Source organism: Pseudomonas glycinis (assembly GCF_054871425.1).
The window spans coordinates 1-57,671 of sequence record NZ_JBTYHF010000001.1; the positions used below are offsets into that span (position 1 = coordinate 1).

At 60.8% G+C, this 57,671-nt stretch carries 47 protein-coding genes and 1 other RNA gene (1 of these 48 running past the window's edge); 27 read left to right on the plus strand and 21 right to left on the minus strand.

Going from position 1 to position 57,671, the window contains the following annotated elements; translation table 11 throughout:
* Positions 1 to 530: 530 nt before the first annotated feature.
* Positions 531 to 1,211 carry an alpha/beta family hydrolase gene (locus tag ACYSTU_RS00005; RefSeq protein WP_122705769.1) on the minus strand — a complete coding sequence of 227 codons (681 nt, stop codon included), beginning with the start codon at positions 1,209 to 1,211 and terminating at the stop codon, positions 531 to 533.
* Between the two features lie 92 nt (positions 1,212 to 1,303).
* On the opposite strand from ACYSTU_RS00005, the gene ccoN (ACYSTU_RS00010) reads away from it, so the two are divergent.
* The 10 genes from ccoN (ACYSTU_RS00010) to ACYSTU_RS00055 all read left to right on the plus strand — a co-directional run bounded on the left by ccoN (ACYSTU_RS00010) (position 1,304) and on the right by ACYSTU_RS00055 (position 9,402).
* Positions 1,304 to 2,728 carry a cytochrome-c oxidase, cbb3-type subunit I gene (gene ccoN / locus ACYSTU_RS00010; RefSeq protein WP_024012337.1) on the plus strand — a complete coding sequence of 475 codons (1,425 nt, stop codon included), beginning with the start codon at positions 1,304 to 1,306 and terminating at the stop codon, positions 2,726 to 2,728.
* A gap of 10 nt (positions 2,729 to 2,738) precedes the next feature.
* Positions 2,739 to 3,347, plus strand: a complete 609-nt coding sequence (gene ccoO / locus ACYSTU_RS00015) for a cytochrome-c oxidase, cbb3-type subunit II (RefSeq protein WP_003223389.1) — start codon at positions 2,739 to 2,741, stop codon at positions 3,345 to 3,347.
* 3 nt (positions 3,348 to 3,350) lie between these two features.
* On the plus strand, positions 3,351 to 3,548 hold the full coding sequence (locus tag ACYSTU_RS00020) for a cbb3-type cytochrome oxidase subunit 3 (RefSeq protein WP_016773878.1): 198 nt from the start codon (positions 3,351 to 3,353) through the stop codon (positions 3,546 to 3,548).
* Positions 3,545 to 4,498: a cytochrome-c oxidase, cbb3-type subunit III gene (gene ccoP, locus ACYSTU_RS00025; RefSeq protein ID WP_498994850.1), complete on the plus strand. Its 954-nt coding sequence runs from the start codon at positions 3,545 to 3,547 to the stop codon at positions 4,496 to 4,498. The genes ACYSTU_RS00020 and ccoP (ACYSTU_RS00025) overlap by 4 nt, the downstream gene beginning before the upstream one ends.
* Positions 4,499 to 4,979: 481 nt before the next feature.
* Positions 4,980 to 6,422 (plus strand): cytochrome-c oxidase, cbb3-type subunit I, encoded by a 1,443-nt coding sequence (ccoN, locus tag ACYSTU_RS00030; RefSeq protein WP_024012334.1) that lies wholly within the window; start codon positions 4,980 to 4,982, stop codon positions 6,420 to 6,422.
* The gene (gene ccoO, locus ACYSTU_RS00035; protein ID WP_007917161.1) at positions 6,422 to 7,030 is read left to right on the plus strand and encodes a cytochrome-c oxidase, cbb3-type subunit II; all 609 of its coding nucleotides are present in this window, start codon (positions 6,422 to 6,424) and stop codon (positions 7,028 to 7,030) included. Before ccoN (ACYSTU_RS00030) ends, ccoO (ACYSTU_RS00035) begins: the two co-directional genes overlap by 1 nt.
* 5 nt (positions 7,031 to 7,035) lie before the next feature.
* Positions 7,036 to 7,221, plus strand: coding sequence for a CcoQ/FixQ family Cbb3-type cytochrome c oxidase assembly chaperone (locus tag ACYSTU_RS00040; protein ID WP_016775513.1), 186 nt, complete (start codon positions 7,036 to 7,038; stop codon positions 7,219 to 7,221).
* Positions 7,218 to 8,201: a cytochrome-c oxidase, cbb3-type subunit III gene (ccoP, locus tag ACYSTU_RS00045; RefSeq protein ID WP_498994857.1), complete on the plus strand. Its 984-nt coding sequence runs from the start codon at positions 7,218 to 7,220 to the stop codon at positions 8,199 to 8,201. Before ACYSTU_RS00040 ends, ccoP (ACYSTU_RS00045) begins: the two co-directional genes overlap by 4 nt.
* A 527-nt stretch (positions 8,202 to 8,728) precedes the next feature.
* Complete coding sequence (locus ACYSTU_RS00050) at positions 8,729 to 8,983, plus strand: type II toxin-antitoxin system Phd/YefM family antitoxin (protein ID WP_038861980.1); 255 nt, start codon at positions 8,729 to 8,731, stop codon at positions 8,981 to 8,983.
* Entirely contained in the window at positions 8,983 to 9,402 is a 420-nt protein-coding gene (locus ACYSTU_RS00055) for a type II toxin-antitoxin system VapC family toxin (protein ID WP_498994860.1), read from the plus strand. Before ACYSTU_RS00050 ends, ACYSTU_RS00055 begins: the two co-directional genes overlap by 1 nt.
* Before the next feature lie 38 nt (positions 9,403 to 9,440).
* On the opposite strand, the gene ACYSTU_RS00060 is transcribed toward ACYSTU_RS00055, so the two are convergent.
* Positions 9,441 to 10,445 (minus strand): metallophosphoesterase family protein, encoded by a 1,005-nt coding sequence (locus ACYSTU_RS00060; protein ID WP_217879670.1) that lies wholly within the window; start codon positions 10,443 to 10,445, stop codon positions 9,441 to 9,443.
* Positions 10,446 to 10,921: 476 nt separating this feature from the next.
* Here ACYSTU_RS00060 and ccoG point away from each other — a divergent pair, with 476 nt between their 5' ends.
* The 6 genes from ccoG (at position 10,922) to hemN (ending at position 17,942) form a co-directional block, all read left to right on the plus strand.
* Positions 10,922 to 12,337: a cytochrome c oxidase accessory protein CcoG gene (gene ccoG / locus ACYSTU_RS00065; protein WP_122700473.1), complete on the plus strand. Its 1,416-nt coding sequence runs from the start codon at positions 10,922 to 10,924 to the stop codon at positions 12,335 to 12,337.
* Positions 12,338 to 12,350: 13 nt separating this feature from the next.
* Complete coding sequence (locus ACYSTU_RS00070) at positions 12,351 to 12,890, plus strand: FixH family protein (protein WP_056784237.1); 540 nt, start codon at positions 12,351 to 12,353, stop codon at positions 12,888 to 12,890.
* A gap of 137 nt (positions 12,891 to 13,027) precedes the next feature.
* Positions 13,028 to 15,478, plus strand: coding sequence for a heavy metal translocating P-type ATPase (locus ACYSTU_RS00075; protein ID WP_136493927.1), 2,451 nt, complete (start codon positions 13,028 to 13,030; stop codon positions 15,476 to 15,478).
* Between the two features lie 23 nt (positions 15,479 to 15,501).
* Complete coding sequence (gene ccoS, locus ACYSTU_RS00080; protein WP_039763029.1) at positions 15,502 to 15,714, plus strand: cbb3-type cytochrome oxidase assembly protein CcoS; 213 nt, start codon at positions 15,502 to 15,504, stop codon at positions 15,712 to 15,714.
* Positions 15,707 to 16,390 carry a sulfite exporter TauE/SafE family protein gene (locus ACYSTU_RS00085; RefSeq protein WP_136493926.1) on the plus strand — a complete coding sequence of 228 codons (684 nt, stop codon included), beginning with the start codon at positions 15,707 to 15,709 and terminating at the stop codon, positions 16,388 to 16,390. The genes ccoS and ACYSTU_RS00085 overlap by 8 nt, the downstream gene beginning before the upstream one ends.
* A 169-nt stretch (positions 16,391 to 16,559) precedes the next feature.
* Positions 16,560 to 17,942, plus strand: a complete 1,383-nt coding sequence (gene hemN / locus ACYSTU_RS00090; protein ID WP_125927757.1) for an oxygen-independent coproporphyrinogen III oxidase — start codon at positions 16,560 to 16,562, stop codon at positions 17,940 to 17,942.
* Here the strand turns inward: hemN and ACYSTU_RS00095 are convergent.
* Positions 17,939 to 18,421 carry a hypothetical protein gene (locus ACYSTU_RS00095; RefSeq protein WP_136493924.1) on the minus strand — a complete coding sequence of 161 codons (483 nt, stop codon included), beginning with the start codon at positions 18,419 to 18,421 and terminating at the stop codon, positions 17,939 to 17,941. The genes hemN and ACYSTU_RS00095 overlap by 4 nt on opposite strands.
* A 154-nt stretch (positions 18,422 to 18,575) precedes the next feature.
* Between ACYSTU_RS00095 and fnr the strand changes: the two genes are divergently transcribed.
* On the plus strand, positions 18,576 to 19,310 hold the full coding sequence (gene fnr, locus ACYSTU_RS00100; RefSeq protein WP_016773865.1) for a fumarate/nitrate reduction transcriptional regulator Fnr: 735 nt from the start codon (positions 18,576 to 18,578) through the stop codon (positions 19,308 to 19,310).
* 75 nt (positions 19,311 to 19,385) lie between these two features.
* Positions 19,386 to 19,934, plus strand: coding sequence for an adenine phosphoribosyltransferase (locus tag ACYSTU_RS00105; RefSeq protein ID WP_024012326.1), 549 nt, complete (start codon positions 19,386 to 19,388; stop codon positions 19,932 to 19,934).
* A gap of 152 nt (positions 19,935 to 20,086) precedes the next feature.
* On the opposite strand, the gene ACYSTU_RS00110 is transcribed toward ACYSTU_RS00105, so the two are convergent.
* The 5 genes from ACYSTU_RS00110 to dnaX form a co-directional block, all read right to left on the minus strand.
* On the minus strand, positions 20,087 to 21,235 hold the full coding sequence (locus tag ACYSTU_RS00110) for an acyl-CoA dehydrogenase family protein (RefSeq protein ID WP_498994875.1): 1,149 nt from the start codon (positions 21,233 to 21,235) through the stop codon (positions 20,087 to 20,089).
* 192 nt (positions 21,236 to 21,427) lie between these two features.
* Entirely contained in the window at positions 21,428 to 22,030 is a 603-nt protein-coding gene (gene recR / locus ACYSTU_RS00115) for a recombination mediator RecR (RefSeq protein WP_016773861.1), read from the minus strand.
* Between the two features lie 66 nt (positions 22,031 to 22,096).
* Positions 22,097 to 23,131 carry an NADPH-dependent curcumin/dihydrocurcumin reductase gene (gene curA / locus ACYSTU_RS00120; RefSeq protein ID WP_123443136.1) on the minus strand — a complete coding sequence of 345 codons (1,035 nt, stop codon included), beginning with the start codon at positions 23,129 to 23,131 and terminating at the stop codon, positions 22,097 to 22,099.
* Positions 23,132 to 23,424: 293 nt separating this feature from the next.
* Positions 23,425 to 23,763 (minus strand): YbaB/EbfC family nucleoid-associated protein, encoded by a 339-nt coding sequence (locus ACYSTU_RS00125; RefSeq protein WP_003223337.1) that lies wholly within the window; start codon positions 23,761 to 23,763, stop codon positions 23,425 to 23,427.
* 63 nt (positions 23,764 to 23,826) lie between these two features.
* A complete protein-coding gene (gene dnaX / locus ACYSTU_RS00130) occupies positions 23,827 to 25,914 on the minus strand; it encodes a DNA polymerase III subunit gamma/tau (protein WP_498994882.1) in 2,088 nt (695 codons plus the stop codon).
* A gap of 145 nt (positions 25,915 to 26,059) precedes the next feature.
* On the opposite strand from dnaX, the gene ACYSTU_RS00135 reads away from it, so the two are divergent.
* Positions 26,060 to 26,809, plus strand: a complete 750-nt coding sequence (locus ACYSTU_RS00135; RefSeq protein WP_071171600.1) for a substrate-binding periplasmic protein — start codon at positions 26,060 to 26,062, stop codon at positions 26,807 to 26,809.
* A gap of 16 nt (positions 26,810 to 26,825) precedes the next feature.
* On the opposite strand, the gene ACYSTU_RS00140 is transcribed toward ACYSTU_RS00135, so the two are convergent.
* The 8 genes from ACYSTU_RS00140 to ACYSTU_RS00175 all read right to left on the minus strand — a co-directional run bounded on the left by ACYSTU_RS00140 (position 26,826) and on the right by ACYSTU_RS00175 (position 39,019).
* Positions 26,826 to 28,793, minus strand: a complete 1,968-nt coding sequence (locus ACYSTU_RS00140; RefSeq protein WP_498994885.1) for a hypothetical protein — start codon at positions 28,791 to 28,793, stop codon at positions 26,826 to 26,828.
* Positions 28,794 to 28,829: 36 nt separating this feature from the next.
* Positions 28,830 to 29,318, minus strand: a complete 489-nt coding sequence (locus tag ACYSTU_RS00145) for a hypothetical protein (protein WP_313869564.1) — start codon at positions 29,316 to 29,318, stop codon at positions 28,830 to 28,832.
* A 205-nt stretch (positions 29,319 to 29,523) separates the two neighbouring features.
* An RNA gene (gene ffs / locus ACYSTU_RS00150) (signal recognition particle sRNA small type) lies at positions 29,524 to 29,620 on the minus strand.
* A gap of 131 nt (positions 29,621 to 29,751) precedes the next feature.
* Positions 29,752 to 30,915 carry a zinc-binding metallopeptidase family protein gene (locus ACYSTU_RS00155; protein WP_136493920.1) on the minus strand — a complete coding sequence of 388 codons (1,164 nt, stop codon included), beginning with the start codon at positions 30,913 to 30,915 and terminating at the stop codon, positions 29,752 to 29,754.
* Between the two features lie 310 nt (positions 30,916 to 31,225).
* A complete protein-coding gene (gene ligA / locus ACYSTU_RS00160; protein ID WP_136493919.1) occupies positions 31,226 to 33,583 on the minus strand; it encodes an NAD-dependent DNA ligase LigA in 2,358 nt (785 codons plus the stop codon).
* Positions 33,584 to 33,745: 162 nt separating this feature from the next.
* Complete coding sequence (gene zipA, locus ACYSTU_RS00165) at positions 33,746 to 34,609, minus strand: cell division protein ZipA (protein ID WP_016773851.1); 864 nt, start codon at positions 34,607 to 34,609, stop codon at positions 33,746 to 33,748.
* Positions 34,610 to 34,868: 259 nt separating this feature from the next.
* Complete coding sequence (smc, locus tag ACYSTU_RS00170) at positions 34,869 to 38,357, minus strand: chromosome segregation protein SMC (RefSeq protein ID WP_498994890.1); 3,489 nt, start codon at positions 38,355 to 38,357, stop codon at positions 34,869 to 34,871.
* 2 nt (positions 38,358 to 38,359) lie between these two features.
* Entirely contained in the window at positions 38,360 to 39,019 is a 660-nt protein-coding gene (locus ACYSTU_RS00175) for a GntR family transcriptional regulator (protein WP_039763015.1), read from the minus strand.
* A 268-nt stretch (positions 39,020 to 39,287) separates the two neighbouring features.
* Here ACYSTU_RS00175 and xdhA point away from each other — a divergent pair, with 268 nt between their 5' ends.
* From xdhA to guaD, 4 genes are all read left to right on the plus strand, one after another.
* On the plus strand, positions 39,288 to 40,742 hold the full coding sequence (xdhA, locus tag ACYSTU_RS00180; protein ID WP_122602796.1) for a xanthine dehydrogenase small subunit: 1,455 nt from the start codon (positions 39,288 to 39,290) through the stop codon (positions 40,740 to 40,742).
* Complete coding sequence (xdhB, locus tag ACYSTU_RS00185; protein ID WP_016773848.1) at positions 40,735 to 43,128, plus strand: xanthine dehydrogenase molybdopterin binding subunit; 2,394 nt, start codon at positions 40,735 to 40,737, stop codon at positions 43,126 to 43,128. The genes xdhA and xdhB overlap by 8 nt, the downstream gene beginning before the upstream one ends.
* Before the next feature lie 126 nt (positions 43,129 to 43,254).
* Positions 43,255 to 44,112 carry a xanthine dehydrogenase accessory protein XdhC gene (xdhC, locus tag ACYSTU_RS00190; RefSeq protein ID WP_207807386.1) on the plus strand — a complete coding sequence of 286 codons (858 nt, stop codon included), beginning with the start codon at positions 43,255 to 43,257 and terminating at the stop codon, positions 44,110 to 44,112.
* Positions 44,113 to 44,125: 13 nt separating this feature from the next.
* Entirely contained in the window at positions 44,126 to 45,430 is a 1,305-nt protein-coding gene (gene guaD / locus ACYSTU_RS00195; RefSeq protein ID WP_217879663.1) for a guanine deaminase, read from the plus strand.
* Between the two features lie 250 nt (positions 45,431 to 45,680).
* Here the strand turns inward: guaD and ACYSTU_RS00200 are convergent, their stop codons facing one another.
* A complete protein-coding gene (locus ACYSTU_RS00200) occupies positions 45,681 to 46,445 on the minus strand; it encodes a GntR family transcriptional regulator (protein ID WP_122611247.1) in 765 nt (254 codons plus the stop codon).
* A gap of 358 nt (positions 46,446 to 46,803) precedes the next feature.
* On the opposite strand from ACYSTU_RS00200, the gene ACYSTU_RS00205 reads away from it, so the two are divergent.
* Entirely contained in the window at positions 46,804 to 47,994 is a 1,191-nt protein-coding gene (locus ACYSTU_RS00205) for a benzoate/H(+) symporter BenE family transporter (RefSeq protein WP_498994898.1), read from the plus strand.
* Positions 47,995 to 48,237: 243 nt separating this feature from the next.
* Here the strand turns inward: ACYSTU_RS00205 and ACYSTU_RS00210 are convergent, their stop codons facing one another.
* Complete coding sequence (locus ACYSTU_RS00210; RefSeq protein ID WP_016773843.1) at positions 48,238 to 48,582, minus strand: YggL family protein; 345 nt, start codon at positions 48,580 to 48,582, stop codon at positions 48,238 to 48,240.
* 234 nt (positions 48,583 to 48,816) lie between these two features.
* Between ACYSTU_RS00210 and dacB the strand changes: the two genes are divergently transcribed.
* Positions 48,817 to 50,277: a D-alanyl-D-alanine carboxypeptidase/D-alanyl-D-alanine endopeptidase gene (dacB, locus tag ACYSTU_RS00215; protein WP_073473982.1), complete on the plus strand. Its 1,461-nt coding sequence runs from the start codon at positions 48,817 to 48,819 to the stop codon at positions 50,275 to 50,277.
* 145 nt (positions 50,278 to 50,422) lie between these two features.
* On the opposite strand, the gene ACYSTU_RS00220 is transcribed toward dacB, so the two are convergent.
* Positions 50,423 to 52,807: a sensor domain-containing diguanylate cyclase gene (locus tag ACYSTU_RS00220; RefSeq protein WP_110601340.1), complete on the minus strand. Its 2,385-nt coding sequence runs from the start codon at positions 52,805 to 52,807 to the stop codon at positions 50,423 to 50,425.
* A 144-nt stretch (positions 52,808 to 52,951) separates the two neighbouring features.
* Positions 52,952 to 55,222, minus strand: coding sequence for a bifunctional 23S rRNA (guanine(2069)-N(7))-methyltransferase RlmK/23S rRNA (guanine(2445)-N(2))-methyltransferase RlmL (gene rlmKL / locus ACYSTU_RS00225; RefSeq protein ID WP_024012311.1), 2,271 nt, complete (start codon positions 55,220 to 55,222; stop codon positions 52,952 to 52,954).
* Between the two features lie 530 nt (positions 55,223 to 55,752).
* Here rlmKL and rmf point away from each other — a divergent pair.
* Positions 55,753 to 55,968 carry a ribosome modulation factor gene (rmf, locus tag ACYSTU_RS00230; RefSeq protein WP_003223300.1) on the plus strand — a complete coding sequence of 72 codons (216 nt, stop codon included), beginning with the start codon at positions 55,753 to 55,755 and terminating at the stop codon, positions 55,966 to 55,968.
* A 299-nt stretch (positions 55,969 to 56,267) separates the two neighbouring features.
* On the opposite strand, the gene ACYSTU_RS00235 is transcribed toward rmf, so the two are convergent.
* Positions 56,268 to 57,287 carry a quinone-dependent dihydroorotate dehydrogenase gene (locus ACYSTU_RS00235; RefSeq protein WP_071171588.1) on the minus strand — a complete coding sequence of 340 codons (1,020 nt, stop codon included), beginning with the start codon at positions 57,285 to 57,287 and terminating at the stop codon, positions 56,268 to 56,270.
* A 218-nt stretch (positions 57,288 to 57,505) separates the two neighbouring features.
* Here ACYSTU_RS00235 and ACYSTU_RS00240 point away from each other — a divergent pair, with 218 nt between their 5' ends.
* Positions 57,506 to 57,671: the 5' portion of a CmpA/NrtA family ABC transporter substrate-binding protein gene (locus tag ACYSTU_RS00240; RefSeq protein ID WP_476313416.1), read on the plus strand. 1,046 nt of this gene lie beyond the right edge of the window; only the first 166 of its 1,212 coding nucleotides appear in the window; the start codon lies at positions 57,506 to 57,508; its stop codon lies off the right edge, out of view.

A 57,671-nucleotide genomic window follows, 5' to 3' on the forward strand; every position in this document is an offset into this window, starting at 1 on the left:
TGGTCGGCTGTCAGGCCGCCTTCGCGAGCAGGCTCGCTCCCACAAAAAGCAGAAAAGCAAAGCAGCGCAGCTGCCTGCGGCGAAGCCGCCCCACTCAACAATGAGCGCAAGCTCGAGTGCTTTTGATCTTGATCCACCGGCGACGTCGGAAGGCTGAGTGGAGGGATTGATCCGGGGGTGGGAGCGTAGCGACCGTCTGGCGCAGCCAGACACAGCGGAAGGAGGTGCAGCGAAGCAAACCGTAGCCGCTGCGCCCGGATCAGTCCCGGAGCGAAGGGACCCGAGCCTGCGAGGGCCGAACGTAGGAGCTAGCGTTTTTTGCTTACTTTTTTAGGCGCTTGTAAAAAAGTAAGTCGCCGTCAGGCGAAACCGCCAGCCGCAGCTCCCGAAGCAACGGATATGCCCCCAAGAGCAAGATCAAAAGCTCCCCCCCTCACCCCAACCCTCCCGAAACGTCGGACCGCCCCCAAGGGGGCGAGGGGGAAAGGGAGCCGATCTTCATGCAACGCAAAATCCGGCCCGACTCAAAATCAGTCACGGAGAAATTCAGCCACCTTCTGCGCAGCACCCGCCAAATGATCGGAGTGCGTAAACCCAGAAACCTTCAGCGGCTTCAAATCATGATCCCCCGCCACCAACCAAAACACCTCAATCCCCGGCGCTAACGAATACCCCTCAACCGCCTCGCGATTCCCTAGAGCATCCCGCTCCCCCTGCACAATCAACGTCCGCGTCTTCAACCCAGCCAAATGCTCAACCCGAGGCTTCTCCGGCTTCCCCACCGCATAAAACGGATACCCCAGACATACCAACGCATCCACCCCCAACTCATCCGCCACCAGACTCGCCATCCGCCCGCCCATCGACTTGCCGCCAACAGCCAAAACCCCAGCGACATGACGCCGCACAACCGCAAACACCTCCCGCCAGCAATCCAACAGTTTCGGCGCAGGATTCGGCGGCCGCTTCACCCCATCCACCCGCCGCTGCGCCATATACGGAAACTCAAAGCGCAACACGTTGACCCCAAGCCCGGCAAGGCGCCCAGCCATGTCATTCATCCACTCGCTATCCATCGGCGCCCCCGCCCCGTGCGCCAGAATCAAGGTTGCCGAAGCCTCACCGACAGCGGCATCCCACAACCATCCATGATCGAGCACACACTGCGCCCATTGATCCCCGTCAATACTGGCCTTGTGCTGTTTGTCCATGCTTGCCTCGCTTTTAGTCTGCCTATAACTCCAGGCGAAGGATTCGCGTCGTTTGCGCGCGCTCACTTCGGCTGAACCGTGGATGGGGAACCATGAACACTTCTATCAGTACCGCCTACAACTACAAGGTGGTCCGCCAATTCGCCATTATGACGGTGGTGTGGGGCATCGTCGGCATGGGCCTCGGGGTTTTTCTCGCGGCGCAATTGGTCTGGCCGGAACTCAACTTCAATTTGCCCTGGACCAGTTTCGGCCGTCTGCGCCCGCTGCACACCAACGCGGTGATCTTCGCCTTCGGTGGCTGCGCGCTGTTCGCCAGCTCTTTTTATTCGGTGCAACGCACCTGCCAGACGCAATTGTTCGCGCCGCAAATCGCCGCGTTCTGCTTCTGGGGCTGGCAGTTGGTGATCCTGTTGGCGGCGATCAGCCTGCCGCTGGGTTACACCAGTTCCAAGGAATACGCCGAACTGGAATGGCCGATCGACATCCTGATCACCATCGTCTGGGTCGCCTACGCGATCGTGTTCTTCGGCACGATCATGCAGCGCAAGACCAAGCACATCTACGTGGGCAACTGGTTTTTCGGCGCGTTCATCATCACCGTGGCGATCCTGCACATCGTCAACAACCTTGAATTGCCGGTGAGTTTCACCAAGTCGTACTCGGTGTACGCCGGTGCGACCGACGCGATGGTGCAGTGGTGGTACGGGCACAACGCTGTGGGCTTTTTCCTCACCGCCGGCTTCCTCGGCATGATGTATTACTTCGTGCCGAAACAGGCCGAGCGTCCGGTGTATTCGTATCGCCTGTCGATCGTGCACTTCTGGGCCTTGATCACCCTGTACATCTGGGCCGGCCCACACCACTTGCACTACACCGCGCTGCCGGACTGGGCGCAATCGCTGGGCATGGTGATGTCGCTGATCCTGCTGGCACCGAGCTGGGGCGGCATGATCAACGGCATGATGACCCTCTCGGGCGCCTGGCATAAGTTGCGCAGCGACCCGATCCTGCGCTTCCTCGTGGTGTCGCTGGCGTTCTACGGCATGTCGACCTTCGAAGGTCCGATGATGGCCATCAAGACGGTAAACGCCCTCTCCCACTACACCGACTGGACCATCGGCCACGTTCACGCCGGCGCCCTCGGCTGGGTGGCGATGATTTCCATCGGCGCGCTGTACCACATGATCCCGAAAATCTTCGGCAAGGCGCAGATGCACAGCGTCGGCCTGATCAATGCGCATTTCTGGCTGGCGACCATCGGCACCGTGCTCTACATCGCCTCGATGTGGGTCAACGGCATCGCCCAGGGCCTGATGTGGCGCGCCGTGAACGAGGACGGCACGCTGACCTACTCCTTCGTCGAAACCCTGGTGGCCAGCCATCCGGGCTTTGTCGTGCGGCTGATCGGCGGGGCGATTTTCTTAAGCGGCATGTTGCTGATGGCTTACAACACCTGGCGCACCGTGCGGGCCTCGCAGCCTGCCGACGTCGTCGCTGCCGCGCAGATGGCCTGAGGAGTCCGCCATGAAACACGAAACGATTGAAAAGAACGTCGGCCTGCTGATGCTGCTGATGGTGTTCGCCGTGAGCATCGGCGGCCTGACCCAGATCGTCCCGCTGTTCTTCCAGGACGTCACCAACAAACCGGTGGAAGGCATGAAGCCCTATACCGCGCTGCAACTGGAAGGCCGCGACATCTACATCCGCGAAGGCTGCGTCGGTTGCCACTCGCAGATGATCCGCCCGTTCCGCGCTGAAACCGAACGCTACGGCCACTACTCGGTTGCCGGCGAAAGCGTCTGGGATCACCCGTTCCTGTGGGGTTCGAAACGTACCGGTCCGGACCTCGCCCGGGTTGGTGCGCGCTACTCGGATGACTGGCACCGCGCGCACTTGTACAACCCGCGCAACGTTGTGCCGGAATCAAAGATGCCGGCCTATCCGTGGCTGGTCACCCAAGCGGTCGACAGCAGCCACACCGAAACCAAGCTGAAAACCATGCGCACCCTCGGCGTGCCGTACACCGATGACGACATCAGCGGCGCGGTCGCCAGCCTCAAGGGCAAGACCGAAATGGACGCCCTCGTTTCCTATCTGCAAGTGCTCGGCACTGCAATCAAGAGCAAGAGGTGAACCATGGTCATTGAAATGAGTGCTGGCCTGATTCGCGGCCTCGGCACGGTCGTGGTGTTCGTCGCCTTCGTCGGTCTGACCCTGTGGGTATTCAATCGCAAGCGCACCCCGGAATTCGCCGAAGCACGCCTGCTGCCGTTCGCCGACGAACCACTACCCGAAACAATTTCAGCCCCTGAGACAAGGAGTACCCGGCCATGACCACCTTCTGGAGTACGTGGATCTGCGTACTGACCATTGGCAGCCTGATCGGCCTGACCTGGCTGCTGATCGGCACCCGTCGGGGCGAGACCAAGGGCAGCGTCGACCAGACCATGGGCCACAGCTTCGACGGCATCGAGGAATACGACAATCCACTGCCGCAGTGGTGGTTCATGCTGTTCGCCGGCACGTTGGTGTTCTCGGTGGGCTATCTGATTCTGTATCCGGGCCTGGGCAACTGGAAAGGCATCCTGCCCGGTTACGAGGATGGCTGGACCGGCGTGCATGAGTGGGAAAAGGAAATGAACAAGGCGGACGCCCGGTTCGGTCCGATCTTCGCCAAATTCGCCGCCATGCCCCTGGAAGATGTGGCCAAGGATCCGCAGGCGCTGAAAATGGGTGGTCGTCTGTTCGCCTCCAATTGCTCGGTGTGCCACGGCTCGGATGCCAAGGGCGCGTTCGGCTTCCCTAACCTTGCTGACAGCGACTGGCGCTGGGGCGGCGATGCCGAGACGATCAAGACCACCATCATGGGCGGCCGCATGGCGGCGATGCCGGCCTGGGGCGAAGTGCTCGGTGAGGCCGGGGTGAAAAACGTTGCCGCCTACGTGCGCCACGAACTGGCCGGCCTGCCGCTACCCGCCGACAGCAAGGCAGATCTGCAAGCCGGGCAGCAAGCGTTCAGTACCACTTGCGTTGCCTGTCATGGCGCCATCGGCCAGGGCACTGCGGCGATGGGCGCACCCAACCTGACCCATCCGGCCGGCTTCATTTATGGCACCAGCCTGACCCAACTGGAACAGACCATCCGCCATGGTCGTCAGGGGCATATGCCAGCGCAGAACGAATTGCTGGGCAACGATAAAGTGCAATTGCTTGCCGCTTATGTGTACAGCCTGAGCCACGGATTGACCACAGAAAAACTTATAACTGAAGACAACAAGAAATAGCAATTGCGCACACCACTGCCGCAGCTTTCTCGCTGCGGCAGTTTCCCGCCCCTTTGCGACGCATTGTCGCACCCCTTGGATCCTCTCCTTTCGGAACCCCGGATTCGGGTCTACGCTTCATCGAAGCGGACCGGCTGAAGTCGGTTTCCAGATCAATCCCGAACGATGCGCGCCGTGAACCGGTTGATGGATTCGCCGCAAACGCAGGTAGATAACGGCTGTTGCGCCGATTGCCCGCAATTTCCCGATCACGACCTGTGAACGGGCACCGTTGACGGCGATCCGGATTGCGAGCTTTTTACGCGCACTGCGACATTTTGTCAGAGGCCATTTTTGACCCTACGCGGCGCATGGAAAGGCCGCAGAATCAGCGTTGGAAAGCATTGACCCAGGTCATGGCGCGTTGCAATGACCCCCTGCTTTATACATACTTGCGGCCGATTTTATCCCTATAAAAATACCCAAACCGTGGAACCTTAGAATGAGCACAGCAATCAGTCCGACTGCTTATAACTATAAGGTAGTCCGCCAGTTCGCCATCATGACGGTGGTCTGGGGGATCCTTGGCATGGGGCTCGGTGTCTTCATCGCCTCGCAACTGGTCTGGCCGGAACTGAACTTCGGTCTGCCGTGGACGAGCTTTGGACGCTTGCGCCCGTTGCACACAAACCTGGTGATTTTCGCCTTCGGCGGTTGTGCACTGTTTGCCACTTCCTACTATGTCGTGCAGCGAACCTGCCAGACGCGACTGATTTCCGACAGCCTCGCGGCCTTCACCTTCTGGGGCTGGCAAGCGGTCATCGTTGGCGCAATCATTACCTTGCCGCTGGGTTACACCACCACCAAGGAATACGCCGAGCTGGAATGGCCGATCGCGATTCTGCTGGCGATTGTCTGGGTCACTTACGGTCTGGTGTTCTTCGGCACCATCACCAAGCGCAAAACCAAGCACATCTATGTCGGCAACTGGTTCTACGGCGCGTTCATTGTCGTCACCGCGATGCTGCACATCGTCAACCACATGTCGCTGCCGGTCAGCCTGTTCAAGTCGTATTCGGCTTACTCCGGTGCCACTGACGCGATGATCCAGTGGTGGTACGGCCACAACGCGGTGGGTTTCTTCCTGACCACCGGTTTCCTCGGGATGATGTACTACTTCGTGCCGAAACAGGCCGAACGCCCGATCTATTCCTATCGTCTGTCGATCGTGCACTTCTGGGCGCTGATCACCCTGTACATCTGGGCCGGCCCGCACCACCTGCACTACACCGCCCTGCCGGACTGGGCACAATCGCTGGGCATGGCGATGTCGATCATCCTCCTGGCGCCAAGCTGGGGCGGCATGATCAACGGCATGATGACCCTGTCGGGCGCCTGGCATAAGTTGCGCACCGACCCGATCCTGCGCTTCCTCGTGGTATCGCTGGCGTTCTACGGCATGTCGACCTTCGAAGGGCCGATGATGGCGATCAAGACTGTCAACTCGCTCTCGCACTACACCGACTGGACCATCGGCCACGTACACGCCGGCGCCCTCGGTTGGGTAGCGATGATCTCGATCGGCGCGATCTACCACATGATCCCGAAACTGTTCGGCCGGGCGCAGATGCACAGCACCGGGCTGATCAATGCGCACTTCTGGCTTGCCACTATCGGCACCGTGCTCTACATCGCCTCGATGTGGGTCAACGGCATCACCCAGGGCCTGATGTGGCGTGCAATCAACGATGACGGCACCCTCACCTACTCGTTCGTCGAAGCGCTGCAGGCCAGCCACCCGGGCTTCATCGTCCGCGCGCTGGGCGGTGCTTTCTTTGCCAGCGGCATGCTGCTGATGGCTTACAACGTGTACCGCACCGTTCGTGCGTCGGATCCGGTTGAAGCCGAAGCCGCCGCCAAGATTGCCGTCGTTGGAGCTCACTGATGAAGCATGAAGCTGTCGAGAAGAATATTGGCCTGCTGGCCTTCTTCATGGTCATCGCCGTCAGCGTCGGTGGCCTGACCCAAATCGTTCCGCTGTTCTTCCAGGACGTCACCAACAAGCCGGTCGAGGGCATGAAGCCGCGCTCGGCGCTGGAACTGGAAGGCCGCGACGTGTACATCGCCAACGGTTGTGTCGGCTGCCACTCGCAGATGATCCGCCCGTTCCGCGCTGAAACCGAACGCTATGGCCACTATTCGGTTGCCGGTGAAAGCGTCTGGGACCACCCGTTCCTGTGGGGCTCCAAACGTACCGGTCCGGACCTGGCCCGCGTGGGCGGTCGTTACTCCGATGACTGGCAACGTGCGCACTTGTACAACCCGCGCAACGTGGTCCCCGAGTCGAAAATGCCGGCTTACCCGTTCCTCGTGGAAAACAAGCTCGACGGCAAGGAAACCGCGAAAAAAATGGAAGTCTTGCGCACCCTCGGCGTGCCTTACACCGACGAAGACATCGCCGGTGCACAGGATGCCGTGAAGGGCAAAACCGAAATGGACGCGCTGGTGGCCTATCTGCAAGGCCTGGGCACCATCATCAAAAGCAAACGGTGAATCTGATGGATATCGGGATGATTCGAGGCCTGGGCACCGTGGTCGTGATGGTGGCCTTCATCGGTCTGGCCTTGTGGGTGTTCAGCCCCAAGCGCAAGTCGGAATTCGACGACGCGACCATGCTGCCTTTTGCCGATGATCCCGAAGCCATCAAGCACGTCGAGCAAGCTTCTAGGAGTAACAAAGAATGACTACATTCTGGAGTCTGTACGTCACAGTCCTCAGTCTCGGTACGATCTTCGCCCTGACCTGGCTGCTGCTGTCGACCCGCAAGGGCCAGCGCAGCGAACAGACGGACGAGACGGTCGGCCACTCCTTCGACGGGATCGAGGAGTACGACAACCCGCTGCCGAAATGGTGGTTCATGCTGTTCGTCGGCACCATCATTTTTGCGCTGGGTTATCTGGTGCTGTACCCGGGTCTGGGCAACTGGAAAGGTTTGCTGCCGGGCTACAACTATCTGGATACCGAGAAGCAGACCGCGTTCGCCAACGGCCAGACCGGCTGGACCGGCGTCCACGAGTGGGAAAAGGAAATGGCCCGTTCGGACGCTCGCTTCGGTCCGATTTTCGCCAAGTTCGCGGCGATGCCGATCGAAGAAGTCGCCAAGGATCCGCAAGCACTGAAGATGGGCGGCCGTCTGTTCGCGTCCAACTGCTCGGTGTGCCACGGTTCCGACGCCAAGGGCGCCTACGGCTTTCCCAACCTGACCGACGCCGACTGGCGGTGGGGCGGTGAGCCGGAAACCATCAAGACCACCATCATGGGCGGCCGCCACGCGGTGATGCCGGCATGGGCTGAAGTGATCGGTGAGCAAGGCGTGGCTGACGTAGCGGCCTTCGTGGTGACCAACCTCGACGGGCGCAAACTGCCGGAAGGCACCAAGGCCGACCCGGCCAACGGCCAGAAACTCTTCGCCGCCAACTGCGTGGCTTGCCACGGCCCTGCCGGTAAAGGCACCCCGGCCATGGGTGCGCCTGACCTGACCCATCCGGGCGCATTCATCTACGGCTCGAGCTTCGCGCAACTGCAGCAGACCATCCGCTACGGCCGTCAGGGCCAGATGCCTGCGCAGGAACAACTGCAGGGCAATGACAAGGTGCACCTGCTGGCGGCGTATGTTTACAGCCTGTCTCACGGTGAAAAAGTACCGGAGGCGAAGGCTGAGTAAGGCCAACGCTTGAAGCAAAAAAGGCCCCGCCAATGGGAATTGGCGGGGCCTTTTTGCATGCTGGCATTCATGACTCGAAACGGTTGCTCAATGGACCTGAGCTGATAAACACGGTAGGTTTTTTTCGCCCCGATAAGCCATATCGGACTACTTCAAGGATGAAGCCCCAATGTCGAAAGATGACCAAAGCACACTGCAAAATCAGCCTCAATCCGGCTCTACCCCTAGGGCAGGGTTCGAACGATCATCTGTGAAACCGTTACTCGAGGTATCGCAGCAAACCATGAACGACCCCGGTAACGGTGGCGGACTCGACGGCCTCGGCGGCGGTAGATTGCTCTGACAAGGGCAGCAAAAAACACCGAATTTACGCCCTATATCCAGCGCCTCGCGTCTTGGCGGGAGGCATTTTCGCCGGTGCCCTTATGAAAGTGACAAACCGATCGTCCTCGACCCGCCTTTCCGATTGCGGGGGAAATCTCAAAGTAGTAACGTTCCTACATCAAAATTTCTGGAGGCCAAACATGATGGCCATCACCACTATTTCCAGCCGCGAGTTCAACCAGGACACCAGTGCAGCCAAAAAAGCCACGCATCAAGGTCCAGTGATCATTACTGACCGAGGCAGGCCTGCCCACGTGTTGCTCAGCATCGAGGAGTACCAGAAACTGACGGGTTGCCAGACCAGCATCGTTGAGCTACTGGCGATGCCGGATGCGCTTGAAATCGAATTCGAACCCGAGCGCGCCGTCATCACTCCTCGCAGCGTGGACCTTTCCTGATGTTTCTACTGGATACCAATGTAGTTTTCGAGTTGCGCAAAAACCAAGCCGACAGGCATGTGGTGAAATGGGCAAACAGCATTTCCCCAGCCAGCCTGTATCTATCCGCAATCACTGTGCTGGAACTGGAAACGGGCGTCCTGCGTATCGAACGTCGTGACCCTTCACAAGGCCAACTGCTGCGCAACTGGCTGGAACATCACGTCAAACCGGCGTTCTCTGGCAGAATCCTGCCGGTCGATAGCAGCGTCGCCATCCGGTGCGCACGATTGCATGTTCCCGACCGCAGCAATGAATGCGACGCCTTGATCGCCGCCACCGCGCTTGTACACGGGCTTACGCTGGTAACTCGCAACATTGCGGACTTTCAACACAGCGGCGTCAATCTGATCAACCCATGGATCGCTGCCAACACCTGATTGATGAATACCCCGCCCTATCAGCGGCGGGGCTTTTGTCAGGGGCGTTGGGCGAAGATTGAATGCACCACAGTGGTGTCGATCAACGTTCGATTGCGCCATTGGTTGTTCTTCACCAGGTACACCTGGAGTTGCTTGCGATCCTCAGTGAAACTGGCAATCAGATAGGTTTGCTGAGAGGTACTGCCACTCAGGTACATGGGCACGTTACCTTGCTGATAGGCATCACCTCCGTCCTCGTGCAAATGGCCGGCAAAAATCGCCGTCACTCGATATTTGTTAACCATGTCGTAGAAGCGTTTCTGTTGCGCCTGGGTTCCCATGTGGTTCAACGGTTTATGCATGTTGATGATGATGGCGTAGCCCGACGCTCGCGCCAGCCTGAGATCCGTCTCGAGCCAGTCCAGCGCATCGTTGATTTCGAACGTCGTCGGGTTCAATGGATGAGCAATCCGGGCGGTATAGGTCGGTTCGTTGTTGAGCTGAACCATATGCACTTCACCGATATTTTTCGAATAGGCGAGACTGCCCGAATAGGTCTTGCTCAGAAAGCCACTGGTAATCTTCAGATCAAAGTTATCGACCTTGCCTTCATGATGCTCTTTGAACTCGACGATACTTCCTGCCGCGCAGCTATTGCTAAAGCAATCATCGACATTGTTTTCATAGTCGTGATTACCAAGCCCGTAGAGATATTCGCCCTTGAAATGTTTATCCAGCAGATCCTTCATGAACGAGCGCTGCCAGCCATGTCCGAATGCGGTTATATCACCATTGATCATCAAGGGAACCTGCGCTTGAGAGCCGTGTTGATTTCTGAATTCGGCAATGCTCGCAAGTTGGGTTTCCACCAGCCATTTCGAGCGCTCCTTGAATTCGGAATCGGATTCGGGTATGCGGCGATCGGTCTTGTCCGTCCACGGATATTGAGTATCCGAAGCAAACACCATGTGTTTCGGCATGTCAGTAGTGGCCTGAGCGGTAATAGCCGAAGCTAACATCCAGGCACCCACAAAGATGCTCTTGAGATTATTCAAATTCATGCTTTAAATTCCATTTAAGTTAACTATCAATACGCAAAAGAATTTCGCGAGAGCAAAACTTATGCGAACACAGCTAAAACTTCAAAGCATTCATAAATAACAATCAAGTTTATATGTTTCAAACCCGATAACTTGCGACATGCAGCCCAATTCAAATCTGCGGCCTCTTGTAGCCGCAGTGGCAATAACGGACGGTTTGTCGTTCAACTTGCGACATCGACGGTTGTTGCTTGAACAAACGATTGAAAAGATGAACTAGCCGCTTCGGCAAAACCGTCCATACTCAACAAGTCAATTGATCTGCGTCAGGCTTTTGCGCAATCGCTACACCATCCGCATTTTTTACCCAACGCGACCAAAGGTCGCACCCTTGAGCCAGAGCGGCAGGCGTATCATCACGCTACTGCAACAGCCCTTTTTGACTTCGGTTGGCACGTATCGACCGAGGCATTTTTCCACTGCCGTGGGATGCAATGATGAGCAATCAGATTCCGGTACACGACGTCACGCCGCCGAGCAAGAACGCGAACAACAGCGTCGACCTTTATGCCTCACGAGAAAAAATCTACACCCGTGCCTTCACCGGCCTGTTCCGCAATCTGCGGATGCTCGGCGGTGCGGCGTTGTTTCTGCTGTATTTCGGCACGGTATGGCTGAACTGGGGCGGTCACCAGGCAGTGTGGTGGAACCTGCCGGAGCGCAAATTCTTCATCTTCGGCGCGACTTTCTGGCCACAGGATTTCATCCTGCTCTCGGGGCTGTTGATCATTGCCGCGTTCGGCCTGTTCTTCATCACCGTGTACGCCGGGCGCGTCTGGTGCGGTTATACCTGCCCGCAGAGCGTGTGGACGTGGATTTTCATGTGGTGCGAAAAGGTCACCGAAGGCGACCGCAACCAGCGCATCAAGCTCGACAAGGCGCCGATGAGCACCAACAAATTCCTGCGCAAACTGGCAAAGCATTCGCTGTGGCTGTTGATCGGTTTTGTCACCGGCATGACCTTTGTCGGCTACTTCTCGCCGATCCGCGAACTGGTCATCGAGTTCTTCACCGGCCAGGCCGATGGCTGGTCGTATTTCTGGGTCGGTTTTTTCACCCTCGCCACGTACGGCAATGCCGGTTGGTTGCGTGAGCAGGTTTGCATCTACATGTGCCCGTATGCGCGCTTCCAGAGCGTGATGTTCGACAAGGACACGCTCATCGTTTCCTACGACCCGCGCCGTGGCGAAAGCCGTGGGCCGCGCAAGAAAGGCATCGACTACAAGGCGCTGGGGCTGGGTGACTGCATTGACTGCACGATGTGCGTGCAGGTCTGCCCGACCGGCATCGACATCCGCGATGGCCTGCAGATCGAGTGCATCGGCTGCGCTGCGTGCATCGATGCCTGCGACAGCATCATGGACAAGATGGATTACCCGCGCGGGCTGATCAGCTACACCACCGAACACAACCTCTCCGGGCAGAAAACCCATAAACTGCGACCGCGCCTGATCGGCTATGCCGTGGTGCTGCTGGCGATGATCAGCCTGTTGGTCGCTGCGTTCTTCATGCGTTCACTGGTCGGCTTCGACGTCAGCAAAGACCGCGTGCTGTACCGCGAAAACGCTGAAGGCCGGATCGAAAACGTCTACAGCCTGAAGATCATGAACAAGGATCAGCGCGACCACACTTACCTGCTGCAAGCCGAAGGCCTGCCGGACCTGCGCCTGCAAGGCAAGCGCGAGATCAAGGTTGCCGCCGGCGATATCGTCAGCATGCCGGTCGAGTTGTCCAGCGCACCGGAACAACTGCCATCGAGCACCAACGAGGTGAAATTCATCCTCAAGGATGCCGATGACGAAAGCGTCCACGTTGAAGCCAAGAGCCGATTCATCGGCCCACAAATCCGTTGAGAGAATTTTGAACATGCCCGCTGCAAACGCCGCAAGTCCCTGGTACAAGCACCTCTGGCCGTGGATCATCATCGCGATTCTGGCCTGCTCGGTGGCCTTGACCCTGTCGATGGTGACCATCGCGGTGAACAACCCGGACAATCTGGTCAACGACAACTATTACGAAGCGGGCAAAGGCATCAACCGTTCACTGGATCGCGAACTGCTGGCGCAAACCCTGAAGCTGCGTGCAGCGGTGCATCTGGATGACGTGACCGGGGAAGTCGATCTGCGCTTGAACGGTGACAGCCAGCCGCAAACCCTGGAACTGAACCTGATCTCGCCGACCCAGCCGGAGAAGGATCGCAAGATTGTTTTGACCCGCAGTGGCAGCGAGAGCGGGCGCTACATCGGCCAGTTGAGCGACAAGGTTGAAGGGCGACGGTTTGTCGAGTTGCTTGGCAGCCAGGATGAGCACGTGTGGCGCATGTTTGAAGAAGAACTGGTCAGCCATGACAAGGAGCTGCTGCTGGGTGACGAGCCATTGCAGGGTGCGGAAGATCTGAAAAAATAAGCCTTTTACTCTGATCGTTCCCACGTTCTGCGTGGGAACGCAGCCAGGGACGCTCCGCGTCCCAGCCGAAGCGGACGCGGAGCGTCCGGGGAGGCATTCCCACGCGGAGCGTGGGAACGATCATCGGAACGCGCACCATGACCAGCCCAACCCCCTGCTACCACTGCGCCCTGCCCGTCCCGTCCGGCAGCCGCTTCACCGCCGTCGTCCTCGGGCAGGCCCGGGGGTTCTGCTGCCCGGGCTGCCAGGCGGTGGCCGAAGCCATTGTCGCCGGTGGTCTGGAAAGCTATTACCAGCATCGCAGCGAAGCGTCGGCCAATCCCGAAGCGCTGCCGGTGCAACTGAGCGATGAACTGGCGCTGTACGACCGCGCCGACGTGCAGCAGCCCTTCGTCCGCCACGAAGGCGATCTGGCCGAAACCACCCTGTTGATGGAAGGCATCAGTTGCGCCGCTTGCGGCTGGCTGATCGAGAAACACCTGCGCACCCTGCCCGCCGTCGCCGAAGCGCGGTTGAACCTGTCCAACCATCGCCTGCACGTACGCTGGGCCGACGCACAATTGCCGCTGAGCCAGATCCTCGCCGAGCTGCGCCACATTGGTTACGCTGCACACCCGTACCAGGCCGACCGCGCCAGCGAACAGCTGGCCAGTGAGAATCGCCTGGCCCTACGCCAACTCGGCGTCGCCGGTTTGCTGTGGTTTCAGGCGATGATGGCGACCATGGCCACCTGGCCGGAATTCAACATCGACCTCAGTCCCGAGCTGCACACGATCCTGCGCTGGGTCGCGCTGTTTCTCACCACACCGATCGTGTTCTACAGCTGCGCGCCGTTCTTCAAAGGCGCGATGCGCGATCTGCGCACCCGCCACCTGACCATGGACGTGTCGGTGTCGCTGGCGATCGGCAGCGCTTACATCGCCGGGATCTGGACGTCCATCACCGGGGTCGGCGAGCTGTACTTCGATGCGGTCGGCATGTTCGCCCTGTTTCTTTTGGCCGGGCGCTATCTGGAACGCCGCGCCCGCGAACGCACCGCTGCTGCCACCGCGCAACTGGTCAACCTGTTACCGGCCTCGTGCCTGCGCCTGGATAGCGATGGCCAGAGCGAACGCATCCTGCTCAGCGAGTTGCGCGTGGGCGAGCGGATTCTGGTGCAGCCGGGCTCGATTCTGCCGGCTGACGGTAAGATCATCGATGGCCAGTCGAGCATCGACGAATCGCTGCTCACTGGCGAATACCTGCCACAGCCGCGCACGCTCGGTGATGCGGTCACTGCGGGCACGCTCAACGTCGAAGGCGCATTGACCGTGCAAGTGCAGGCGCTGGGACAGGACACGCGTCTCTCCGCGATCGTGCGCCTGCTCGATCGTGCTCAGGCGGAGAAACCGCGTCTGGCGGAAATCGCCGACCGCGCCGCGCAATGGTTTTTGCTGTTGTCGCTGATCGCGGCGGCAGTGATCGGCCTGCTGTGGTGGCAGCTGGACTCAGCGCGGGCGTTCTGGATCGTTCTCGCCATGCTGGTGGCGACCTGCCCGTGCGCGCTGTCGCTGGCGACGCCGACCGCACTCACCGCCGCCACCGGCACCCTGCACAAACTCGGCCTGCTGCTGACACGCGGCCATGTGCTGGAAGGCTTGAACCAGATCGACACAGTGATCTTCGACAAGACCGGCACGCTCACTGAAGGTCGCTTGGTGCTGCGCTCGATTCGCCCGCTCGCCGCGCTCGACAGCGAACAATGCCTGAGCCTTGCCGCTGCGCTGGAAAACCGCTCGGAACACCCGATCGCCCGCGCTTTCGGGCGTGCGCCGCTGGCCGCCGAGGACGTGCACAGCACACCGGGGCTGGGCCTGGAAGGCGTGGTCGGTGAGCAACGCTTGCGCATCGGTCAGGCCGAATTTGCCTGCGCCCTGAGCGGCGCGGCACTGCCGTCAATGCCTGATGAAGCCGGACAATGGTTGCTGCTCGCTGACACCCACGGGCCGCTGGCGTGGCTGGTGCTCGATGATCGCCTGCGTGACGATGCCCCCGCCCTGCTCGCGGCCTGCAAAGCGCGGGGCTGGCGCACCTTGCTGTTGTCCGGCGACAGTTCGCCGATGGTCGCCAGTGTCGCCGCCGAACTGGGCATCGACGAGGCCCGTGGCGGCTTGCGCCCCGATGACAAGCTGCAAGTGCTGCAACAACTGCACAAGGAAGGACGCAAAGTGTTGATGCTCGGTGACGGCGTCAACGACGTGCCGGTACTGGCTGCGGCCGATATCAGCGTGGCCATGGGCTCGGCCACCGATCTGGCGAAAACCAGCGCCGATGCGGTGTTGCTGTCCAACCGCCTCGACGCCCTGGTACAAGCCTTCACACTGGCGCGGCGCACGCGCCGGGTAATCATCGAAAACCTGCTGTGGGCGGCGCTGTACAATGGCCTCATGTTGCCGTTCGCCGCCCTCGGCTGGATCACTCCGGTGTGGGCGGCGGTCGGCATGTCGATCAGTTCGCTGACCGTGGTGCTCAACGCCCTGCGCCTGACTCGTCTGCCGAGCGCGCCGGCCGCCGGCAGCCCGACCCAAACCCGCCCGCTGCCGGCCTGAGCCGCGCGGGCCTGGAGTTACCGATGCCAGCTCTCTATGTGATGATTCCCGCTGCCTTGCTGATCGTCGCCATCGCCGTGTACATCTTCTTCTGGGCGGTGGACAGCGGTCAGTACGACGACCTCGACGGCCCGGCGCACAGCATCTTGTTTGACGATCAGGATCCCAACCACACCGCCGCTGTGGACGAAGCCAACGCCGGCAAACCGGACGACAAGGCGCCGCCCCATGCTTGAACTGGCGCCCCTGCTGGTCTCGGCGCTGATTCTCGGCCTGCTCGGAGGCGGCCACTGTCTGGGTATGTGCGGCGGCCTGATGGGCGCGCTGACCCTGGCGATTCCCAAGGAGCAGCGCAGCCGGCGCTTTCGTCTGTTGCTGGCGTATAACCTCGGGCGGATTTTCAGTTATGCCACGGCGGGATTGCTCATCGGCCTGGCCGGCTGGGCAGTCGCCAACAGCCCGGCGGCGCTGTTCATGCGCGTACTGGCCGGGTTGCTGCTGATCGCCATGGGTTTGTACCTCGCCGGCTGGTGGAGCGGGTTGACGCGTATCGAAGCGCTCGGGCGTGGCTTGTGGCGTTTCATTCAACCGGTGGCGAATCGCTTGCTGCCGGTTTCCAGCCTGCCGCGCGCCTTGCTGCTCGGTGCGCTGTGGGGCTGGCTGCCGTGCGGGCTGGTTTACAGCACCTTGCTGTGGAGCGCGAGTCAAGGCAATGCGCTGGACAGTGCATTGCTGATGCTCGCTTTCGGCCTCGGCACCTGGCCGGTGCTGCTGGCCACCGGGCTGGCGGCTGAACGGGTGACGGCGATCTTGCGCAAACGCAGCGTGCGCATGGCGGGGGGCTTGCTGGTGATTCTGTTTGGCTTATGGACCCTTCCCGGCCCGCATCAGCATTGGCTCATGGGCCATTAGACGCAAAAGATCGCAGCCTTCGGCAGCTCCTACAGAAGGTCGCATCCCAAGGTAGGAGCTGCCGAAGGCTGCGATCTTTTGACCTTGTGCTGTTGATGCAAATCAACAGCCCCATCGCCGCCCCCCGATAGACTCGCCACACTGCCAGCCTATCCGGGGGAATGCCCGCATGCTCGACGCCATTCGTTGGGACTCTGATCTGATCCGCCGCTACGATCTGGCGGGGCCACGCTACACCTCGTACCCGACCGCCGTGCAATTTCACGGTCAGGTCGGCACTTTCGACCTGTTCCATGCCCTGCGCGACAGCCGCAAGGCGCAGCGGCCGTTGTCGCTGTACGTGCATGTGCCGTTCTGCGCCAACATTTGTTACTACTGCGCTTGCAACAAGGTCATCACCAAGGATCGCGGCCGCGCGCAACCGTATCTGCAACGGCTCGAGCAGGAAATCCAGTTGATTGCCTGCCACCTCGACCCGGCGCAAACCGTCGAGCAACTGCATTTCGGTGGCGGCACACCGACCTTTCTCAGCCACGACGAGTTGCGTCAGTTGATGGCGCACCTGCGCAAGCATTTCAATCTGCTCAACGATGACTCGGGCGATTACGGCATCGAAATCGACCCCCGCGAAGCCGACTGGTCGACCATGGGCCTGCTGCGCGAACTGGGTTTCAATCGGGTCAGCATTGGCCTGCAAGACCTTGACCCGGCGGTGCAGCGCGCAGTCAATCGCCTGCAAAGCCTGGAAGAAACCCGCGCGGTGATCGATGCGGCGCGCACTTTGCAGTTTCGCTCGATCAACATCGATCTGATTTATGGCCTGCCGAAGCAGACACCGGACAACTTCGCCCGCACCGTCGAGGAAGTGATCAGTCTGCAACCGGATCGCCTTTCGGTATTCAACTACGCACACCTGCCGGAACGCTTCATGCCGCAACGGCGGATCAACAGCAGCGACTTGCCGAGCCCGGCGCACAAGCTGGAAATGCTCCAGCGCACCATCGAGCAACTGACCGCTGCTGGCTACCGCTACATCGGCATGGACCACTTCGCCCTGCCCGATGACGAACTGGCGATTGCCCAGGAAGAACACACCCTGCAACGCAACTTCCAGGGCTACACCACCCACGGCCATTGCGACCTGATTGGCCTGGGCGTGTCGGCGATCAGCCAGATCGGCGATCTGTACTGCCAGAACAGCAGCGACCTCAACGCGTATCAGAACAGCCTCGCCAGCGCGCAGTTGGCGACCAGTCGCGGCCTGGTGTGCAACGCCGACGACCGCTTGCGCCGCGCAGTGATTCAGCAACTGATCTGCAATTTCAAACTTGAGTTCGCCGAGATCGAGCAGCAGTTCAACATCGATTTTCAAGGCTACTTCGGCGCGCTCTGGCCGCAGTTGCAAGGTATGGCCGAAGATGGCCTGATCAGGTTCGAGCGCGAGCGCATCGAGGTGCTGCCAGCTGGCCGATTGCTGGTGCGCTCGGTGTGCATGGTCTTCGATGCGTACCTGGAGCAGCAGAACCGCCAGCGTTTCTCGCGAGTGATTTAAGGCTTGGTCAGCAACGAGCCGACCTTGAGGTTCTGATCAGGATTGAGCGCCGACTGGTTCATCACTTTCGACAGGGACAGGTTGGCGGTGATCAGGCCACTGTTGAGGGCGGCGATGGCGCCACGCAGTGCGGCGAGCTTGTTGATCTTTTCCTCGGTGGAGAGGGTTCTGTCTGACATGACCGCCGCCATGCGGGCTTTTTTCTCGATGATTTCTTTTTGGATCTTGCGAATCATCTTCAGCAACTGCTGGATGTTCTCCGGCAAGCCACTGTTGTCGATGTCACTGTTCTCGCCGCCGACAGCGGCGGATTTGGCGATCGCCGCGCCGGACAGCGACACTTTGACGCCCTCGACCAAGGTCGGGGTTGCCGCATTCGACAAGGCGTCGTCGCGGTCGATTGCAGCGTCGGGACCGGTTACCTCCGGCGAAGCAGCAATACCGCTGCTACCGGGGCTTAGCGTGCCAATGGCGGTCATCGGGGCCTTCCTTGGATGAGTACTGATAGTGGGTTATCGGCCGCCGGTGCTGCGGCTTTATGTCTGTAGGACAACGCCGCCGCGTGCTGGCCTGAATGTCCTTCCGTGGGTTACCCTTACGGCTTATGTGTGTTTTCCCACAAGGATTGAAGAAATGTCCGAGCCAGTCAAACTGCGCGCTCACAACCAGGCCCACTGCAAGGATTGCAGCCTGGCCCCGCTCTGCCTGCCACTTTCTCTGAATCTGGAAGACATGGATGCGCTCGACGAAATCGTTAAACGCGGCCGCCCGCTGAAGAAGGGCGAATTCCTGTTCCGCCAGGGCGACACCTTTGATTCCGTTTATGCAGTCCGCTCCGGCGCCCTGAAGACCTTCAGCCTGAGCGATGCCGGCGAAGAACAGCTGACCGGCTTCCACCTGCCGAGTGAACTGGTTGGCCTGTCGGGCATGGACACCGAAAAACACCCGGTCTCGGCCCAGGCGCTGGAAACCACTTCGGTCTGCGAAATTCCCTTCGAACGCCTCGACGAACTCGCGCTGCAATTACCACAACTGCGCCGCCAGTTGATGCGGGTGATGAGCCGCGAGATTCGCGACGATCAGCAAATGATGCTGCTGCTGTCGAAGAAGACCGCCGACGAGCGCATCGCTACTTTTCTGGTCAACCTGTCGGCACGTTTCCGTGCTCGCGGCTTCTCGGCCAACCAGTTCCGCCTGAGCATGTCGCGCAATGAAATCGGCAATTACCTGGGCCTGGCGGTGGAAACCGTGTCGCGGGTGTTCACCCGTTTCCAGCAGAACGAGCTGATTGCCGCCGAGGGCAAGGAGATCCACATCCTCGACCCGATCCAGTTGTGCGCGCTGGCTGGCGGGTCGATCGAAGGCTGATCACGACCCGCGGTTGAGCGAATCGTTTCAGCCGCGGGTATACTGCGCCGTTTGCAGCCCTGCCAGGACACCCCGATGGTCTTCGACTCCTTCGACATCAAATCCCTGATCCGCCCCGTGATCGACTTTCCGAAACCGGGCGTGATCTTTCGCGACATCACCCCGCTGTTCCAGTCGCCGACGGCCCTGCGCCTGGTGATGGACAGCTTCGCCCACCGCTATGTCGAAGCCGACTTCACCCACATCGGCGCCATGGATGCCCGTGGTTTTCTGATCGGTTCGGTACTGGCCTATCAGTTGAACAAGCCACTGGTGCTATTCCGCAAGCAAGGTAAATTGCCGGCGGACGTGCTCGCCGAAGGTTATGCGACCGAATACGGCGAAGCGTTCCTGGAAGTGCACGCCGACAGCCTGTGCGAAGGCGATTCGGTGGTGATGTTCGATGACCTGATCGCTACCGGCGGCACGCTGATCGCAGCGGCCAACCTGATTCGCCGCATGGGCGCGCGGGTACATGAAGCGGCGGCGATCATTGACCTGCCAGAGCTGCAAGGTTCGCAGCGCTTGCAGGATATGGGCATCCCGACGTTCTGCCTGACGCAGTTTGCTTTGACTGATAAATAATCAAGATCTAAAGATTGATCGTTCCCACGCTCCGCGTGGGAATGCCTCTAGGGACGCTCTGGGTTCCAGCTTGCGATAGGGACGCGGAGCGTCCCGGGCTGCATTCCCACGCAGAGCGTGGGAACGATCATGCATCGGACGATCTTTTGCTTTTAGAGCCCCATCTGCTTGCTGATGATTTCATTCATCACTTCCCGCGTTCCGCCGCCAATCGACAGAATGCGGTTATCCCGATACAGCCGCTCCACCAGGCTTTCACGCATGTAACCGAGCCCGCCAAGAATCTGCACGGCTTCGGTGGTGATGCGGTCCGAGGTGTCGGTGGCGAAGTTCTTCGCCATGGAAATCTCCTTGATCACGCTGTGCCCCGCCGCCATTTTCGCCGCTTGCCGATAAGTGAACTCGCGCGACACTTCCAGCGCCGTGGCCATTTCGGCGAGGCGATGTTTGATCACCTGAAATTTGCCGATGGGTTTGCCGAACGCCTCACGCTCGCGCGCCCACTTGAGGCTCTCCTCCAGCGCCAATTGCGCAGTCATGTTGGCCATCAGCGCCAGCGCCAGCCGTTCGCTCTGGAAATTGCCCATGATGCAGGCGAAGCCCATGTTCTCTCCGCCAATGAGGTTTCCTACAGGCACGCGGCAATCGTCGAAGAACAACTCAGCGGTGTCCGACGCCCACCAGCCCATTTTCTTCAATTGCCGACCGACACTGAAACCCGGCGTGCCCTTCTCGATCAGCAACAGACTGATACCGCCGAACCCCGGCGCACCGGTACGCACCGCGACGGTGTAGAAATCCGCGCGCACACCGCTGGTGATGAAAGTTTTGCTGCCACTGACCCGGTAGAAGTCACCGTCACGCACGGCGCGGGTTTGCAAGTTGGCGACGTCGGAGCCGCCGCCGGGCTCGGTGACTGCCAGCGCGCTGATTTTCTCGCCGCTGAGCACCAGCGGTACCACCCGCTCGCGAACTTCAGGCCGCGCCCATTTGACGATCGGCGGCAGGCCGATATCCAGCGAACCCAGCCCCGCCACCAGGCCACCAGAGCCACAGCGCATCAGTTCTTCACTGGCGGCGACCTTGGCGAACAGATCGCCTTCATGGCTGCCGCCAAGCGCTTCGGGATAGCCGATACCGAGAATGCCCGCCGCACCGGCCTTGAGGTACAGCTCACGGGGAAAGCTTTCGGCTTCTTCCCACTGATCGATGTCCGGCAGGATCTCGCGTTCGACGAAACGTCTGACGCTGTCGCGGACCAATTGATGGCTGGGGTCGAAGTATTCCTGACAGGCAGGCATGGGCGAGCTCCACGGAAGGGTTCGCCGACGTTAACCGAGCGCTTGCTTGGTTATCAATGAAATTGTGCGAATCAGATGGACCGCGGCGCGCCATTCGCGAGCAGGCTCGCTCCCAAAGGGGATTTGTGAACGACACAAAACCAATGTGGGAGCGAGCTTGCTCGCGAAGGCGTCAGTTCAGACGCCGCAAATTCAGAGGGAAATCGGTTTACGCCCGGCAAACGAATGCGCCAGCGTGCCGCCGTCGACCAGCTCCAGCTCACCGCCCAGCGGCACGCCGTGGGCAATCCGCGAGGCGACCAGGCCTTTGTTGTTGAGCAACTGCGCGATGTAGTGCGCCGTCGCTTCGCCTTCCACTGTGGGGTTGGTGGCGAGGATGACTTCGGTAAAGGTCCCCGCCTCTTCTATCCGCGCCATCAGTTGCGGAATCCCGATCGCTTCCGGCCCCAGGCCATCCAGCGGCGACAAGTGCCCCTTGAGCACGAAATAGCGGCCACGGAAGCCGGTCTGCTCCACCGCATAAACGTCCATCGGCCCTTCGACTACGCAAAGCAGCGTGTCATCGCGGCGCGGGTCGGCGCATTGCGGGCACAGATCGTCTTCGGTCAGCGTACGGCATTGGCGGCAATGGCCGACGCCTTCCATGGCCTGGCTCAAGGCCTGGGCCAGACGGGTGCCACCGCTGCGATCACGTTCGAGCAACTGCAACGCCATGCGCTGAGCGGTTTTCTGACCCACGCCTGGCAAGGTGCGCAGAGCGTCGATCAGTTGGCGAATCAAGGGGCTGAAGCTCATGGGTAAACAGTCCGACTAAACAACGAGACGCGGTTTATACCCGCGCCTCTGGCCAGCGTCAAATCCTCAGTCCTGGGCGACCCGGACCACCAGTTTGCCGAAGTTGCGCCCTTCCAGCAGACCGATGAACGCCTCGGGCGCCTGCTCCAGGCCTTCGACCACGTCCTCGCGGAATTTCACCTTGCCGTCGCGTACCCACGGCACCATGTGGCTGATGAATTCCGGCTGACGATCACCGTAATCGTCGAAGACGATGAAACCCTGAATCCCCACACGCTTGGTCAACAGCGTGCGTTGCAGCATCGGCAGGCGATCCGGGCCGGTCGGCGCTTCGGCGGCGTTGTAGCCGGCGATCAGGCCGCACAACGGAATGCGCGCCTTGGGATTGAGCAACGGCAAGACTGCGTCGAAGACATGGCCGCCGACGTTCTCATAATAAATGTCGATGCCGTTGGGACAGGCCTTGGCCAATTGCTCGGCGAAGTCGTCGGCCTTGTGGTCGATGCAGGCATCAAAACCCAGCTCCTCAACGACGTATTTGCACTTCTCGGCACCACCGGCCACGCCGACCGCACGCAGACCTTTGATCTTCGCCACTTGCCCGACCACCGAGCCGACGGCGCCGGACGCCGCAGCCACCACCAGGGTTTCGCCTTCTTTCGGCTGGCCGATGTCCATCAGGCCCATGTACGCGGTCATGCCCGGCATGCCCAGGACGCCGAGGGCCATCGACGGGCTCGGCAGGCCGGCCGGGATCGGCATGATGTTGCGACCGTCGCTGATGCTGTGGCTCTGCCAACCGGTGGCGCCAACCACCAGATCACCAGTGTGGAATTTCGGATGATTGGACTGCTCGACCCGGCTGACCGCACCACCGGTCATGACTTCGCCGATTTGCACTGGCGCAGCGTAGGACGGTGCGTCGCTCATACGCCCGCGCATGTACGGGTCGAGCGACAGGTACAGGGTTTTCAGCAATACCTGGCCGTCCTGCAGATCCGGCAGCGCCTCGCGCTCGAGACGAAAGTTCTCCGGGGTCGGCGCGCCGGTCGGGCGCGAGGCGAGGACGAAGCGTTGATTGAGGGTGAGAGGGTCGGACATGTCAGCGTCTCCTGTGAATGGGGGAATTCGGTGTATAGGGAGCAGACCTTGGTAGCGGTGGTGTGTTCGATGTTTCTGCAGTTTTGACCGAGGCTCGCTCCCACTGATCATTCCCACGCTCTGCGTGGGAATGCAGCCCGGGACGCTCCGCGTCCCAATCGCAAGCTGGAACGCGGAGCGTCCCCAGAGGCATTCCCACGCAGAGCGCAGGAACGATCCGCGCCGCGCAGAAACAAAAATGCCAGGCACAATGCCTGGCATTTTGTGTAGCTCATCTGCCGCCCAAAGGCGAATCAGAATGGCAGTTTCATACCCGCTGGCAGGTTCATGCCGGCGGTCATGCTGCCCATTTTTTCCTGGCTGTTGGCTTCGATCTTGCGCACGGCGTCGTTGACGGCGGCAGCGACCACGGCTTCCAGCATCTCTTTGTCGTCTTCGCTCAGACCCTCGACCAGGCTTGGGTCGATGCTCACGCTCTTGACGTCGTGACGACCGGTCATCACCACGGTGACCATGTCGCCGCCGGCCTTGCCGGTGACTTCGGCGTTGGCCAGTTCTTCCTGCATCTTGGCCATTTTTTCCTGCATCTGCTGCGCCTGCTTCATCAGGCCGGCCATGCCACCTTTCATCATGGGAATCACCTCAAACGTACTTGGATAAAACAGCGCCCGGCCATCTTGGCCGAGCACCTTCAGTTATTTGCCTTGGGTGACCAAGGCGTCGACAGGTTCAATAGTATCGCTTCGCACCACCGCGCCGAACTGCTGAACCATCTGCTGGATGAACGGATCACCGTGGATCGATTCCTCCGCCTCACGCTGGCGATTGGCGCGGCGGCGCGAGGCGGCCTGGGCCGGGGTTTCCTGCTCGGGCTTGATCAGCTCGATGGTCAGGGTCAGCGTGCGCCCGTGGAACTGGTTCAACGCGTCGTTGAGACGACGCTGTTGCGTGGCGTTGAACAGGGCGCTGTGGGCCGGGTCAAGGTGCATCAGCCAGTGATCGCCATCGACCGCAATCAATGTGCAGTTGGCGGCGATGCTGCCGGTCATGCCGGAAATCGGCAGCTTCGGGAACAGCTCCAGCCATTGCAGGGCCAGACCGGTGGCCGGCGCGGCGGCAGGTTCCGGCTCGGGCTCAGGCTCGGGATCAGCGGCGTGTTCGCTGGCCAGTTCGTCGAGGTAGCTGTAGGCCGAATCCATGTCCGGCTCGATGTAGTCTTCATCCAGCGGCGGTTCGTCGTCCAGGTCCATGCCCGGCGTAGCGGCATCGACGTCGGCGACGGACGGCTCGGGAATTGGCGCAGCGGCCCACTCCGGCGCATCCGGCACCACGCTGTCCGGGGTCGGCAGCGGCATCGGCGGCAGCTCGGGCTGCTCGCCAGCGGTTTCCAATACCGGCTCGACGGCGGGTTGTTGAACGGGCGCAGGCTCGGCCTCGGCTTCCACCGGGTCGTTCCACGGCAGATCGACCACGGCTTCGACGGCGACTGGCTCAGGCTCCGGTTGTGCTTCGACAACCGGCGCCACAGGTTCTGGCTCGGCAACCGGCGCCGCTACTGGTGCGGGCGCAGGTGTGGGCGCAACAGCCGCAGCGACCACCGGCGCAGGCTTCGGCGCGGCAGCCACTGAGTTTGCGGAATCAACTGTGGCCTGGCTGATCCCCACTGGCTTTAGCGGTTGTCTCGGCGCGTCCGCCGTATCCGCCGGGCGGAACGCGAGCATTCGCAGCAAGACCATTTCGAAACCGCCGCGCGGGTCCGGCGCCAGCGGCAAATCGCGGCGCCCGATCAGGCCCATCTGGTAATAGAACTGCACATCTTCGGCCGGCAGTGCCTGGGCAAGGGCCAATACGCGACCACGGTCGCCGTGGCCATTGTCGACCCCTTCCGGCAACGCCTGAGCGATGGCCACGCGGTGCAGCACGTTAAGAATTTCCGAGAGCACGCCGTTCCAGTCCGGGCCTTGCTCGGCCAAGTGACGCACGGCTTCGAGCAGCGCCTTGGCATCGCCTTCGATCAGCGCATGCAGCACGTCATAGACCTGACCGTGATCCAGCGTGCCGAGCATCGCGCGCACGTCGGTAGCGAGCACTTTGCCTTCACCGAACGCGATGGCCTGATCGGTCAGGCTCATGGCGTCACGCATCGAGCCGTCAGCAGCGCGACCAAGCAGCCACAGTGCGTCGTCTTCGAACGGTACGTTTTCTGCGGTCAGCACGTGGGTCAAATGCTCGACCACACGCTCAGGCGTCATGTTCTTCAGCGAGAACTGCAGGCAACGCGAAAGAATCGTTGCCGGAAGTTTCTGCGGATCGGTGGTCGCCAGGATGAACTTGACGTAGGGCGGCGGCTCTTCGAGGGTTTTCAACAGCGCATTGAAGGAATGGCTGGAAAGCATGTGCACTTCGTCGATCAGGTAGACCTTGAAGCGCCCACGGCTTGGCGCGTACTGCACGTTATCGAGCAGTTCGCGGGTGTCTTCGACCTTGGTGCGGCTGGCGGCGTCGATCTCGATCAGGTCGACAAAACGCCCCTCATCGATCTCGCGGCACACCGAGCACTCGCCGCAGGGACTGGAGGTGATACCTGTCTCGCAGTTCAGGCACTTGGCAATGATCCGCGCGATGGTGGTCTTGCCGACCCCGCGCGTCCCGGTGAACAGGTAGGCGTGGTGCAGCCGTTGGCTGTCCAAGGCATTGATCAGAGCCTTGAGCACATGGGTCTGGCCGACCATTTCGCGGAACGAGCGTGGACGCCATTTACGTGCAAGAACCTGATAACTCATCGAAAACCGTCGCAGCGAAGGAAGCAGAAGCGGCTAATGCTAGCGGAGCAAGGGCAAAATTGCATCCGGTGTCCTCGTCTAATATGGCTAAGCTGCATCAGCAGAGGCTTTTATCAGCTCGGGATGGGGAATTACCGGAGCGTCTATGCGGTGGGCCGTGGTGGCATTGCTGGGTATCAGCCTCAACGCGATGGCAGCGCAAGCGCCGTTGCGCTTCGCCGTGCCGGACAGTTGGGCGATGCCGATGGTGCAACTGCAAGGTGGCAGACCGACCCAGGGCATCCTGCATGACGTCCTGCTCAGCCTGGCGACCCAGGTCGGCGCGCCAGCGCAATTCGTCGTCCTGCCGCGCGCGCGGGTTCAGAGCGCCATGGAGCACGGCGACATCGACGTGCGCTGCTATGCCGCACAGTCGTGGCTGCCGAATCAGTCCGGCGATTACATCTGGAGCGTGCCGTTGTGGTTTCAGCGCGACCTGCTGATCAGCCGCAAGGAACAACCGGCGCAGATCAATCCCGCCCGGCTGCCGCGCCAGGCCATCGGCACCGTTCTCGGCTACAGCTACCCTACCCTGCAACCGCTGTTCGACGCCGACCAGTTGCAACGCGAAGACGCGCGCAATCAGGAACAGGTACTGGAAAAGCTCCTCGCCGGGCGATACCGGTATGCGGTGAGCAATCAGTGGACGCTGGACTGGATCAATCAGCGCCTGCTGCCGGAGCAGCAGTTGCAAGGGGTCGCGGTGCTTCAGGAACAGAATATCGGCTGCTATGTGAGGAATGATCCGAACGTGCCGGTGCAGCGGATCCTGCGCACGTTGCTGCGGATGAAAATGTCCGGCGAGATCGACGACATTATCCGGTTGTACACCGGCGCCTCTTCAACCACACCCTAACCCCATGTGGGCCGGGTCAATAACCGTGCGATTCGCGGAATTTCGGCTCACGGCTGTGGTGATAATCGATCCACTCGACCACGTCGTAAGGCAGATAGAGCTGCTGCCGGGCACGGGACACGGCGATGTACACCGCGCAGATGCGCTGATCGAACTCGTAGGCATCCTTGAATTTCTCGTTACTGAGCAACGTCCGGGTCAACAGCACGCGCCTGAACTCCATGCCGCCAGCCCGCTCGGCCATCATCAACAGACAGGCCTTGCCCGGCTCGATGATCTTTTGGCTCAGTCGCGTCAGGTCGGCAATCATGAAGCCGTTCTGCAGTTGCGCTTCGATCCACAAAAACGCCTCGTCGAAACGGTTGGCCTCTCGCACCTGCTGCCAATCAGCCATGTCGCTGAAATACGGGTGCGGTCCTTTCTCGCTGGACCCGGCGTTGTAGAAATCGCGGCGGAACAGCTCGATGGCGGTGGTCATGAAATGCTTGATGTCGTCCTGCGCTTCCCGGTCGGGGAAACTGAAGGCGCAACTGGAGTCGTGCAGATGGATGGCCCACATCATCGTGTCCCACGGTGAAGCGGTCAGCACCACGCAACCTTCGGGCGGCACGAAGGCTTGCGGGTAGTACTCGATATCGACGTCGGCGTGACGAGCGCCTTCGAACGGCACTTTGCTCTTGTGCGTATGGCGCGAGATCAGCGGATTGACCAGGCGCTCGACATTGCGCCCCGAGCGCACCGAATAGCAGATATCGCTCTGACGAACTTCACGCTTGCGCTTGGGCGCCTCGCCCGTGGCCTGCTGATACTCATCGCCGAGGGTGATCAGCACCTGCTGCCCGCGCTCGATGATTTGCAGCAACGACGCCGGCACATCCTGGCTTTCGTCGATGATCACATGGGTGTAGCGCGGCGGGACGCGGCAACCGGCGAGACTGGCGCGTTTGATCATCAGCAACGTCGGAAAACCGCTCTGGCTGGCCCAGGCCGGATTGGCTTCCAGATACACCCACAGGCGACTGGAGTATTCCAGCAGCGCTTGCGAGTCTGCGCCGGTCAAGGGCTGCTGGAAGTGCGGCAGATGCCTGGCGGACAGCGTGTGGTCTCTGGAGGCGCAGTACAGCTTGAGCACGCGCAGACAAACCTCGAGGGTGCCCGGCCCGTCGTGGTGGCGAAAGCCGAAGATATTCAGTTCCTGCGCCAGCGCCTGCTTGCTCGGGAGACGCGCCGGCGTCCTGGCCATAGGCAACCGGGGACCGAGCAGCTGAGCCTGGGCGAAATCGAAAAAGGTCTGGCCAATTTCCGTGTCGTGGACCTGCACGATGTGCTTGCGCAGCGTCGCCAGTTTCGCCGGGGTGCGCGCCAGTACCAGGGTGCGTTTCGAGCGCAGGCACTCGATCAGCGCGCTGAGCATGTAGCTCTTGCCGATGCCCGCATAACCCTGCACGTGCAGGTCTTCGTCGAGGTTGGCACGGAAGGTTCGCAGCAGTTTGTCCTGCGCCGCACTTAACCAGTGTTCACGCTCGCGTGGCGTGACCATTTGCTGGCGAAACGGGTTGTTCTGTTGCTGGTGGCGGACTTTGTAGTCCACATCCCATTTCCCGCCGGGCAACAGGTATTCCTGCGCTGTGACTTCATCGGCCATGAGAAAGCGCAGGTTCAGACCTTTGAGCGCATTGAGGCCGAAATACAATTTGCGCGAATCGAACAGACGCCGCGCCTCTGCAAGCAGTCCCGCCGATCCGGTGCGCCGAGAGGTGACAGACCAGTCAATGAGTCTGGCGAGAATCTTCTCCGCTGCGCTGGCGCTCAAATCCTGTTCCGTGGCCTGGGCGAGGTTCTGGATGACCAGCACTGCCGCCAGTTCCGGGTCGCTCAGGCTGGCCAGTGTCGCGACACCCTCGGGCTGCAACAGCGCCGTACACGCATCATGGGTGATGGGCAGAAATACCGGGGTGGCCAAATCAAAATGTTCCGGGTGCATACAACCTCGCCGCCTGGGCTTTAATACAACACCAGATCAGTCCTGGTCATTCTCGTCGTGCATTTCATGGGACTGCGGCAAGTTTCCCTCACGGCTGGCCTCGGGGCCGATCCGCAGTTCGAAGGAGTAGCCGCCGAGCGTGCCGGACATGCCGCGTCGTTCAGTGCCGCTGGCCACCGCCGCTGCATCGATCTGCGCCTGCACTTCGTAGAGCGCCATTTCCAGCAGTTTGCGCAGGTGTTCAGGGTTTTGCGCGCTGGCGTGCAGTTGCAGGTCGTACTGGCCGGCCACCGATTCAGTGATGACGGGCTGGTCCTGCACCGCGAGCGGCTGCGCAGTTTCTTCAGCCGCGTTGAACACGGTCGAAGCCGCCAGAATCGCGGCGTGCTCCTCATCCATCAGGTCGAGCACTCGCGACAGTTCCAGCGTGCGCTCGGGCTGATCCTGCATCTGCGTTTTGACTTCCAGACGACGCAACTGCCATTCGCGCAGCTTTTCCCGGGTCAGATCGTCAATTTCACCCACTTGCCTTACCTCTCAATGCCAGGCGGGGGAGTATGCCACTGTTCGCTGTCGACAGCCGCACGGGCACCGGGACGCTGCGCTGCTGATCCGCACGTTTCCGATGGCGGGTCAACGCCCCTAGCCAAATCGCAGGCATAAAAAAACCGCAGTGGGCGAAACCCATGCAGTTCTCTTTGAATTCTCGGTAGGTTCGTTAAGGTGGTGCCCCCACCAGCCACACCCCGGCACACAATGTTCCCGCTGTGGCTGCTTCCTTCCGGATCTGACCAGGTTCACGGGTAATCGTTGCGGGGGGACCGATGGGGTCACCATAACGACGCTTGCCTGTCGGCGAGCCGCGCCATTGTACCTGTCTGAGATGAACTTACAACCGTTGGTTGCAGATAAAAAACCTGAACGGCTTCAAGGACATAAACATCACGGCCTGCGACACCTACAAGGCCAGCACCTCATCCGCCCTGCCGCCCGCCTGCTGGATCACCAGATGAATGAAGTGCAGCTTGGCGATCGCCGCCGCCGGCAGTACGAACGGGTAGAAATCCGGCTGGCCCATGCTGCGCGACAGTTCGTTGAGCATGCCGGCCAGTTCGATCCACGCATTGACGAACGACAGGAATGCCGTGCCGCCGGGGTGCTCCGGGTCGTACAGGGTGCTGGTGGGAAATGGCTGATAGTCGAAGTCCATTTCCCGCGCGCTCATGCCGAAGCCCAGCGCCGTGTCGACCGCATCCATCATGTGCAGGTAATGCGCCCAGGTTTCCGCCCAGTCTTCCCACGGGTGCATGGTCGCGTAGGCACTGACGTAGTGCTGCGGCCAGTCCAGCGGTGCGCCTTGCTGGTAATGCCGGTCCAGCGCCTCGGCGTAACTGGCGCGCTCGTCGCCGAACAGATTGCGGAACGCGTCCAGCCAAGGGCCGTTGGCGATGAGGCGATCCCAGTAGTAGTGGCCGACCTCATGGCGAAAATGCCCGAGCAGCGTGCGGTAAGGTTCGTGCATCGCTGCCCTGACCTGCTCACGGTGAGCGTCGTCGGCCTCTTTGATATCGAGGGTGATCAGACCATTGGCGTGGCCGGTCATTGGCGCGTTGCCTTCCAGGTCGACACCGATGAAGTCGAACGCCAGCCCGGTTTCTTCATCGGTGGTTTTCGGGATGACCGGCAGGCCGAGGGTGATCAGTTGCGCGACCAGTCGACGCTTGGCGATTTCGACCTTGCGCCAGCGTTCAGGATTTTCCGCGACGGACAGGTCGGGAATGGTGCGGTTGAGGCTGCAAGCGATGCACAAGGTGTCGTGATCGTTGGCCGGCAGCAGCCAGTTGCACGCGGCGGGCATGTCGAGGTTGGCGCAGCGGCGGAACAGTCCGGCGTCGGGATCGGCGTCGAGCGTCCAGGTGCCCTCTTGCGGCCCCGGCTGCAGCGAGGTCAGGCGACTTTCTTCAGGTTGATAGCCCAGCAAGGCGTTACAGGCCAGGCACTGACTGTTGCGAAAGAACAGCGACTGGCCGCAACGGCACGGCCAGACTTTGCTGTTGCGCGAGGATCCGGCCACGAACGGCGCGATGATGCGGGAACTGAGCTGCTCGAAAAAACGGTGCATGGCGATCTCTCCCTGGGACTGGCCAAGACTAGATCATCCTGAAGACAACATCGTTCCCACCCATAACCGCGCAGCCGGGTGATAGCACCATTGTGGTGAGGGGATTTATCCCCGCTCGACTGCGCAGCAGTCGCAAAAAACCGTACACGCGATACAGATGAAATGATTGGTCGCAGGGTTTTGGGGTCGCTGCGCAACCCAGCGGGGATAAATCCCCTCGCCACGGGTGTCGCCGAACGGGGATAAATCCCCTCGCCACAGCTGTCCATCCGGACAGGGGTAAATCCCCTCACCACAGGGGTTCATCCGCTCAGACAGCGACGCCGTGGGTTTTGAGGAAGGCGATAAACGCTTCTTCGTCCATGACCTTCACCCCCAGTTCATTGGCCTTGGTCAGTTTCGAGCCGGCACCCGGCCCTGCGACTACGCAATGGGTTTTCGCCGACACCGAACCGGCGACCTTGGCGCCCAGGCTTTCCAGATGATCCTTGGCCACATCCCGGCTCATCAGTTCGACCTTGCCGGTCAGCACCCAGGTTTCGCCGGACAGCGGCAGACCTTCGACGACTTTTTTCTCGCTCTGCCAATGCATGCCGAAATCGCGCAACTGCTGCTCGGCCCGCTCGGCCAGTTGCCGATGCTCAGGCGAGGCGAAGAACTCGCGCACCGAGTTGGCCTGCTTCTCCGGCAATGCCTGGCGCATGTCCAGCCAGTCAGCGTTCATCACCGCTTCCAGCGAACCGAAGCGATCGGCCAGTTTCTGCGCACCACCGGGGCCGACGAAGGGAATGTGCAGTTTGTCGAGCAAGCCGCCCAGGGTGGTACTGGCGGCGAATTCGGCGCCCAACTCGCCTTGATCCTGAATCTGCAAACCATGGCCGAGCAATTCGCTGATGACCTGCTGGTTGTGCGCGTCCTCAAAGAAACTGTGGATCTCGTGTGCCACTTCCAGGCCGACGTCCGGCAGGTAGGTCAGCACATGCGGCAAGGCCTGTTGCACGCGCTCCAGCGAACCCAGCGAACGCGCCAGCACCTTGGCCGTCTCTTCGCCGACATCGGGAATGCCGAGGGCGTAGATGAAACGTGCCAGGCTCGGTTGCTTGCTGTCTTCAATGGCTTTGAGAAGCTTGTTGCTCGATACCTCGGCAAAGCCTTCCAGATCGACGATGTCATCGAACTTCAGCGCATACAGATCGGCCGGCGAGCTGACCAGTCCTTCGTCGACCAGTTGCTCGACGCTCTTGTCGCCCAAGCCTTCGATGTCCATGGCCCGGCGCGAGACGAAGTGAATGATCGCCTGCTTCAATTGCGCGCCACAGGCCAGTCGGCCGACGCAGCGATATACCGCGCCTTCGCTGAAGGTTTCCTTGCCCTTGCTGCGCTTGACCAGTTGCGTGCGTTCAACGTGCGAGCCGCACACCGGGCAGCTTTCAGGAATGGCCACCGGGCGCGCGTCATCGGGGCGACGCTCGATGACTACCTGCACCACTTGCGGAATCACATCACCGGCGCGGCGGATGATCACCGTGTCGCCGATCATCAGGCCCAGTCGCGCGACTTCGTCCATGTTGTGCAATGTGGCGTTGGCCACGGTGACGCCGGCGACTTTCACCGGTTTCAGACGCGCCACCGGAGTCACCGCACCGGTGCGGCCGACCTGGAATTCCACGTCGAGCAGCTCGGTGAGTTCTTCCATCGCCGGGAATTTGTGTGCGATCGCCCAGCGCGGCTCGCGGGCACGGAAGCCCAGTTCACGTTGGTCGGCAATGCTGTTGACCTTGAACACCACGCCATCGATTTCATAGGCCAGCGAGTTACGGCGCTCGCCGATGTCGCGGTAGTACTCCAGGCACTCATCGATGCCCTTGGCCAGCTTCAGTTCGTGACTGATCGGCATGCCCCACTTCTGCAACTGCTTGAGGTTACCGATGTGGGTGTCGGCGATATCGTGAGACACCTGACCGATGCCATAGCAGCAGAATTCCAGCGGACGATTGGCGGTGATCTTCGAGTCGAGCTGGCGCAGGCTGCCTGCTGCCGCGTTGCGCGGGTTGGCGAAGGTCTTGCCGCCGATTTCCAGTTGCGAAGCATTGAGGCGCTCGAAACCCGCCTTGGACATGAACACTTCACCGCGCACTTCCAGCGTCGCCGGCCAGCCTTCGCCGTGCAGCTTCAGCGGAATATTGCGCACGGTGCGCACGTTGACGCTGATGTCCTCGCCGGTGGTGCCATCGCCACGGGTGGCGCCGCGCACCAGCAGACCGTCCTGATACAGCAGGCTGACCGCCAGGCCATCGAGCTTCGGCTCGCAGCTGTATTCCACCGCCGCGCCGCCACCAAACAGATCGCCGGCCGGCACGTCGAGGCCTTCGTTGACGCGGCGATCGAACTCGCGCATGTCGGATTCTTCGAAGGCGTTGCCGAGGCTGAGCATCGGGATTTCGTGACGCACCTGAGTGAACGCAGTCAACGCCATGCTACCGACGCGCTGGGTCGGCGAATCGCTGGTGATCAGTTCCGGGTTGGCCGCTTCCAGCGCCTTGAGCTCGTGGAACAAGCGGTCGTACTCGGCATCGGGAATGCTCGGCTCGTCGAGAACGTGATAGCGATAGTTGTGCTGATCCAGCTCAGCGCGCAGCTCTAGAATGCGGGTTTTGGCGGCGGTCATGGGTGTTCTCTCATAAAGCAAAAGAGCAGCCGAGGCTGCTCCAGTTTTATTCCATTATCGGCGGCGTGGCCAAAAGATTGCAGCCTCGTTGCACTCGTCAGCTCCTACAGTATCGCGATCCTCTGTAGGAGCTGCCGAAGGCTGCGATCTTTTGATTTGGCCTTAGCGCTTCTGGGTCAGGGCGCGGCGTTCGAATTCGACGATGCGCTGACGGTAGTGCTCAATCGTCTGCGCAGTCAGTACGCTGCGCTGGTCGTCTTTCAGTTCGCCGTTCAGTTCCTGGGACAGCTTGCGGGCTGCCGCGACCATCACGTCGAAGGCCTGCTTCGGATGACGCGGGCCTGGCAGACCGAGGAAGAAGCTCACCGCCGGAGTGCTGAAGTGGTCGATGTCGTCCAGATCAAAGATGCCCGGCTTGACCGCATTGGCCATGGAAAACAGCACTTCGCCGTTGCCGGCCATGCTTTCGTGGCGGTGGAAAATGTCCATCTCGCCGAAACGCAGACCGCTTTCGAGAATGTTCTGCAGCAGCGCCGGGCCTTTGAAGCCGGCCGGGTCGCGGCAGATCACGCTGATCACCAGGACTTCTTCGGCTTGCGGCTGATCTTTTTCCGCCACGGCCGCTGCAGGCTTGCTGTCTTCGGCGAAATCGTCATCGCGGCTGCTGAAGCTCGGGCCGCCGTCCAGATCGAGGTCGAGGTTCAAGTCGCCCTGCGCCGGGCCGTTGCTGCCGCGCTTGCCACGTTTCGAGCCGGATTCACGCGGCTCGCGGGCTTCGCGGTTGGGCATGCTCACCGACGGCAGATCGTGCTCGTCCAGTTGCGGCTCTTTGTGCGTATCCAGGACGCGGGCCGGGCCCAACAGCTCGGCGCTGGTGTCCTCGTCCGGCAGATTGGACAGGCTCCGGTCGAGACGGAATTTCAGCTTTCCCTTGCCGCCGCGCATACGGCGCCAGCCATCGAAAAGAATACCGGCTATCACAATGATGCCGATGACGATCAGCCACTCGCGCAGACCGATTTCCATGTAATCCCGTGCCTCTATAAAAAATGCTGAAAAATAAGGGGTTTACACTGCGTAAACCGCTTTAAAACGTGGCGCCAACTCTATGTTCTGACAGGCGTTTTGCCCACGTATACGAAAAATTGACATTAAACTAGCACGACCAAAGACAACTTTACACCGTCTGTCTCATTTGGCTTGCGCGAATATGTCGATTGGCCATCCAGCCGGTGTCAGTAAAAAGTCCTACAGACCTCCAAAACTATTCCGACGTCACACCGACTCAGGCGTCCACCATCGCCATCGCCTCCTCGACATCCACCGCCACCAGTCGCGAACAGCCCGGTTCATGCATCGTCACACCCATCAACTGCTCGGCCATTTCCATGGCGATCTTGTTGTGGGTGATGTAAATGAACTGCACGGTCTGCGACATCTCTTTGACCAGGCGTGCGTAGCGTCCAACGTTAGCGTCATCCAGTGGCGCGTCAACCTCATCGAGCATGCAGAACGGCGCCGGGTTCAACTTGAAGATGGCAAAAACCAGGGCCAGTGCAGTCAGGGCTTTTTCGCCGCCGGAAAGCAAATGGATGGTGCTGTTCTTCTTCCCGGGCGGCTGCGCCATGATCGTCACCCCTGTATCGAGTAGATCTTCGCCCGTCAGTTCCAAATACGCGCGCCCGCCACCGAAAACTTTCGGGAAAAGTGCCTGCAAACCACCGTTGATCTGATCAAAGGTATCTTTGAAACGGTTGCGGGTTTCCTTATCGATTTTGCGGATGACGTTTTCCAGGGTCTCCAGCGCCTCGACCAGATCGGCGTCCTGCGCATCCAGATAACGTTTACGCTCCGATTGTTGCGTGTATTCATCGATGGCCGCGAGGTTGATCGCACCCAAGCGCTGAATCCGTGTGTTGATGCGTTCGAGTTCTTCTTCGGCTTCGCGTTCACTGGCTTGTGCGGTCAATGTGGCGAGCACGCCGTTGAGATCGTAGCCATCTTCGAGCAATTGATCCTGCAAAGCCTTGCGCCGTACGGTCAGCGCCTGCCATTCCATGCGTTGTTGTTCGAGCTGGCCGCGAATCAACTGCGATTGCTGCTCGGCCTGGGTGCGGCGTTTTTCCGCGTCGCGCAATTCACGATCGGCGTCCTCCAAGGCGATCTGCGCGGTCTTGAGTTCTTCATCGACGGTCATGCGCTTGTCGAGCAGTTCTTCGAGTTTCAGACGCAGCTCTTCCAGCGGCGCCTCACCCTCCTCCAGATTCAGACTCAACTGTTCGCGCTTTTCAGTCAGGCGCTCGGCCTGCATCTCCAGACGCTCCAGCGCCTGGCGCGTGGAGTCATGCTGGGCGCGCAACGAGCCGAGACGCACGGCCAATTGATGGGCGTGATCCTTGTGCTGCCGCGCTTCCTGACGCACGCGATCAAGGCGTTCGCGCAGGCTGTCGCGCTGGGCCAGCAGCAACTCGCGCTGCTCGGTGTCGAGCGCCATGGAATCCAGCGCTTCCTGCAAATTCATGCGCGCTTCACCGACCTGCTCGTGCTCAAGCTCGCGCTGTTCGGCGAGTTCGACCAGTTCTTCATCGAGACGGGTGCGGCGCAATGTCAGTTGCTCAGCCTTGGCCTTGCCGGCGGACAACTGCGCTTTCAGCTCACCTTGCTGGCGCGCTTCGTCCTGCAGCAAGCGGCGCAGATGTTCGCGGCCGTTTTCCTGCTGGCGCTGTTGCGCGCGCAGGGTTTGCAGGCGGGTTTCCATGGCCTCGACCGTGGCTTCGCGCTCTTCGCGCTCCAGTTGCAAGTCTTCGATTTCCTGGCCCCGGGCGAGCATGCCGCTTTCCGCTTCGCTGGCGCGACGTACACGCAAGAAGTGCCGACCGACCCAATAGCCGTCGCGGCTGATCAGGCTCTGCCCGGCGCTCAACTGGCCGCGCAAGGCCAGCGCCTGTTCAAGGCTGTCGACCGGTTTGACCTGACCAAGCCACGGCGACAGATCGATCTGCGCCTCGACTTTGTCCAGCAGACTGCCCGCCACCCGCACGCCATCGCTGGCCGGGCTGAGCAGGCGCAGATCGCCCTGGGTGAATCCGGACAGATCGAAGCCGCTGAAATCGTCGACCAACACCGCTTGCAGATCGGCGCCGAGCACGGTTTCCACCGCCAGCTCCCAACCGGCCTCGACCTTCAGGCCTTCGGCCAGACGCGGACGCTCGGCGAGATTGTGTTCCTTCAACCATTCGGCGGTGCCGGTGCCCGGATCCAGCGCGGCTTGCTGCAAGGCTTCCAGCGACGCCAAACGACCGTTGAGCCGCTGCAGATCGCCCTGCGCCTGCTGCTGTGCGGTCAACGCTTGCTGTAATTCCTGACGCAGTTGTTCGAGCTTTTCGACCTGCGCTTCTTCGCTGGTCTGTAAATCTTCGAGAGTCGCTTCGGACTCGGCGAGCTGCTCGTTGAGCGCCATGATCGCCGCGTCTTCCGGGTCGGCGGACAGCAACGCACGCTCTTCGGCGAGGCGTTTCTGCCGGTCGGCCAGACGCTCCATGCTACTTTCCAGCTGCTGAATCCGCGACTGCTGCACTTCAGCCTGACGGCGCGGTTCGGCAGCGGTCAGGTTGAAAGCATCCCACTGCTCCTGCCAGCCGTGCATGGTGGTTTCGGCTTCTTCGAGGGCCGCAGCGGCTTCCTCGGCGGCAGCGCTGGTGACTTCCTGCTCGGGGGTGAGCATGTCCAGTTCTTCGCCGAGGGTCAGCAGCAACGTGCGGTCGTGGCCCAAGTGCGACTCGGTTTCCAGACGCGCGCGCTCGGCTTCTTTCAGATCGTCCTGCAACTGGCGCAACCGCTGCTGGCCATGCTGAATGCTCTGCTCGACCCGGGCAATGTCACCGCCGACCGAATAGAAGCGACCCTGCACCAGATTGAAGCGTTCGGACAGGTCGTGGTGACCGTCGCGCAGGCGTTCGATGGCTGCGTCAGCATTACGCTGTTCAGCGACCAGCGCTTCGAAGCTGACTTCCTGGTTGCCAATGATCGACTCGCGCTGGCCGACCTGCTCGTTAAGATCCTGCCAGCGCAGCGCCGACAGTTGCGCCTTGAGCTGACGCTCTTCGGCCTTGAGTTCCTGATACTTTTTCGCCGCCTCGGCCTGACGGTGCAGACGTTCGAGCTGGCGTTCCAGCTCTTCGCGCAGGTCGGTCAGGCGGGCGAGGTTCTCGTGGGTACGGCGGATGCGGTTTTCAGTCTCACGGCGACGCTCCTTGTACTTGGAGATGCCCGCCGCTTCTTCGATGAAATTGCGCAGGTCTTCCGGCTTGGATTCGATCAGCTTGGAGATCATCCCCTGTTCGATGATCGAGTAGCTGCGCGGGCCGAGGCCGGTGCCGAGGAAGATATCGGTGATGTCGCGCCGACGGCATTTGGTGCCGTTGAGGTAATAAGTGGTCTGGCTGTCGCGGGTGACTTTGCGGCGGATGGAAATCTCCGCGTAGGCGGCGTATTCGCCGAGCAGCGTGCCGTCGGAGTTGTCGAAGACCAGTTCGATGCTCGCCTGGCTTACCGGTTTGCGGCTGGTCGAACCGTTGAAGATGACGTCGGTCATCGACTCGCCACGGAGGTTCTTCGCCGAACTTTCGCCCATCACCCAGCGCACGGCGTCGATGATGTTCGACTTGCCGCAACCGTTTGGCCCGACGACCGCCGCCATGTTACTGGGGAAGTTCACCGTGGTCGGGTCGACGAAGGATTTGAACCCCGCCAGTTTGATGCACTTCAGCCGCACGCTCAGGCAACCGTCAGCGCAGACACCACCAGATCGCAGCTGCGCTGGGCATACGCCGTGAGCACGATGCGGATCTGCGGCAAATCACGGGCGAGTACGGCGGCGAGCAAGCGTTCGAACAGTTCGAGGAATTCGCTCATTTCCGCCTTGCGCTGTTCGAGGGCGAGGAAATACGCGCGGCTCATCGCCGGCTGGAGGTTCTCGACGGTTTCTTGCAGGTACGGATTGTTGGCAAACGGATAGGCGGCGCGCATCACCGCAAAGCTGTCATCGACGAAGCTGCGGATATCGCCGCGTTCGTAATTGGCGGTCAGGCGCTGCTGGATCTGCACGAACGGCGCCATGTCCGACTGCACTTGCCAGCCATTGGCCACCGAATTGCCAAGCAGGATGTACAGCTCGCTCATCAGCGTGCACAGGCTCTGCACCTTGTGCGGCGTCAGCTCGGTAACGTGGGCGCCACGACGCGGCAGGATCGCGATCAGGTGACGGCGCTCGAGGATCAGCAAGGCTTCGCGGACCGAACCGCGGCTGACGTTGAGCGCCAGCGTGACCTTCTGTTCCTGGATGCGCTCTCCCGGCTTCATTTCGCCACGAATGATGCGCTCGGCGAGGTGGTGAGCGATTTGCTCGGCGAGGCTGTCCGGCGCCTTGAACGTCATGGTTGTCCTTCAAACTCTATCGATCTGCACAAGCGGCGCAGTGTAGCGCAAATGCGCGGTCATGGCGGAGTGCCCACTCAGCGGTTTTTGGCACGAATCCCGCAAAAAAGCGCAGTGACCGATGAAGGTCAATACTGAATAGACACGCTGTTGATCGACGAAACGGATTTTCCTGACCTTTAAGTCAGAAAACCATTGACCGAAAAGTCAGACCTGCTAAATTCGGTTCACGTCGGTTAACAACAATAATGAGTCTGCGAGGCCTTCCGTGATCCAGTTTTTACTTAACCAGGAACTCCGTAGCGAGCACGCCCTGGACCCGAATCTGACTGTGCTCAATTACCTGCGCGAACACGTAGGCAAGCCCGGCACCAAAGAAGGTTGCGCCAGTGGCGACTGCGGCGCCTGCACCGTGGTGGTTGGCGAGTTGCAGACCGATGATACGGGGCGTGAACATATTCGCTATCGCAGCCTCAATTCGTGCCTGACTTTCGTCTCGTCCTTGCACGGCAAACAACTGATCAGCGTTGAAGACCTCAAGCACAAGGGCGAACTGCACAGCGTGCAGAAAGCCATGGTCGAGTGCCACGGTTCGCAGTGCGGCTTCTGCACCCCCGGTTTCGTCATGTCGTTGTTCGCCCTGCAAAAGAACAGCGATGCGCCGGATCAGGCCAAGGCTCACGAAGCGCTGGCCGGCAACCTCTGCCGCTGCACTGGCTACCGGCCGATTCTCGCCGCTGCCGAACAATCCTGCTGCGCCAAGCCAGCGGATCAGTTCGACGCCCGCGAAGCCGAAACCATTGCCCGCCTCAAGGCCATCGCGCCGACCGATATCGGCGAACTCAACAGCGGCGACAAGCGCTGCCTGGTGCCGCTGACCGTCGCTGACCTGGCCGATCTCTACGACGCTTATCCCCAAGCCCGCCTGCTCGCCGGCGGCACCGATCTGGCGCTGGAAGTCACCCAGTTCCACCGCACTCTGCCGGTGATGATCTACGTCGGCAACGTCGCCGAAATGAAGCGCATCGAAACCTTCGATGACCGCATCGAAATCGGCGCCGCCACCGCCCTCTCCGACTGCTACGAGGCCTTGAATGCCGAGTACCCGGACTTCGGCGAATTGCTGCACCGCTTCGCCTCGTTGCAGATCCGCAATCAAGGGACCCTCGGCGGCAACATCGGCAACGCCTCGCCGATCGGTGACTCGCCACCGCTGCTGATCGCCCTCGGCGCGCAGATCGTGCTGTGCAAAGGCGAAACCCGCCGCACCTTGAACCTGGAAGATTACTTCATCGACTACCGCGTCACCGCGCGCCAGGAAAGCGAATTCATCGAAAAAATCATCGTCCCGCGCGCCAGCGCCGAGCAGTTGTTCCGCGCCTATAAAGTGTCAAAGCGCCTGGACGACGACATCTCCGCCGTCTGCGCTGCCTTCAATCTGCGCGTGGAAAATGGCGTGATCAGCGACGCGCGCGTGGCCTTCGGCGGCATGGCGGCGATTCCGAAACGCGCTGCGCACTGCGAAGCCGTGCTGCAAGGTGCACCGTTCAACAACGCGGTGATCGAACGCGCCTGCGCCGCGCTGGCCGAAGACTTCACGCCGCTCTCGGACTTCCGCGCCAGCAAGGAATATCGCCTGCTCAGCGCGCAGAACCTGCTGCGCAAATACTTCATCGAACTGCAAACACCGCACATCGAGACTCGGGTGACCGCTTATGTCTAATCATCACGCCGTAGAGAAGACCCAGGCTGAATTGGCCGAATTGTTCGCCAAGGATCTGACCACCGGTGTCGGCCGCAGCGTCAAGCACGACAGCGCCGCCAAGCATGTGTCCGGTGAAGCGCAGTACATCGACGATCGCCTGGAATTCCCCAACCAGTTGCACCTGTATGCGCGCCTGTCGGACCGCGCCCACGCGAAAATCCTCAGCATCGACACGTCGCCGTGCTACGCCTTCGAAGGCGTGCGCATTGTCATTACCCACGAAGACGTGCCGGGCCTGAAAGACATCGGCCCGCTGATGCCGGGCGACCCGCTGCTGGCCATCGATGACGTGCAGTTCGTCGGCCAGCCGGTGCTGGCAGTCGCGGCGAAAGACCTGGAAACCGCGCGCAAAGCAGCGATGGCGGCGATCATCGAATACGAAGATCTGGAACCGGTGCTCGACGTCGTCGAAGCCCTGCGCAAGCGCCATTTCGTGCTCGACAGCCACACCCATCAACGCGGCGATTCGGCTTCGGCACTGGCCACTGCTGAACACCGTATTCAGGGCACGCTGCACATCGGCGGCCAGGAGCACTTCTATCTGGAGACACAAATCTCCTCGGTGATGCCTACTGAAGACGGCGGGATGATCGTCTACTGCTCGACGCAGAACCCGACCGAAGTGCAGAAACTGGTCGCCGAAGTGCTCGACGTGTCGATGAACAAGATCGTCGTCGACATGCGCCGCATGGGCGGTGGTTTCGGTGGCAAGGAAACCCAGGCCGCGAGCCCGGCGTGCCTGTGCGCGGTGGTCGCGCACCTCACCGGCCAACCGACCAAGATGCGACTGCCGCGCGTCGAAGACATGCTGATGACCGGCAAGCGCCACCCGTTCTACGTTGAATACGACGTCGGCTTCGACAGCAGCGGCCGTCTGCACGGGATCAACATGGAGCTGGCCGGCAACTGCGGCTGCTCGCCGGACTTGTCTGCTTCGATCGTTGACCGGGCGATGTTCCACTCGGACAACTCCTACTATCTCGGCGATGCCACCATCAACGGTCACCGTTGCAAGACCAACACCGCCTCGAACACCGCTTATCGTGGTTTCGGTGGCCCGCAAGGCATGGTCGCCATCGAGGAAGTGATGGACGCGATTGCCCGGCACCTGAAGCTCGACCCGCTGGCGGTGCGCAAGGCCAACTACTACGGCAAGACCGAGCGCAACGTCACCCACTACTACCAGACCGTCGAGCACAACATGCTCGAAGAGATGACCGCCGAACTGGAAGAAAGCAGCCAGTACGCCGAGCGCCGCGAAGCGATCCGTCGCTACAACGCCAACAGCCCGATCCTGAAAAAAGGCCTGGCGCTGACACCGGTGAAATTTGGGATTTCCTTCACCGCCAGTTTCCTCAATCAGGCCGGTGCGCTGATCCACATCTACACCGACGGCAGCATCCACCTGAACCACGGCGGCACGGAAATGGGTCAGGGCCTGAACACCAAAGTTGCGCAGGTCGTGGCGGAAGTGTTCCAGGTCGAAATCGATCGTGTGCAGATCACCGCGACCAACACCGACAAAGTGCCCAACACTTCGCCGACCGCTGCCTCCAGCGGCGCCGACCTGAACGGCAAAGCTGCGCAGAACGCAGCACAGACCATCAAGCAACGCTTGGTCGAGTTCGCCGCGCGGCACTACAAGGTCAGCGAAGAAGACGTCGAATTCCGCAACGGCCACGTGCGGGTGCGCGAGCAGATCCTGACTTTCGAAGCGCTGATCCAGCAGGCGTATTTCAATCAGGTCTCGCTGTCGAGCACTGGCTTCTACAAGACCCCGAAAATCTATTACGACCGCAGTCAGGCGCGTGGGCGTCCGTTCTATTACTTCGCTTTCGGCGCAGCCTGCTGCGAAGTGATCGTCGATACCCTGACCGGCGAGTACAAGATGCTGCGCACCGACATCCTGCACGACGTCGGCGCCTCGCTGAACCCGTCGATCGACATCGGTCAGGTCGAGGGCGGTTTCGTCCAGGGCATGGGCTGGCTGACCATGGAAGAGCTGGTCTGGAACAACAAGGGCAAGCTGATGACCAACGGCCCGGCCAGCTACAAGATTCCGGCGGTGGCGGACATGCCGCTGGATCTGCGAGTGAAACTGGTGGAAAACCGCAAGAACCCGGAAGACACGGTGTTCCATTCCAAAGCCGTCGGTGAACCGCCGTTCATGCTCGGCATTGCCGCTTGGTGCGCGATCAAGGACGCGGTGGCGAGCCTCGGTGATTATCAGCATCAGCCGAAGATCGATGCGCCGGCCACGCCGGAGCGGGTGTTGTGGGGCTGCGAGCAGATGCGCCAGCTCAAAGCGGTGAAAGCTGTCGAAGCTGAAACCGCGGTTGTTTGATGATCGTTCCCACGCTCTGCGTGGGAATGCAGCCCGCGACGCTCTGCGTCGCATCCTGAACAGCGGACGCGGAGCGTCCAGTGATGCATTCCCACGCAGAGCGTGGGAACGATCTGAGAGGTGTGTATGTACAACTGGATCGACGCCCTCGCCGACCTGCAGAATCAGGGCGAGCCCTGTGTGCTGGTGACAATCATCGAAGAACTTGGCTCGACGCCACGCAACGCCGGCTCGAAAATGGTCGTCAGCGCCGACCGGATGTTCGACACCATCGGTGGTGGGCATCTGGAATTCAAAGCCATGCAGATCGCCCGCGAGATGCTCGCCAGCGGCAAGCAGGACACCCATCTGGAGCGCTTCAGCCTCGGTGCCAGCCTCGGCCAGTGCTGCGGCGGCGCCACGGTGTTGCTGTTCGAACCCATGGGCCAGGTGCAGGCACAGATTGCCGTATTCGGTGCCGGCCATGTCGGGCGCGCCCTCGTGCCGCTGCTGGCCAGCCTGCCCTGCCGGGTGCGCTGGATCGATTCGCGCGAGGCCGAGTTCCCCGAACACATTCCCCACGGCGTGCGTAAAATCGTCAGCGAAGAGCCGGTGGACGAAGTCGATGATCTGCCCGCCGGCAGCTACTGCATCGTCATGACCCACAACCATCAGCTCGATCTGGAGCTGACCGCGGCGATTCTCAAGCGTAACGATTTCACTTGGTTCGGCCTGATCGGCTCGAAAACCAAACGCGCCAAATTCGAACACCGCCTGCGTGATCGTGGTTTCGACCCGAGCGTGGTGCAGCGCATGCGCTGCCCGATGGGCATCGGCGAAGTCAAAGGCAAACTGCCTGTGGAAATCGCCATCTCCATCGCCGGTGAAATCATCGCCACCTATAACGCCAACTTCGGCCAGCACAGCGCCCGCGCCGAACCGATTGCCCGATTGCTGCCCGCCTCGCGCCGCAGCCAGTCCGCCAAACTCAAAGCCTCAAACTGATTAGAGAACCCTCATGCCTCTGACTCGCAAAGCCTACCGCGCCGCCATTCTGCACAGCATTGCCGACCCTGCCGAAGTCGGCATCGAAGCCTCTTATGAATATTTCGAGGACGGCCTGCTGGTGGTCGACGACGGCAAGATCAGTGCCCTCGGCCACGCCAGCGAACTGCTGCCAACCCTGCCGGCGGATATCGAGATCAACCATTATCAGGATGCGCTGATCACACCGGGCTTTATCGACACACACATTCACCTGCCGCAGACCGGCATGGTCGGCTCCTACGGCGAGCAATTGCTCGACTGGCTGAACACCTACACCTTCCCCTGCGAAAGCCAGTTTGATGATAAGGCCCACGCCGACGAAGTGGCCGATATTTTCATCAAGGAACTGCTGCGCAACGGCACCACCACGGCGCTGGTGTTCGGCAGCGTGCACCCGCAGTCAGTCAATTCGTTTTTCGAAGCGGCGGAAAAGCTAGATCTGCGCATGATCGCCGGCAAGGTGATGATGGACCGCAATGCCCCGGATTATCTGGTCGATACCGCCGAATCCAGCTACGTCGACAGCAAGGCGCTGATCGAGCGCTGGCACGGCAAGGGTCGCTTGCACTATGCGGTGACGCCGCGCTTCGCCCCAACCAGCACCCCGGAACAACTGACCCTGGCCGGGCAATTGCTGACGGAATATCCGGATCTGTACATGCAGACCCACATCAGCGAGAACCTCAAGGAGATCGAGTGGGTCAAGGAGCTGTTCCCGGAGCGCAAGGGCTACCTCGACGTCTACGATCACTACCAATTGCTCGGCGAACGCTCGGTATTCGCCCACGGCGTGCACCTGTGTGACGAAGAATGCGCGCGACTGGCGGAAACCGGCTCGGCGATCTCGTTCTGCCCGACCTCGAACCTGTTCCTCGGCAGCGGCCTGTTCAACCTGCCGATGGCGGAAAAGCACAAGCTCAATGTCGGCCTCGGTACCGACGTCGGCGGCGGTACCAGTTTCTCACTGCTGCAAACCCTCAACGAAGCCTACAAGGTCATGCAACTGCAGGGCGCGCGGTTGAGCCCGTTCAAGTCGCTGTATCTGGCGACCCTCGGGGGTGCGCGGGCGCTGCGCCTGGAAGACAGGATCGGTAACCTGCAACCGGGCTCCGATGCCGACTTCCTAGTGCTGGATTACAACGCCACGCCGCTGCTGAGCTATCGCTTGAAGCAGTCCAATAACATTGCCGAGACGTTGTTTGTGTTGATGACGCTGGGCGATGACCGCACCGTGGCGCAGACGTATGCAGCGGGGGCGCTGGTGCATCAGCGCTAGGTTTTCCTGCACTGATCGTTCCCACGCTCTGCGTGGGAATGCAGCCCGTGACGCTCCGCGTCACTGGACGCGGAGCGTCCCTAGAGACATTCCCACGCGGAGCGTGGGAACGATCATCCCCGGTTGTGTTTATCCAGGGGGGTTTTTGTTGCCTGTCAGATTGTCTTCGCGAGCAGGCTCGCTCCCACCTTTGAAATGCATTCCCCTGTGGGAGCGAGCCTGCTCGCGAAAGCCGCGACTCGATTTCAGATCAGAGCTTGGCCGCTGGACGCCCAGGCTTCTTGGTCTGCAACAAATGCGAGAACACCGCATGCAGATCATCCGACGCGCCTTCCTCGTCGAGGTTGAGCTTGCTGTCGATGTGATCCATGTGATGCATCATCAGGTTCACCGCCAGTTCGCCGTCGCGCTTTTCAATGGCGTCGATCAACTGCGTGTGTTCGTCGTACGAACAATGCGAGCGGTTGCCGCTTTCGTACTGGGCGATGATCAGCGAGGTCTGCGACACCAGGCTGCGCTGGAAGCTGATCAACGGTGCGTTCATTGCCGCTTCCGCCAGCTTCAGGTGGAATTCACCCGACAGACGAATACCGGCGCCGCGATCGCCGCGGGAGAAACTGTCGCGCTCATCGTTGACCATCTGCCGCAGTTCGGCGATCTGCTCGACCGTGGCATGTTGCACCGCCAGTTCAGTGATCGCCCGCTCGACCAGACGTCGGGCGAGAAACACCTGACGCGCCTCTTCAACGCTCGGGCTGGCCACCACGGCGCCACGGTTCGGCCGCAACAGCACCACGCCTTCATGGGCCAGACGCGACAGCGCGCGGCGAATGATGGTGCGGCTCACCCCGAAGATTTCCCCCAGCGCTTCTTCGCTCAACTTGGTACCGGGCGCCAGACGCTGCTCGAGGATGGCCTCGAAGATATGCGCGTAGACAATATCGTCCTGGGTTCCGCTGCGGCCGGCTTTGCCTGCTCGCGGTTGTTTCTTGAGGGGTTGCAACTGTTCGTTCATGGGCACTCGAGTCGGGAAAACTGCGGCGAATAGACCGTGACTGTAATACGGCACAGTAGGTCGCTGGCAAGTATCGCGTAAAAAACAGCGCGATTGTACACAATGAATGGTGGCAACACGACTGTACGGCTGTTTGCGCCTGCGGCTGTATTGCAACGCTGAGTTACGTTTGAGTTTAGGCTTGATCGCAGAATCCGCTGCATGACCGCAATCCCCCGTGGGAGCGAGCCTGCTCGCGAAAGCCATTTTACATTCACTATGAATGTTGACTGACCTACCGCTTTCGCGAGCAGGCTCGCTCCCACAGAGGTTCTGTGTTGTGGCGGACATCTCCATTGGTATAAGGAACACCGCCGTCATGACCGACGCCACCCACGCCTACCTGCGCCCTCTGGCCGACACTTCGCCTTCCGCCATCGTCGCCGGTTTCATCGCGATGATGACCGGTTACACCAGTTCGCTGGTGCTGATGTTCCAGGCCGGGCAAGCGGCCGGGCTGACCAGCGGGCAGATTTCCTCGTGGATCTGGGCGATTTCGATCGGCATGGCTGTGTGTTCGATCGGCCTGTCGCTGCGCTATCGCACACCGATCACCATCGCCTGGTCGACCCCCGGCGCGGCGTTGCTGATCACCAGCCTGGGCGGCGTCAGTTACGGCGAGGCGATCGGCGCCTACATCACGTGCGCGGTACTGGTAACGATCTGCGGCCTGACCGGCAGCTTCGAACGGCTGGTGAAAAAGATCCCGGCCTCTTTGGCGGCAGCTCTGCTGGCAGGGATCCTGTTCAAGATCGGCAGCGAAATCTTCGTCGCCGCGCAACACCGTACCGGGCTGGTGCTGGGAATGTTCTTCACTTATCTACTGGTCAAGCGCCTGTCGCCACGCTATGCCGTGCTCGCGGCGCTGCTGATCGGCACCGCGCTGTCGGGCTTCATGGGGCTGCTGGATTTCAGTGCGTTTCATCTGGAAGTTGCCACGCCAGTCTGGACCACCCCGCACTTTTCACTGGCGGCGACCATCAGCATCGGCATTCCGCTGTTCGTGGTGGCGATGACCTCGCAGAACATGCCCGGCATCGCCGTGCTGCGTGCTGATGGCTACAACGTCCCGGCCTCGCCACTGATCACCACCACCGGCATCGCCTCGCTGCTGTTGGCGCCGTTCGGCTCCCACGGCATCAACCTCGCAGCGATCAGCGCGGCGATCTGCACCGGCCCGCATGCCCACGAAGATCGCAACAAACGTTACACCGCAGCGGTCTGGTGCGGGGTGTTCTACGGCATTGCCGGGGTGTTCGGCGCGACGTTGGCGGCATTGTTTGCGGCGTTGCCCAAGGAACTGGTGCTGTCGATTGCCGCGCTGGCGCTGTTCGGCTCGATCATCAATGGCTTGAGCATCGCCATGAACGAAGTGAAGGAACGGGAAGCGGCGTTGATCACCTTCATGGTCACGGCGTCGGGGTTGACGCTGTTTTCCATTGGTTCGGCGTTTTGGGGGATTGTGGCGGGGGTCTTGACGCTGGTGATTTTGAATTGGCGCAGAGCTTAAGATCAAAAGCCCCTCACCCTAGCCCTCTCCCAAAGGGAGAGGGGACTGACCAAGGTGCTCGGAAGATATACGCCGACGAGGGATACCAAGTCGAACTCACATCCCGAAAAGCCCACAAATCGGCCCCCTCTCCCTCGGGAAAGGGCTGGGGTGAGGGGCGAATCCACCACCAAACCCAAGCCGTACCACCCAAACCCCAGACGAAAAAAAACGGCGACCCTCAGGTCGCCGTTTTTTTCAGTATCACTTGGCCGCGTTGATCGGCTTTTCCGGATACCACACGTCCAGCAGCGGGCTGACTTCGTACTTGGTCAGCTCGGAGCGGTTTTTCAGCCAGGCTTCAACGGCAGCGCGCTGCTCTTCGTTGACCGAGCCACGCTTCTGCAGGCACACCAGACCGAAGTCGTCGCCGCCAACATAACCCAGACCGTTGGCTTCCATGGCTTCTTTGATGAATGCTTCGAGGAAAGCGTCAATGGCTTCTTCGGACAAGTCTTCTTTGAAGTCCAGGTTCAGTTCGAAACCCAGCTCTTGAAATTCATCAACGCACAGTTTTTTGCGCAGACGCTGGGAACGGTTAGTCGCCATTGGAACAATCCTCTTAAGTAATAACGGCCGGCACTTTACCAGTTTAAGCCGGCGATTGCCCGACTCTCTGGTCGCTGCGGCCGACCGCCTGTAAAAAAATAAGCGATTGGCCGGGCCTGACACGGCACAAGCTGTTACAGCTTGGGGCATAATGCCGACACTTTCATGACCACTGCGGGCCTTTTCATCCATGTCCTCGTCTTTTTTCCCCTCTTTTGCAGGGTTTTATTGCATATGATCAAATCGTTGCGTCCACTGTTTCTCGCCGGCCTTCTTCTGCCTCTGGCCCTGCCTGTCTCCGCTGCCACCATCAACACTTCCCTCACCCCGAACGTCGAAAAAGCCCTCAAGGCCAGCAAGTTGCAGCCCACTGCGCTGTCGCTGGTGATGGTGCCGCTCGACGGTCCGGGCACGCCGACGGTGTTCAACGCCGACGTCTCGGTCAATCCGGCCTCGACGATGAAACTGGTCACCACCTACGCGGCGCTGGAAATGCTCGGCCCCAACCATCAGTGGAAAACCGAGTTCTACACCGACGGCGACCTGAACGGCGGCATTCTCAACGGCAACCTCTACCTCAAGGGTGGCGGTGACCCGAAGCTGAACATGGAAAAACTCTGGCTGCTGATGCGCGACCTGCGCGCCAACGGCGTGACCCAGATTACCGGTGACCTGATCCTCGACCGCAATTTCTTCGTGCAGCCGCAATTGCCGGAATTCAACGATGACGGCAACGACGACAACAAGCCGTTCCTGGTCAAGCCCGACTCATTGCTGGTCAACCTCAAGGCCCTGCGCTTCGTCGCGCGCAATGACGGTGGCCGCGTACTGATTTCGGTTGAGCCGCCGATTGCCAGCATTCGTATCGAAAACACCGTCAAGGCGCTGCCGTCCAAGCAATGCACCGGTGGCGTGCGCTACAACCCGGTGCCGCAGGCCGATGGCAGCGTGACCGTGACCGTCGGCGGCCAGTTGGGCGAAGGCTGCAGCTCGCAGACTTACCTGTCGCTGCTCGACCATGCGACCTACACCGCGGGCGCCGTAAGGGCGATCTGGAAGGAGCTGGGTGGCAGCATTCAGGGCAAGGATCGTCTGGCACCGACGCCGAGCGGCGCCAAACTGCTCGCCCGCGCGTACTCGCCGGATCTGGCCGAGATCATCCGCGACATCAACAAATACAGTAACAACACCATGGCCCAGCAGCTGTTCCTCAGTCTTGGCCAGCGTTTCCGCAACGATGCCGACGGTGATGACGCGCGGGCTGCGCAGCGCGTGGTGCGGCAGTGGCTGGCGAAGAAAGGCATTACCGCGCCGCATCTGGTGATGGAGAACGGCTCCGGTCTGTCGCGGGCCGAGCGGGTCAGCGCGCGTGAGATGGCCAACATGCTGCAAGCCGCCTGGCACAGTCCGTACGCCGCCGAGTACATCAGCTCGCTGCCGATTGCCGGCACCGACGGCACCATGCGCAAACGCCTGAAAACCACGGCGATGCGCGGTGAGGCGCACGTCAAGACCGGTACCCTGAACACCGTGCGCGCGATCGCCGGTTTCAGCCGTGATGTGAATGGCAATACCTGGGCGGTGGTAGCGATCCTCAACGACAAAGCCCCGTTCGGCGCCTCGTCGGTGCTCGATCAGGTGCTGCTGGATCTGTACAAACAGCCGAAACTGCCGCAGACCGCTTCGGTGCTGTAACGCAATCCAAGCCACATCACAAAACCCTGTGGGAGCTGGCTTGCCAGCGATAGCGGACTGTCAGTCACCGAATATGCTGACTGGAATGACCCTATCGCTGGCAAGCCAGCTCCCACAGGTTTGTGGTGTATCGAGCATCAGCGGCTCAGCTCATCTCCCGCTCAACCCGATCCCGGCCATTCTGCTTCGCCGCGTAAACCCCTGAATCAGCTCGCAGCAACAACGCATCCGCGCCCTCCCCCGGGCGCCAGCTGGCGATGCCGAAACTCGCGGTGACCAAGCCGACCACGTCCACCGGCGCGCTACGCAAACCTTCCCACAACTCCATCGCCAGCATGTAGGCGTGTTCACCGTCGATATCCGGGCACAGCACCATGAACTCTTCACCGCCCAAACGGCAGAACACGTCGGTGCGGCGCAGGCGATGGCCGATCCGCTCGCAGACTGCCTGCAGCACGCGGTCGCCGACGGCGTGGCCGAACTGATCGTTGATGCGCTTGAAGTGGTCGATGTCGAGCATGATCACCGACAACTCACCGCCGCCACGCTCGACCCGGGCCATTTCGGTGGTCAGGCGTTCCTGGAAATAGCGGCGGTTGTGAATGCCGGTCAGCGAGTCGGTGATCGACAACGCGCGCAATTCTTCTTCCACGCGCTTGAGATCGGAGATATCCGAGATATAACCGTGCCACAGCACCCCGCCGCCCGGCAGCTCTTCCGGTGTCGCCTCGCCGCGCACCCAGCGCAGACCGCGCTCGGGCAATTGCACGCGGTACTCTTCGCGCCAGGGGCTGAGGTTTTCCGCCGATTCGCGGATCGAGCTGCGCACGCGAATCGCATCCTGCGGGTGGATACGACTGAAGATCGCCTCGGAGTCGAGCAGCAGCACATCCGGCTCCAGCTCGTAGATTTCGCGGATGCCATCGCTGGCGTAGATCACGCTGAAGCGTCCGTCGAATTCCATCTTGAATTGGTAGATGCCACCGGGAACATGGGCGCTGAGCTTCTTCAGCAATGTGTCGCGTGCTGCCAGCACTTCGTGCACGCGTTTGCGCTCGGTGATGTCGATGCAGATCGCCAGATGACCGACCCACAGGCCTTGCTCGTCAAGCACCGGGGTGGCGAGCATGTTCACCGGCAGATGACTGCCGTCGCTGCGCACCAGGGTCCATTCGCGTGCCTCGTGGCCGCCGACTTCGCCGCCCTCGACCAGCATCGCGTGGCAAGTCGGAATGCTTTTGCCGTAGCGCGCACTCAACTCGGCCGAACGCGCCGCCAGTTCCCGTGGCAAATGCAGGTTCTCCAGGGTCATGCGCCCAACGACTTCGGCGCTGCTGTAGCCGAGCATTTGCTCGGCGCCGGGATTGAAAGTGTTGATCACGCCGCGCAGGTCAGTGGCAATGATCGCGACCTGAGTGGCGGCATTCAGCACGCCGCGCAACTGACCGTGGGTGCCGCGCAATTCCTGCTCGCGCTCGTGCAACTCCTGGGTGCGCACCTCGACCAGGCGCACCGCGCGCTGGCGCTGGCTGACCAGCACGTAAAGCAAGGCGCTGAGCAGCGCGCTGAGCAAGCCGCCCAGAATGATCACGCTGCCCACCGACGAATGGTTGGCCTGCATGAACGCTTCGCTCGGCAGGATATCGACCTGATAGTCGTGATCGGCCATGCGCAGCAAGCGCGTCGCTGCCAAATCGCCGGGCACCGCCTCGTTGCTCGATTCGAACAACGCTTCGTGCTGATCCTGGGTCGACAGGTCGAGAATGCGCACCGACAGATAATCGTGCAGGGCATCGGGCAATCCGTCGGCGAGCAACTGGCGCATGCTGATCACCGCCATCACATAGCCGAACGGCTGCGATTCTCCAGCGCGACTGACCGGCGCCAGCAGCAGCACACCACGCGCATACGACGGCTCGATCCCGACCAGATGCATCGGTTGCGACACCGCCATGCTGCCGAACTGGTCGGCGCGTTGCAGGGTTTCGCGGCGCAAGGGTTGGGCGAGCAAGTCGTAGCCCAGTGGTGGCGCCAGTCGGCTTTGGGTTTGCGTGTAGAGCACCGGCACGTATTCGTCGCGCGGCGCCGCCAGTTGCAATTCGCCTTTGGCGTCCAGTTCGCGAATGGTGAACTCGCTCAGGCCTTCGTCACGCACCTGCTGTTCAAACGCGGCCCGTTCGGCACCGCTGACTCGCGGCGCGTAGGTGTAGGCCTGGGTGCGCAGCAATAAGGGGCGAGAGTAACCATCGAACTCAGCGCGGGACACCGATTCGGAGTTGGCGAAGAACCGGCGCAGACTATCGAGACGTTGCTCCTGGTCCTGAAAACGTTCGGCGATGCGGCTGTAGCGTTCGTTGGCCAGCAGTTGGAAACGCTGACGCGATTGTTGCTGAAACTGGTTGAAGGTGCCCCATGCGAGCAGCCCGGTGAGAATCCCGCCGGCAAGCAACACCAGCAAAGCGACCAGCCAGGCTGAGACGTCTTCACTGATGAAACCGAGGATTTTCGGGCGCACGGGGTGCAACGGCATAAGCACGACTCACTCCGCCAGATTTGCGGGAAAACCCCATTGGCGGTGTGTGAGTTATAGCTATTAGCCACTAATTTAGCCAGCACCGCTGGATCCACCGAGCCGTTAAAAATCAAGGCTCTGTGGATCCAACCAGTGAAAGCGTCAACGAGCCGTGATTTTCCAGGCGCGGTGGATTTTGGTATTGCGGGCGAAATCCGGATCAATGGTCTGCGCGCTGATTTCCTCGACCGCATAACGCTCGGCGAGGTTTTCCTCCAACTGGAACTTGCGGAAGTTGTTGGAGAAATACAGCACGCCACCCGGCGCCAGACGCGCCATCGCCAGATCGATCAACTGCACCTGATCGCGCTGCACATCGAAGATGCCTTCCATGCGCTTGGAGTTGGAGAACGTCGGCGGGTCGATGAAGATCAGGTCGTATTCGTCACGGCTGCTTTCCAGCCACGCCATCACATCGCCCTGCTCCAGACGGTTCTTGTCGGAGAAGCCGTTCAACGACAGGTTGCGCCGCGCCCAGTCCAGATAGGTTTTCGACAGGTCGACGCTGGTAGTGCTGCGCGCGCCGCCCTTGGCCGCGTGCACGCTGGCGGTCGCGGTGTAGCAGAACAGATTGAGGAAGCGCTTGCCGGCCGCCTCTTTCTGAATGCGCATGCGCATCGGCCGGTGATCGAGGAACAGACCGGTGTCGAGGTAGTCGGTGAGGTTGACCAGCAACTTCACGCCACCTTCATTGACCTCGACGAACTTGCCCTGCGCCGCCTGACGCTCGTACTGCTTGGTGCCGCTCTGGCGCTCGCGGCGCTTGACCACCACGCGGTTCTTGTCGACGTTCAACGCCTGCGGAATGGCCGCCAGCGCATCGAACATGCGCGCCGAGGCTTTTTCCGGGTCGATGGATTTCGGCGCGGCGTATTCCTGAACGTGCACCCAGTCGTGGTACAGGTCGATGGCCATCGCGTATTCCGGCATGTCGGCATCATAGACGCGGTAGCAATCGATGCCTTCGCGCTTGACCCACTTGCCCATCGCCTTGAGATTTTTCTGCAAGCGATTGGCAAACATCTGCCCGCCTTCACTCAAGCGCGGCTGCTCGATCACTGGCGCCGGGGCTGGCGTCGGCTTGATCGGGTTGCCGTTCTTGTTGAACTTGCGCTCTTGCGGCTCGTCCGGGGTCTGATCGTAAGCCGCTTGCTCGCGCTCGGCCTGACGCTGTTCCGGGGTGCGACGTTCGCCAGTGACGAACTGATCCGGCAGAACCTTGATCAGCAGCAGTTTGCACGGCAGCGCGCCGTTCCAGAACGAATACTGTTTATGGCTGCGGATACCCATGCGCTTGCCCAGATCCGGGGCGCCGGTGAACACCGCCGCTTCCCAGTTCAGGCAGGCCTGACGCAGACGCTCGCCCAGATTCTGGTAGAGATACAGCAGGCTGGCTTCGTCACCGAGACGCTCGCCGTACGGCGGGTTGCAGATCACCAGACCTTTCTGGTTCTGATCCGGGCGCGGCTCGAAGGTCGCCACTTCGCCCTGGTAGATCTTGATCCACTCGCTGAGGCCGGCGCGTTCAACGTTGTTGCGGCCTGGCTGAATCAATCGTGGATCGGCTTCGTAACCGCGAATCCACAGCGGCGGTTTGGCCAGACCGGCGGCGGCACGCTCGACGGCTTCTTCATGGAGTTTTTTCCACAGTGCCGGCACGTGACCGAGCCACGCGGTAAAGCCCCACTGCTCGCGACGCAGGTTCGGCGCCATGTCGGCGGCGATCATGCCGGCTTCGACGAGGAACGTACCGACACCGCACATCGGGTCAGCCAGTGCGCCACCTTCGGCAGCAATACGCGGCCAACCGGAGCGAATGAGGATTGCCGCCGCGAGGTTTTCCTTCAGCGGCGCCGCGCCCTGCTGCAAGCGATAGCCGCGCTGGTGCAGGCTGTGGCCGGAAAGGTCGAGGGACAGAATCGCTTCGCCGCGATCCAGACGCAGGTGAATGCGCAGGTCCGGGTTGAGTTTGTCGATGGATGGACGATCGCCCTGCGGCGTGCGCAGTTTGTCGACGATGGCGTCTTTGACTTTCAGCGCGCCGAAGTGGGTGTTGTCGATGCCCGAGCCGTGGCCGCTGAACTCGACGGCCAGGGTGCCGTCGCTGAGCATGTGATCCTGCCAGTCGATGTCGAGCACGCCGTGGTAGAGGTCTTCGGCGTCCTTCATCGGGAAACGCTTGAGCACCAGCAACACACGGTTGGCCAGACGCGACCAGAGGCACAGGCGATAGGCGGTTTCCATGGTCGCCATGCCACGCACGGCGGAGGTGTGCTCGCGCGCTTCTTCAAGGCCAAGCCCGACGGCTTCCTCGATGAGCAGGCCTTCAAGGCCTTTGGGGCAAGTGAGGAAGAGTTCGAAACGATCGGACATGGTAATTCCAGAGCCTTTGGCTAGTGGGCCGGCAACGCATTGCCGACCCGGTTTTCAATCAGGCGCTTTTCTGAAAGAGCGCCCGCGTGGCACGAAGGTGTGCCGTTCCATCCCCGCTGCTCGGGTTAAAAGAGCTTAGATGCCGGGACAGATAAAAAAGTTGGTGCAACAAAAAGACTGAAAGCGACCCTTCGTCGAATATTACCCAAGCGCAAACGTGGGTCATTCTCACTAAAGGATTAACCCCCTGAGTCAGCGGGGCGCCGATCATACCGGGGTTTGCGCATTGAACGTTGAATAAATACGCGGTTACTTATCGCCATAGCATCCTTTACGTTACGTGCTTATGACAAAACGATCATTCCCTCGGTGTGACTCATTGGTTAGAACTGAGCACAGGTTGACGTCGCAACGGCGTCAACACCTTGGCTCGCCACGCCGGCAGCGAGCCGCACGATGGCAGTTTTTTTCTGCCAGACCTCAATTGAGGTCAACGCGACACTACAGTCAACAAGTGAGGGAAACACCCTATGAGAAGACTTAAGCGTGATCCGTTGGAAAGAGCATTTTTGCGCGGATATCAATATGGCGTTGGTGGCAAATCCCGTGAGCTTTGCCCATTTACTCTACCGTCGGTACGTCAAGCCTGGATCAACGGCTGGCGAGAAGGACGCGGCGACAACTGGGACGGTATGACCGGCACTGCGGGAATCCACAGACTCAACGAACTTCACGCCGTCGGCTGACACAGGGCATTTATTCCGACACGACAATCTGAATTTGCAATGAATTAACCACGCACGTCCTTCCCGGACGGCGGGCTACGGCCCAGGGGCTCCTTCGAGGAGCCCTTTTTTATTGCCTGCAAAAAGGGTTAACCGGGATCCACGTGGCGAGGGGATTTATCCCCGCTCGGCTGCGCAGCAGTCGCGAAGTCGGAATTTCAATTTAACTGGCATATCAATGTGCAAGGTTTGGGGCTGCTGGGCAGCCCAGCGGGGATAAATCCCCTCGCCACAAAGGCCCCCCAACGCCTCGGCAATCCTCAGCGCAACGCGGCGATCGCATCCACCGATTCACGAATCAGCGCCGGGCCTTTGTAGATGAAGCCCGAATAGATCTGCACCAGGCTTGCACCGGCCGTGATCTTCTCCGCCGCGTGCTTGCCTTCGGTAATGCCGCCCGCGGCAATGATCGGCAAACGCCCGGCCAATTCGCCCGCCAGCACCTTCACAGTGTGGGTGCTCTTCTCACGCACCGGCGCACCCGACAGACCACCCGCCTCGTCGCCATGCTCCATGCCTTCAACACCGACACGGCTCAAAGTCGTATTGGTGGCGATGACCGCGTCCATGCCGGTTTCGATCAATGCCTGGGCAACCTGCGCAGTCTCTTCGTCGGTCATGTCCGGCGCGATCTTGATCGCCAGCGGCACATGCTTGCCGTGACGCAGGGCCAGTTCGGCGCGACGGGTGGCCAGATCAGCGAGCAATTGCTTGAGCGAGTCACCGAACTGCAGGCTGCGCAGGCCCGGGGTGTTTGGCGAGCTGACGTTGACGGTGACGTAGCTGGCGTGGGCGTAAACCTTGTCCAGGCAGATCAGGTAATCGTCGACCGCACGCTCGACGGGAGTGTCGAAGTTCTTGCCGATGTTGATGCCCAGCACGCCCTGGTATTTTGCCGCAGCGACCCGCGCCAGCAGGTTATCCACACCGAGGTTGTTGAAGCCCATGCGGTTGATGATCGCCTCGGCTTCCGGCAGGCGGAAGATCCGTGGTTTCGGGTTACCCGGCTGCGGACGCGGGGTCACGGTGCCGATTTCGACAAAACCGAAACCCAGTTGCGCAAAGCCATCGATAGCCGCGCCGTTCTTGTCCAGGCCTGCCGCCAGCCCCACCGGGTTCGGGAACTCCAGCCCCATGACGGTCACCGGCATTTTCGCCGGTGCCTTGCACAGCAAGCCGTTGAGGCCCAAACGTCCACCCGCGCCGATCAGATCCAGCGACAGATCGTGGGAGGTTTCCGGGGAAAGTTTGAACAACAGCTGACGGGCCAGGGTGTACATGGGCGGCAATGACTCGGGCGGCGAAAAGAGGCGGCGATTATAGCCGGGCATCGTCCCCCGGCGCGAGGCGCCTGCGCGAATCAGGCGACTGGCATATGCCTTGCACCACCCCGCTCATCAGTCTGCCGACCAATGACGGCGCGCAGGCCAGGACAATGGCGTCGTCCCCGGGTTTTGCCTGCGCAGAATCCGGGACGACGTTTTTTCTGAGGTAGCGTATGAACGAAACGTCCTTGGGGCCTCTGGCCTGGGTCAATGGCAGCGATGCGCCGGAAAAGAGCGCGATCAATCTCGGCTTCATGGCACTGAGCGACTGCGCCTCGGTGGTGGTCGCCGCCACCCAGGGCTTCGCCCAGCCCTACGGCCTGACCCTGAACCTCAAGC

Bases quoted from the DNA above. Each gene is read 5' to 3' on its own strand.
- ACYSTU_RS00005 (WP_122705769.1), bottom strand. From the start codon at position 1,211: ATGGACAAACAGCACAAGGCCAGTATTGACGGGGATCAATGGGCGCAG.
- ccoN (WP_024012337.1), top strand. From the start codon at position 1,304: ATGAACACTTCTATCAGTACCGCCTACAACTACAAGGTGGTCCGCCAA.
- ccoO (WP_003223389.1), top strand. From the start codon at position 2,739: ATGAAACACGAAACGATTGAAAAGAACGTCGGCCTGCTGATGCTGCTG.
- ACYSTU_RS00020 (WP_016773878.1), top strand. From the start codon at position 3,351: ATGGTCATTGAAATGAGTGCTGGCCTGATTCGCGGCCTCGGCACGGTC.
- ccoP (WP_498994850.1), top strand. From the start codon at position 3,545: ATGACCACCTTCTGGAGTACGTGGATCTGCGTACTGACCATTGGCAGC.
- ccoN (WP_024012334.1), top strand. From the start codon at position 4,980: ATGAGCACAGCAATCAGTCCGACTGCTTATAACTATAAGGTAGTCCGC.
- ccoO (WP_007917161.1), top strand. From the start codon at position 6,422: ATGAAGCATGAAGCTGTCGAGAAGAATATTGGCCTGCTGGCCTTCTTC.
- ACYSTU_RS00040 (WP_016775513.1), top strand. From the start codon at position 7,036: ATGGATATCGGGATGATTCGAGGCCTGGGCACCGTGGTCGTGATGGTG.
- ccoP (WP_498994857.1), top strand. From the start codon at position 7,218: ATGACTACATTCTGGAGTCTGTACGTCACAGTCCTCAGTCTCGGTACG.
- ACYSTU_RS00050 (WP_038861980.1), top strand. From the start codon at position 8,729: ATGGCCATCACCACTATTTCCAGCCGCGAGTTCAACCAGGACACCAGT.
- ACYSTU_RS00055 (WP_498994860.1), top strand. From the start codon at position 8,983: ATGTTTCTACTGGATACCAATGTAGTTTTCGAGTTGCGCAAAAACCAA.
- ACYSTU_RS00060 (WP_217879670.1), bottom strand. From the start codon at position 10,445: ATGAATTTGAATAATCTCAAGAGCATCTTTGTGGGTGCCTGGATGTTA.
- ccoG (WP_122700473.1), top strand. From the start codon at position 10,922: ATGAGCAATCAGATTCCGGTACACGACGTCACGCCGCCGAGCAAGAAC.
- ACYSTU_RS00070 (WP_056784237.1), top strand. From the start codon at position 12,351: ATGCCCGCTGCAAACGCCGCAAGTCCCTGGTACAAGCACCTCTGGCCG.
- ACYSTU_RS00075 (WP_136493927.1), top strand. From the start codon at position 13,028: ATGACCAGCCCAACCCCCTGCTACCACTGCGCCCTGCCCGTCCCGTCC.
- ccoS (WP_039763029.1), top strand. From the start codon at position 15,502: ATGCCAGCTCTCTATGTGATGATTCCCGCTGCCTTGCTGATCGTCGCC.
- ACYSTU_RS00085 (WP_136493926.1), top strand. From the start codon at position 15,707: ATGCTTGAACTGGCGCCCCTGCTGGTCTCGGCGCTGATTCTCGGCCTG.
- hemN (WP_125927757.1), top strand. From the start codon at position 16,560: ATGCTCGACGCCATTCGTTGGGACTCTGATCTGATCCGCCGCTACGAT.
- ACYSTU_RS00095 (WP_136493924.1), bottom strand. From the start codon at position 18,421: ATGACCGCCATTGGCACGCTAAGCCCCGGTAGCAGCGGTATTGCTGCT.
- fnr (WP_016773865.1), top strand. From the start codon at position 18,576: ATGTCCGAGCCAGTCAAACTGCGCGCTCACAACCAGGCCCACTGCAAG.
- ACYSTU_RS00105 (WP_024012326.1), top strand. From the start codon at position 19,386: ATGGTCTTCGACTCCTTCGACATCAAATCCCTGATCCGCCCCGTGATC.
- ACYSTU_RS00110 (WP_498994875.1), bottom strand. From the start codon at position 21,235: ATGCCTGCCTGTCAGGAATACTTCGACCCCAGCCATCAATTGGTCCGC.
- recR (WP_016773861.1), bottom strand. From the start codon at position 22,030: ATGAGCTTCAGCCCCTTGATTCGCCAACTGATCGACGCTCTGCGCACC.
- curA (WP_123443136.1), bottom strand. From the start codon at position 23,131: ATGTCCGACCCTCTCACCCTCAATCAACGCTTCGTCCTCGCCTCGCGC.
- ACYSTU_RS00125 (WP_003223337.1), bottom strand. From the start codon at position 23,763: ATGATGAAAGGTGGCATGGCCGGCCTGATGAAGCAGGCGCAGCAGATG.
- dnaX (WP_498994882.1), bottom strand. From the start codon at position 25,914: ATGAGTTATCAGGTTCTTGCACGTAAATGGCGTCCACGCTCGTTCCGC.
- ACYSTU_RS00135 (WP_071171600.1), top strand. From the start codon at position 26,060: ATGCGGTGGGCCGTGGTGGCATTGCTGGGTATCAGCCTCAACGCGATG.
- ACYSTU_RS00140 (WP_498994885.1), bottom strand. From the start codon at position 28,793: ATGCACCCGGAACATTTTGATTTGGCCACCCCGGTATTTCTGCCCATC.
- ACYSTU_RS00155 (WP_136493920.1), bottom strand. From the start codon at position 30,915: ATGCACCGTTTTTTCGAGCAGCTCAGTTCCCGCATCATCGCGCCGTTC.
- ligA (WP_136493919.1), bottom strand. From the start codon at position 33,583: ATGACCGCCGCCAAAACCCGCATTCTAGAGCTGCGCGCTGAGCTGGAT.
- zipA (WP_016773851.1), bottom strand. From the start codon at position 34,609: ATGGAAATCGGTCTGCGCGAGTGGCTGATCGTCATCGGCATCATTGTG.
- ACYSTU_RS00175 (WP_039763015.1), bottom strand. From the start codon at position 39,019: ATGACGTTCAAGGCGCCGGACAGCCTCGCCGAGCAAATCGCTCACCAC.
- xdhB (WP_016773848.1), top strand. From the start codon at position 40,735: ATGTCTAATCATCACGCCGTAGAGAAGACCCAGGCTGAATTGGCCGAA.
- xdhC (WP_207807386.1), top strand. From the start codon at position 43,255: ATGTACAACTGGATCGACGCCCTCGCCGACCTGCAGAATCAGGGCGAG.
- guaD (WP_217879663.1), top strand. From the start codon at position 44,126: ATGCCTCTGACTCGCAAAGCCTACCGCGCCGCCATTCTGCACAGCATT.
- ACYSTU_RS00200 (WP_122611247.1), bottom strand. From the start codon at position 46,445: ATGAACGAACAGTTGCAACCCCTCAAGAAACAACCGCGAGCAGGCAAA.
- ACYSTU_RS00205 (WP_498994898.1), top strand. From the start codon at position 46,804: ATGACCGACGCCACCCACGCCTACCTGCGCCCTCTGGCCGACACTTCG.
- ACYSTU_RS00210 (WP_016773843.1), bottom strand. From the start codon at position 48,582: ATGGCGACTAACCGTTCCCAGCGTCTGCGCAAAAAACTGTGCGTTGAT.
- dacB (WP_073473982.1), top strand. From the start codon at position 48,817: ATGATCAAATCGTTGCGTCCACTGTTTCTCGCCGGCCTTCTTCTGCCT.
- ACYSTU_RS00220 (WP_110601340.1), bottom strand. From the start codon at position 52,807: ATGCCGTTGCACCCCGTGCGCCCGAAAATCCTCGGTTTCATCAGTGAA.
- rlmKL (WP_024012311.1), bottom strand. From the start codon at position 55,222: ATGTCCGATCGTTTCGAACTCTTCCTCACTTGCCCCAAAGGCCTTGAA.
- rmf (WP_003223300.1), top strand. From the start codon at position 55,753: ATGAGAAGACTTAAGCGTGATCCGTTGGAAAGAGCATTTTTGCGCGGA.
- ACYSTU_RS00235 (WP_071171588.1), bottom strand. From the start codon at position 57,287: ATGTACACCCTGGCCCGTCAGCTGTTGTTCAAACTTTCCCCGGAAACC.